Genomic DNA, 55,043 nt, shown 5'->3' with positions numbered 1-55,043 from the left:
GCCGGTCAGCCGCCGCGCCCACGCGCCGAGCCCCCCGCGCCTGCGCACGCCCTGCGGTACGTCGGTCCCCCGCAGCGGTGTCCCCTTGCGGCCGCCGCCTACCGCGCCGCTCCCGTGGCCGCCCGCGGGGTCCGTGCCCGCCGCGCCGGACATCTCCGCGTGCCCCCGGCCCGCGCGGGTCGGCCCCGCGGGGGCGCCGCCCGCCCCGGAGGCCCCGGCGTGCGTCTCGTCCGCCCCGGCCGCCCCGGTCCGCGGACCGGGCGTCGCCGGGAGCGGACGCGGTGCGGTGTCGGGCGGCGCGTCCCCCGGGAAACCGGTGCCGCGGCTCTCGCCGCGGGGCGCGGTGCCCCGGCCGGGCACCGCCGACGGGCCGGCCGGTGCCGCGACGGTGCCGTACGTCACCGTGCCGTGGGCGTGGTGCGTGCGCTCGCCGGGGACGTCCGCCCCGTCGTCCGCGCGTCCGTGGGTCACCCGGTCCCCGGCGTCGGCCGCCGCGCCGGGCACGCGCACGTGCCCCTCGCCGTCCGGCGCCGTCGCCACCCGTGTCCCGGCTCCCCGGCCGGCCGGGACCAGCCGCAGCGCCGACTCGCCGATCCGCAGCAGCGCCCCCGGCGCGAAGCGCACCGGACGCTCGCCCACACGGGTGCCGTCCAGGGTGGTGCCGTTGGTCGAGCCGAGGTCGGCGACCGAGACGCGGCCGTCGGCGGCGACGGTCACGGCGCAGTGCATCCGGGAGACGTCCGGGTCGTCGAGCGCGACGTCCGCGTCGGCGGACCGGCCGAGCCGGATCTGGCCCCCGTGCAGCAGGTGGACGCCGCCCGCGTCGGGCCCGGCGACCACGTGCAGCTGGGCCGGGACGTCGGCGGGGTCGGTGTGCGGGTCGGGCTCGCCCGGGGCGCCCAGGCAGAGCACGGCGCCGTCGATCAGCGGGGGCTCGCCCAGGGTGCTGCGCTGGGCGTCGAGCCGCTGCGCGCCGGCGTACAGGACCACCTGGCCGGAGCCCTGTCCGTCGCCGCCGGGGACCGCCGCGGCCAGCGCGGAGGCGATCGCGGCCAGAGCCGTGCCGGCCGGTGCCGTGACCAGCACGTCGCAGCTCGCGGCGGGTGCGCCGCCCCCCGCGGACAGGTGCGGGCCCAGCGGATCTATGACGGTCAGCCGGATCTGCATCGCCGTCAGCGGTCCCTTCGCGCGGGCGCCCGCGATCGCTTTGGGACGAAGACCTCTCTCCGCGGTCCCCCACCGCGGACTTCCCCCACCGCCACACGAGCACGTCGGCCAGTACTGGAGGCATCCTCGCACCTGCGGCCGACAACGTGCCCGCCCGCCGCCGCCAAATGATCTTGATTGGTCGGCTCTGCCCGCAAAAGTGCCTGACGGATGGCCCACCGATGATCGAGGGGCGATCAGTTGAGATCGGTCACGTCCGGGCTCGGCAACCAAGGGACCAGGTCGCGCGTCTTTCCTTCGCACACACGCCGGAAGCGGAACCCAGGCGGCCACGGCGGACCGGGGGGAACCGAAGGAAGACGACGGCCCGGGCCGCGCACCGCGGCACTACAGTGGGCCGGAACAGCCAGCAAGCAAACAGGGAGCGCATGACGTGCGGCCGGTAGGCAGCAAGTACCTCCTCGAGGAGCCCCTCGGTCGCGGTGCCACGGGCACCGTCTGGCGAGCCCGCCAGAGGGAGACCGCGGGCGCCGAGGCGGCCGTGGCCGGACAGCCCGGCGAGACCGTCGCGATCAAGGTCCTCAAGGAGGAGCTCGCGAGCGACGCCGACATCGTGATGCGCTTCCTGCGGGAGCGCTCCGTCCTGCTCCGGCTGACCCACCCCAACATCGTCCGGGTCCGCGACCTGGTCGTCGAGGGTGAGCTGCTCGCGCTGGTCATGGACCTCGTCGACGGTCCCGACCTGCACCGCTACCTGCGCGAGAACGGGCCGCTCACCCCGGTCGCCGCGGCTCTGCTGACCGCGCAGATCGCCGACGCCCTCGCCGCCAGCCACGCCGACGGCGTCGTCCACCGCGACCTGAAGCCGGCCAACGTCCTGCTGAAGCAGACCGGCGGCGAGATGCACCCGATGCTCACCGACTTCGGCATCGCCCGGCTCGCCGACTCGCCCGGCCTCACCCGCACCCACGAGTTCGTCGGCACGCCCGCGTACGTCGCCCCGGAGTCCGCCGAGGGCCGCCCGCAGACCTCCGCCGTCGACGTCTACGGCGCCGGCATTCTGCTGTACGAGCTGGTCACCGGTCGCCCGCCGTTCGCCGGCAACTCCGCCCTCGAGGTGCTGCACCAGCACCTGAGCGCCGAGCCGCGCCGCCCCTCCACCGTCCCCGACCCGCTGTGGACGGTCATCGAGCGCTGCCTGCGCAAGAACCCCGACGAGCGCCCCAGCGCCGAGAACCTCGCCCGCGGCCTGCGCGTCGTCGCCGAGGGCATCGGCGTGCACGCGAACAGCGCCCAGATCGGTGCCGCCGAGAACGTCGGCGCGCTCCTCGCGCCCGACCCGGCCCCCGCGCCGGTGCCCGGCACCCCCGGCGCCGCCGACCCGACGCAGGTCCTGCCGCAGAACCCGAACGGCGCCTATGACCCGAACGGCGCGACCAGCGTCCTGCCGCACACCGGCGGCCCCGCGGGCGCCGCCGACCCCACCGCCGTCCTGCCGAGCCGCGGCGCGGCCGACCCGACCGCCGTCATGCCGCCGGTGCCGCCGGGGCAGCCGGGCGCCCCGGGACAGGGCGGACCCGAGGACCCGCACCCCTGGCAGAACCAGCTGCGCGCCGCCCGCGACCGCAACGAGCAGACGCAGGTGCAGTACCTCGGCCCGAACGAGGACCCGCTGCGCCGCCGCCCCCAGCGGCAGGTCGCCCGCCCGCAGCAGCAGCCGCGGCCCCAGCAGCCGCCCCAGGGCTACGGCTACCCCCAGCAGCCCCAGCAGCCCCAGCCGCAGCGGTACGCCACCCCTCAGCCCCAGCAGCCCCCCCAGCCCCAGCCCCAGCGCTACGCCCCGCCGCCCGCGCCCGAGCCCCGGCCGCCCCGGCGCGAGCCCCGGCCGCCGCGGCAGCGCAGCGCCAACCCGATGCGCATCCCCGGGCTCGGCTGCCTCAAGGGGTGCCTGGTCACCCTCGTCGTGCTGTTCGTGGCCGGCTGGCTGATCTGGGAGCTGAGCCCGCTCCAGGAGTGGATCGGCACCGGCAAGAACTACTGGGAACAGCTCAGCGACTGGTTCGGCACCGTGACCGGCTGGATCGGGGACCTGGGCGGCTCGGACTCGGGCGGCGCCTGATCCCCGGGCGGGCCGTGCGGCCCCGACTCTGGGGATTTGTCGACAACCGGCGGGTGATTTCCGCCTCCGCTGTGAAGGCCGGCTCTCCGGACGCGTAGTTTTGTGCGCAACACGCGTCGGTAGGAGCAGTCTTGGCACGGAAGATCGGCAGCCGGTACACCGCCCACCAGATCCTCGGACGGGGCAGCGCCGGCACGGTGTGGCTGGGCGAGGGGCCCGAGGGCCCCGTCGCGATCAAGCTGCTGCGCGAGGACCTGGCCTCCGACCAGGAACTCGTCTCACGCTTCGTCCAGGAGCGCACCGCGCTGCTCGGCCTGGAGCACCCGCACGTCGTCTCCGTGCGCGACCTGGTGGTCGACGGCAACGACCTCGCGCTCGTCATGGACCTGGTCCGCGGCACGGACCTGCGCACCCGCCTCGACCGGGAGCGGCGCCTGGCACCCGAGGCCGCCGTGGCCATCGTCGCCGACGTCGCCGACGGCCTGGCCGCCGCGCACGCCGCCGGGGTCGTGCACCGCGACGTCAAGCCGGAGAACGTGCTGCTGGACATGCAGGGCCCGCTCGGCCCCGGCGGCTCGCACCCCGCGCTGCTGACCGACTTCGGTGTGGCCAAGCTCATCGACACCCCCCGGCGCACCCGCGCCACGAAGATCATCGGCACCCCCGACTACCTGGCCCCGGAGATCGTCGAGGGCCTGCCGCCGCGGGCCTCGGTGGACATCTACGCCCTGGCCACGGTCCTGTACGAGCTGCTGGCCGGCTTCACGCCCTTCGGCGGCGGCCACCCCGGTGCGGTCCTGCGCCGCCACGTCACCGAGACGGTCGTGCCCCTCCCCGGCATCCCCGACGAGCTGTGGCAGCTGCTCGTGCAGTGCCTGGCCAAGGCTCCGGCCTCCCGGCTGCGCGCCTCCGAGCTGGGTGCCCGGCTGCGCGAGCTGCTGCCGATGCTGGCCGGGATGGCGCCCCTGGAGGTGGACGAGCCCGACGCGGACGAGGAGGACGCGCCCGAGGAGGACCCTGCGTCGCCCGCGCCCGCCGGGCAGCCGGTCCGGCGCCGGGGAGCGGTGCCGCTGGTGCCGGGCGCGAAACCGGCCGACTCCAACCGCGACACGCACACCTCCATGCGCGTACCGGCCCCCGACGAGCTGGCCGGCGGCGCCCGCGGCACCGCCCGCGCCCCGCGCGCCTCCGGCGCCCCCCGCCCCGGCTCGGCCCGCAACCGCGCCGCCGCACGGCGCCGCCGGCTCGCGCTGGGCGCGGGCACGGTCGTCCTGGTCGCGGCGGTCGGTGTCGGCACCTGGCTGGCCACGGGCGGTGACGAGGGCGACGCGGGCCCCCAGGACACGCGGAACTCGGCACCGGCCTCCCCGTGAGGCCGGGCCCGCCGCCACCGCCGCCCGCCGCGGTCCGGCGTGGACCGCCGGGCGGAGCCGTTACGCTGGATGCGTGGCAGTCGTCGATGTATCCGAAGAGCTGAAGTCCCTCTCCTCGACCATGGAGTCGATCGAGGCCGTCCTGGACCTCGACAAGATGAGGGCAGACATCGCCGTGCTCGAGGAGCAGGCGGCCGCGCCCTCCCTCTGGGACGACCCGGAGGCGGCGCAGAAGATCACCAGCAAGCTCTCGCACCTCCAGGCCGAGGTGCGGAAGGCCGAGACTCTGCGCGGCCGGATCGACGATCTCGCCGTGCTCTTCGAGATGGCCGAGGAGGAGGACGACCCCGACACCCGCGCGGAGGCCGAGTCCGAGCTCACGGCCGTGAAGAAGGCGCTGGACGAGATGGAGGTCCGCACGCTGCTCTCGGGCGAGTACGACGCGCGCGAGGCGCTCGTCAACATCCGCGCCGAGGCCGGTGGCGTGGACGCCGCCGACTTCGCGGAGAAGCTCCAGCGCATGTACCTGCGCTGGGCCGAGCAGCGCGGCTACAAGACCGAGGTCTACGAGACGTCGTACGCCGAGGAGGCCGGCATCAAGTCGACCACCTTCGCCGTGCAGGTGCCGTACGCCTACGGCACCCTCTCCGTCGAGCAGGGCACGCACCGCCTGGTGCGCATCTCGCCCTTCGACAACCAGGGGCGCCGCCAGACCTCCTTCGCGGGCGTCGAGGTACTTCCCGTGGTCGAGCAGACCGACCACATCGAGATCGACGAGTCCGAGCTGCGCGTGGACGTGTACCGGTCCTCCGGGCCCGGCGGCCAGGGCGTCAACACCACCGACTCGGCGGTGCGCCTGACCCACATCCCCACCGGCATCGTCGTCTCCTGCCAGAACGAGCGCTCCCAGATCCAGAACAAGGCCACGGCGATGAACGTCCTCCAGGCCAAGCTGCTGGAGCGGCGCCGCCAGGAGGAGCAGGCCAAGATGGACGCCCTCAAGGGCGACGGCGGCAACTCCTGGGGCAACCAGATGCGTTCGTACGTGCTGCACCCGTACCAGATGGTCAAGGACCTGCGCACCGAGCACGAGGTGGGCAACCCCGAGGCCGTGTTCAACGGCGAGATCGACGGTTTCCTGGAAGCCGGAATTCGCTGGCGCAAGCAGCGGGAGAAGTAACCCGCGCCACCGGAACCGCTTTGTCGACAAGGCAACTGCCGCCTCACGGACGGCGGTTGCCTTTTCTTCGTCGGCGATGTCCGGGTTTTACCTCACACTCACATCCTTTGTGTCCGGCATACGTTCCTTACCGGGACATCGCGTACGCAATGACCTTGACGAGGCTTTGAACATTCGTAAGGGTGAGGCTCGGCATGCGTATTTCTGGGGCGCATGTGAACCGGGGGACTTCGCTTCAGCGCTACCGCCCTCCGTCGATCACGGCCCCTGGCGCCGCCTCACCGACGATTTCAGCTACTGGGGGTAGCAACCATATGACCAAGAAGACGCGGATCCGTGTCGCACGCATAGCGGCCGGTGCCGTGATCGCGGCCGGTGCCTCGCTGACCGCCGCGGGCGCGGCCTCGGCACTCGAGCTCAACATCGGGATCACCCTCGACGGCGAGCCGGGATGTGAGATCGGCACCGGCCCCGAGTGCAACACGGAGCAGCCCGGTGGCGGTAACACCGAGCAGCCCGGTGGTGGCAACACGGAGCAGCCGGGTGGCGGTAACACCGAGCAGCCCGGTGGTGGCAACACGGAGCAGCCGGGTGGCGGTAACACCGAGCAGCCCGGTGGTGGCAACACGGAGCAGCCGGGTGGCGGTAACACCGAGCAGCCTGGCGGTGGCAACACGGAGCAGCCGGGTGGCGGTAACACCGAGCAGCCTGGCGGTGGCAACACGGAGCAGCCGGGTGGCGGTAACACCGAGCAGCCCGGTGGTGGCAACACGGAGCAGCCCGGTGGCGGCAGCACCGAGCAGCCCGGTGGCGGCAACACCGGAGGCGGTAGCGACAACACCAACCCCGACGGTGGCTCCAACACCTCCACCCAGGAGCAGGGCTCCTCGGCCCTGACCGACACCGGTGAGGACGTCCCTGCCTCCGACGCCGCTGCCCAGGGCGGCGGCAAGGAGCTCGCCGAGACCGGTGCGGCGGAGACCACGTTCCTGCTGATCGGCGCCGCCACGATGATCGCCGGCGGCATCGGCTTCCGCATCCTGCCCCGCATGATGGGCAGCCGCGGCGCCGCCGCCTGACGGTAGCGCCTGCGCACAGCGCGTACACACAGGGGCCCGGAGCGCAACCGCTCCGGGCCCCTGTCGCGTCTTCGCCGGGCGCTACACCGTCTGGTGGGCCAGCAGCGCCACCGCGGCCACCAGGACCGCCAGCAGGGCGATCAACGTCATCGGATTCAGCCCCGCCAGGAAGTTCCCCTGCTGCAGCCGCTCGCGGTTCGCCCGGCACACCGGGCACCGGCCCTCGCTCACGGGCGCCGCGCAGTTCGCGCACACCAACCGGTCGTACGTCATGCGCCTCGCCCTCCTTGCCACCGGTTCACTCACACAACGCCCACGGCACCGTGAACGTTCCCCTTCCACTGTGCCAGGTTCCGGGGACCCCTGCGCGCGGTCCCCGGGGGACGGCGGCCGGGACAAAACGTGCAACTACCGCGCAACCCCGACCGGTGACTGCGGGGGGTCCCCGGTTCGCGTATGGTCACGCTCATCTACCCCCGGCGACCCGTGGTGCATCCGTGATCCGATTCGACAACGTGTCCAAGGTCTACCCCAAGCAGAACCACCCAGCCCTCAGGGACGTCTCCCTGGAGGTCGAGAAGGGCGAGTTCGTCTTCCTCGTGGGGTCCTCCGGCTCCGGAAAGTCCACCTTCCTGCGGCTGATCCTCCGCGAGGAGCGGTGCAGCCACGGACAGGTGCACGTCCTGGGCAAGGACCTCGCCCGCCTGTCCAACTGGAAGGTGCCGCAGATGCGGCGCCAGCTGGGGACGGTGTTCCAGGACTTCCGCCTGCTGCCGAACAAGACGGTCGCCGAGAACGTCGCCTTCGCGCAGGAGGTCATCGGCAAGTCCCGCGGCGAGATCCGCAAGTCCGTGCCCCAGGTGCTCGACCTCGTCGGCCTCGGCGGCAAGGAGGACCGCAGGCCGGGCGAGCTGTCCGGCGGCGAGCAGCAGCGCGTCGCCATCGCGCGCGCCTTCGTCAACCGGCCCAAGCTGCTGATCGCCGACGAGCCCACCGGCAACCTCGACCCGCAGACCTCCGTCGGCATCATGAAGCTGCTCGACCGCATCAACCGGACGGGCACCACCGTGATCATGGCCACGCACGACCAGAACATCGTGGACCAGATGCGCAAGCGCGTCATCGAGCTGGAGAAGGGACGCCTCGTCCGCGACCAGGCGCGCGGCGTCTACGGCTACCAGCACTGAGACCGCAGACCGCACCTGCTTCCACGGAAAGGCTCAACCACCCGCCATGCGCGCCCAGTTCGTGCTCTCGGAGATCGGCGTCGGTCTCCGCCGCAACCTGACCATGACCTTCGCGGTCATCGTCTCCGTCGCCCTGTCCCTGGCCCTGTTCGGCGGCTCGCTGCTGATGAGCGACCAGGTCGACACCATGAAGGGCTACTGGTACGACAAGGTCAACGTCACGGTCTACCTCTGCAACAAGAGCGACGCCAAGTCCGACCCCGCCTGCGCCAAGGGCGCGGTGACCGAGGACCAGAAGAAGCAGATCCTGGCCGACCTCGACGAGATGAACGTCGTCGAGAAGGTGACGTACGAGTCGCAGGACGAGGCGTACAAGCACTACAAGGAGCAGTTCGGCGACTCGCCGCTGGCCAGCTCGCTCACGCCGGACCAGATGCAGGAGTCGTACCGCGTCAAGCTGAAGGACGCGGAGAAGTACCAGGTCATCGCGACCGCCTTCAACGGCCGGGACGGCGTGCAGTCCGTGGCGGACCAGCGCGGCACCCTGGACAACCTCTTCCAGCTCCTGGAGGGCATGAACTGGGCCGCGCGCGCGGTGATGGCGCTGATGCTGGTCGTCGCGCTGATGCTGATCGTCAACACGGTGCGGGTCTCGGCGTTCAGCCGGCGGCGCGAGACCGGCATCATGCGGCTGGTCGGCGCCTCCGGCTTCTACATCCAGGCGCCGTTCATCATGGAGGCGGCGGTCGCCGGACTGATCGGCGGCGCGGTCGCCTGCGGATTCCTGGTGACCGCGCGGTACTTCATCATCGACCACGGGCTCGCGCTGTCCGACAAGCTGGCCCTGATCGACTTCATCGGCTGGGACGCCCTGCTGGCGAAGCTGCCGCTGATCCTGGCCACCGGCCTGCTGATGCCCGCGTTGGCCGCGTTCTTCGCGTTGCGCAAGTATCTGAAGGTGTGACACATGTCCGGAGGGCCGAACGGTCAAGCGACCGTTCGGCCCTCTCGCGTTGTCCTAGACTCACCGGCATGTCAGGTCGTGACCGTTTCCGTCAGCCCCTCCGCGTACGCCACGGGGCCGCCCTGACCTTGGTGTTCGCGAGCGTCCTCGTCACCGGGGCGGCCACCGGGGCGTTCCCGCAGGCCGACCGGAAGTCACCGGCGGACACGGCCCGTTCGGCCACGCCCGCCGGACACCACGAGGACGTGGCCCGCGCGGCGGCCGAGGCGATGGCCGACGGCAAGTCCCCGGTGGAGGCCGCCGAACGCGCCGTCAGCCGCAGCGGTGACCGCTGGGGCGCCGTCTACTCCCGGGGCGAGTACGAGGAGTTGGAGGAGGCCCTCGACGGCCAGTACACCGGCGTCGGCCTCTCCGCGCGTCGCGAACGCGACGGCCGCATCGAGGTGACCAGGGTGCACCCCGGGTCCCCCGCCGCCGACGCCGGGATCCGCGAGGGCGACCGGCTGCGCAGCGTCGACGGCGAGCGGGTCGACGGACGTCCGGTCACCGAGGTCGTCTCGACACTGCGCGGCGACGCCGAGGAGGACCCCGCGGGCACCGCCGTCCGGCTCGGCCTGGAGCGCGGTGCGCGGGCGTGGACCGAGACCGTCCGCCGGGCCAGGCTGTCCACGGACCCGGTCACCGTCCGCACGCTCGCCGACGGCGTCACCGTCGTCAAGGTCGCCTCCTTCACCAAGGGCGTCGGCCGGCAGGTGCGCGACGCCGTGGAGCGGGTGCCGGCCGGCACCGGCGTCGTCCTCGACCTGCGCGGCAACTCCGGCGGACTGGTCGCCGAGGCCGTCACCGCCGCCTCCGCCTTCCTCGACGGCGGCCTGGTCGCCACCTACGACGTCGACGGCGAGCAGCGCGCCCTGCACGCCGAACCCGGCGGCGACACCGCCGGACCCCTGGTCGTGCTCGTCGACGGCGGCACCATGAGCGCGGCCGAACTCCTCACCGGGGCCCTCCAGGACCGCGGCCGGGCGGTCGTCGTCGGCTCCCGCACCTTCGGCAAGGGCTCGGTGCAGATGCCGAGCCGGCTCCCCGGCGGCTCGGTCGCCGAACTGACCGTCGGGCACTACCGCACCCCCTCGGGGCGCGGCGTCGACGGCACGGGCATCACGCCCGACCTGGAGGTCGACCCGACGGGTCCGGCCGCCCTGGAACGGGCGCGGGCCGTGCTCGGCGGACTGGGCCGGTAGGCGCCGCCCCGGCCCGCCCGGCCCGCCCGGTCCCTGCCCCGCCCCGCGTAAATCGGCTTCCCGCGCACCCCCTCCGTAGTGCCAAAATGGGCGGCACTATGGCTAAGGAAAAAGGGCGCAAGCTGATCGCGCAGAACAAGAAGGCGCGGCACGACTACCAGATCCTCGACACCTACGAGGCCGGTCTGGTCCTCACCGGGACCGAGGTGAAGTCGCTGCGCCAGGGGCGGGCGTCGCTGGTCGACGGCTTCGTGCAGCTGGACGGGCACGAGGCGTGGCTGCACAACGTGCACGTGCCGGAGTACAGCCAGGGCACCTGGACCAACCACAGCGCCCGCCGCAAGCGGAAGCTGCTGCTGCACCGCGTGGAGATCGACAAGCTGGAGTCGAAGTCCCACGAGACCGGGCACACGATCGTGCCCCTCGCGCTGTACTTCAAGGACGGCCGCGCCAAGGTCGAGATCGCGCTGGCGCGCGGCAAGAAGGAGTACGACAAGCGCCAGACCCTGCGCGAGAAGCAGGACCGGCGCGAGGCGGAGCGGACGATCTCCGCGATCCGCCGCAAGCAGCGGGCCTGACCCGGCGGGAATAGGCTGGCACCCTCGTGCGTTGGTCACGTACGATGGCACCTGCACCGCTCGACGGTGCGCGGTTTGACAACACAACATGGGGATGATCGGTTTCGACAGCGGCTGTCGAAACAGGGGAAGCGTGTCGAGGAAGCGGCCATGATCTCGTAAACCACAGGCCGAAAAAAATAATCGCCAACTCCAAGCGCGATTCCTCCCAGCAGGCCTTCGCCCTCGCTGCCTGATCTCAGGTAGCGACAGCGAGCCTCCTACAAAGGGAGTGTCAGCCCGGGGCTGTTCCCGACCCGGATCCTGGCATCAGCTAGGGGACTAAACCTTGATCCCGGTCACGGGGTGAAAAGGGAAACCACACAGTGACTGAGCCCGTCGGAGACTTGTCCGCGTGATCTCCGGGGCCGAGAAAATCGCAGCGGACTGCACACGGAGAAGCCCTGTTTCCGCACCGTTGGACGCGGGTTCGATTCCCGCCATCTCCACCGTTCCCATGTGGGCCGAGGCCCCGTCGCTCCCGAGCGGCGGGGCCTTCGTCATGCCCGGGCACCGGCCGGGCGGGCCCGGCGGATCCGGCGGGCCCGGCGGGGCAGGGACAGCAGGGCCAGCGTCAGGGCGAGCGCGGCGGCCGTGACCGGCACGCCGTAGCCGGCCGTGGGCGACACGTGCTCCACCGTCCAGCCGCCGGCCGCGCTGCCGCAGGCGATGCCGCCGAGCAGTCCGGTCACCGCGAGGGTCATGCCCTCGTTCAGACGGCCCTCGGGGGTGCGGTGCTGGACCAGCGTCATCGTCGTGACCATCGTCGGGGCCGTCGCCATCCCGGCGGCCAGCAGCGTGAGCGCCAGCAGCGGCAGCGAGCCGGTGAGGGACGCGACGAGCAGGGGCAGCGTCATCAGGGCCGTCATCGCGGCCACGCACCACGGCAGGCGGACCTCGGCCGGGCCGCCGGGCTTCAGCGCGCCGTACAGCAGGCCCGCCGCGCAGGAACCGGCCGCCTGGAGCGCCAGCACCACACCGGCCGCCGAACGGTGCCCCTGCGCGTCGGCGAACGCGATCGTGACGACCTCCAGCGAGCCGAACACCGCGCCCGTCGCCAGGCACACCGCCAGCAGCGGGGGGATGCCGGGCGCGCGGAAGGGCGCCTTCGCCGCCGGGCGCGGCCGGGCCGGCGGTTCCGTCGCGCGCTGGGCGGCGAACAGCAGGATGCCGGTCACCAGCAGGACCACGCCGACCAGCGTGCCCGCCTCCGGGAACAGCGCCGTGCACAGGAACGCCGCGAGGACCGGTCCGAGCATGAAGCACAGCTCGTCCGTGGCCTGCTCGAAGGAGTTCGCCGTGTGCAGGGCGTCGGCGTCGCCCTTCAGCAGGTGGGACCAGCGGGCGCGGGCCATGCCGCCGGTGTTGGGCGTCGTGGCCGTGGCGGCGTACGCGGCGAACAGGGTCCAGTCGGGGGCCCCGGAGCGCACGCACAGCACCAGCGCGAGCGAGCCGAGCGCCGCGAACAGCGTCGCCGGTACCGCCACCCGGGCCTGGCCGTACCGGTCCACGAGCCGCGCGGTCCACGGCCCGACCAGCGCGGTCGCCGCCAGCCCGGTCGCGGTGACGGCGCCGGCGAGGGCGTAGGAGCCGCGCGTGCCGGCGATCATCACGACGGCGCTGACGCTGAACATGCCCATCGGCAGCCGGGCGATGAGGTTCCCGGCGGTGAACGCGCGGGCGCCGGGCGTGGACAGCAGGCGCCGGTACGGGCCGGGCGGCCTGCGCGGGGCACGCGGGGCACGCGGACGGAAGTCGACGGCGACCAGGGTGTCCGCGGTGACGGTGAGCAAGGGGGCGGACGGACGGGGGTGTTCGGGAGTCGGTTGCGGCATGCGTCCACCGTCGTCCGAGGCCGGGCACCGGGTCCAACACCTTCTCCGCACGCATTCACGCACGTCCGTTGTAGATTCGCCGGATGCCCGCACCCGCCCACCTCGACCCCCGCCTCCTGCGCGCCTTCGTCGCCGTCGCCGAGGAGCTGCACTTCACCCGCGCCGCGGCCCGCCTGTACGTCGCCCAGCAGGCGCTCAGCCGCGACGTGCGGCGCCTGGAACGCGAGCTGGGCACCGAGCTGTTCGTCCGGTCCACCCGGCAGGTGACGCCGACGGCCGACGGCGAGCGGCTGCTGCCGTACGCCCGCCGCGTGCTCCAGGCCCAGGAGGACCTCCTCGCCGCCTTCGGCCAGGCGCGCCCGCTGCTGGTGGACCTCAACTCGCCCGGACTGGTCACCGGACGCCTGGTCCTGGAGCGGGCCCGCCGGCTCGCGCCCGAGCTGGAACTCATGGCCCGCTACGAGAGCGGGCTGACCGGCGCCGCCGCCGAGCTGCTCGCGGGCCGGCTCGACGCCTCGTTCGGCCGGTTCGCGGGCCTTCCCCCGGCCCTGCGGGCGGGACTCGGCCACCAGCCGGTCCGCTACGAGCCCATGGCGGTCGTCCTGCCCGAGGACCACCCCCTGGCCGCCCGGCCCGAGGTGCCGCTCGCCGCGCTGGCGGGCGAGACCGTGTACGCCGGGGCCGGCAATCCGCGGACGCCGGAGTGGACCGACCTGGGGCACCGGCTGTTCGAGGGGCGCGGCATCGAGGTGGCGCCGCCCCTTCCGCTGGCCGTCGGGGACGAGGAGTTCCGGCGGATCATGGAAAGGACGCGTCATCCGATCCTCGCCGTGGTGAGCTTTCCGGCCATGGCCTCTACCGTGGTGCGTCCGCTCGTCGACCCCGTTCCGCTGTCGCCGGTCTCCCTGGTCTGGCGAAAGGGACTGGTGCACCCCGCTTTTGACGCACTGCGCCGCGCCGCCGCCCAGGTCGCGGCCGAAAACAGTTGGCTCCACAGGCCCGCCGAAGCATGGATTCCGGCCAGCGACGTTGCTGTGATGTCCGTCCATTAACCGACACGTGGCAACCACACACCCCCCGCGTGCGCTACATTCTTGGCCTGAGACGGTGTGGTACAGGGGGCGCTCGAACCTGGTGGGGGCCGGTTCGGCCGACGGGTGCTCGGAGTCGTATGCGCACCCAGAACTGTCCCTCGGGGGGAAGTGCGTGCGCGTGGAGAATTGGCAGAAAGACGCCCAACCGGAGTGGCCCGACGCCATGGCCGGTGGTCGTGATCTCGTGGAACCGGAACCGCAGGACGTCACCCAGGTGCTTCCTGAGACCGGTGCCCTCCCCGGCGCCGCGTCGTCGGCGGCCGGCGGGCCCGGGTGGTTCGGAGGAGCCGCGGACGCCGCCGAGACGGAGGTCCTCCGCCCCCAGGCGGGTGCCGACCTCTTCGGCGGCACGGCGCGCCGGGACCGGATGGGCCAGGGCCGAATAGGCCAGGACCGGATGGGCCAGGGCCGAATAGGCCAGGACCGGATGGGCCAGGGGCGAATAGGCCAGGACCGGATGGGCCAGGGGCGAATAGGCCAGGACCGGATGGGCCAGGGGCGAATAGGCCAGGACCGGATGGGTCAGGGGCGAATAGCCCAGGACCGGATGGGCCAGGGCCGAACGGGTCAGCACCGGGCGCCCCGGCACGGGGACGCGCCGTACGGGGAAACCGACCGGACGGAGGTCCTGCCGTCGGCGGCCCAGGCGGCCCTGACCCGCGCCTTCCCCGACCCCGCCACCACGGCACTCCGCGACCCCTGGCAGGGGACGCCGGGCGCACTGGACGCGGACGCACCCGGCACCGAGGCCCCCCGTACGGCCGACGAGACCGAGCACACCCACGACCCGCACGAGGTGACGGTCCAGCTCGACGCCGTGCAGCTCGGCGACGGCGTGATCCGCCGGGCCACGAGCGGCCCCGGGAAGCACGCCGCCTCCGAGCCCTCCGACGGACCGGTGTTCGTCGACGAGTCGGGCCGCCGCAGCCGCCGCTTCCGCCGTATCGGCATAGCCGTCGGCGGAGCCTGCGCGATCTACGCCGTCGTCATCGTCTCCACGCTCCTGTCCGGCAACTCGAACGCCCCCTGGCTGCCCGTACCGGGCCAGGAGCAGGGCAAGCCGGCCGGCCAGGTCGACACCACCCCGCTGCCCTCGCAGTCCGCGCAGCCCTCCACGAGCGGCAGCGCCGACCCGCGGACCAGCCCCTCGGCCGGCACCGGCGTGACGACGTCCCCCGGCGCCGACGCTCCCGCGCCCGGCACCTCCGCCACCGCGAGGCAGCCCGGCACCAGCGCGGACGCCGGCCGGCCCTCGTCGACCGCGACCGACCCGAAGCCGGGCGGCGGCGGTGGCGGCGCGGTCGAGCCGGACCCGACGGCGACGACCCAGCAGTCGCCCCCCGCCGCCACGGACCCGACGACTCCGGCGGACGGCGGCGACGAGACCACGGTCGATCCGACCCCGCCCACGGACGGCGGCACCGCCCCGACCGACCCCGGCGCCGGCACCACCGTGAACGGCGCGAGCGACACCTCCCCGGTGGCCGCCAGAACCGCCGCCGCGCCGGCCGGCACCTCCACGTCCCCTTCCCTGTCCCCGGAGTACACCCTCTGATGGCCTCCCGCACCCGCCGTCACGGCGCCGCCCGCGGCGCCCGTGACGGCGCCCGGCGCCGCCGCCTGCCCTTGCGCCTGCTGCTGCCGCTGCTCGTCCTCGTCGCCCTGGTGGCGATGCTCATGCTGCGCGGATACGTGCACAGCGAGATCCTCGCCGACCACCGCGTCCAGCCCCCCGCCGCGACCGACCACGTGCCCGAGGAGATCCTCGAGGGCGGTCCGGTCATCGACACCCGGGGCGGCCGGACCAGCACCCTGAGCGTGCCCGACCACCACCTCGTCCTCACCTTCGACGACGGCCCGGACCCGACGTGGACGCCGAGGGTGCTGGACGTGCTGAAGAAGCACGACGCCCACGCGGTCTTCTTCGTCACCGGCACCATGGCCTCCCGCTACCCGGACCTCATCAAGCGCATGGTCGACGAGGGGCACGAGGTCGGTCTGCACACCTTCAACCACCCGGACCTCTCCTACCAGTCCAAGAAGCGCATCGACTGGGAGCTGTCGCAGAACCAGCTGGCGATCACCGGCGCGGCCGGGGTGCGCACCTCGCTCTTCCGCCCGCCGTACTCCTCCTTCGCCGACGCCATGGACGACAAGTCCTGGCCGGTCACCCAGTACATCGGCTCCCGCGGCTACATCACCGTCGTCAACAACACCGACAGTGAGGACTGGCAGAAGCCCGGCGTCCACGAGATCATCCGCCGCGCCACCCCGCACGGCGGCAAGGGCGCCATCGTCCTGATGCACGACTCCGGCGGCGACCGCCACCAGACCGTGCAGGCCCTGGACAGGTTCCTGCCCGACCTGAAGAAGAAGGGCTACGAGTTCGACAACCTCACCGAGGCCCTGGACGCGCCCAGCGCCATGACCCCGGTGACCGGCGTCGACCTGTGGAAGGGCAAGGCGTGGGTCTGGCTGGTCCAGGCCTCGGAGAAGCTCACCGACGGCCTGGTGGCGGGCCTGGCGGTCATCGGCACCCTGGTCATCGGCCGCTTCGTGCTGATGCTGCTGCTGTCCGGCGTGCACGCCCGCCGGGTGCGCCGCAGGAACTTCCGCTGGGGTCCGCCGGTCACCGAACCGGTGACGGTGCTGGTCCCGGCGTACAACGAGGCCAAGTGCATCGAGAACACCGTCCGGTCCCTCATGGAGAGCGACCACCCGATCGAGGTCATCGTCATCGACGACGGCTCCAGTGACGGCACGGCCCGGATCGTCGAGGCGATGGGCCTGCCCAACGTCCGGGTGATCCGCCAGCTCAACGCGGGCAAGCCCGCCGCGCTCAACCGGGGCCTGGCGAACGCCCGTTACGACATCGTGGTCATGATGGACGGGGACACGGTCTTCGAACCGTCCACCGTCCGCGAACTCGTCCAGCCCTTCGGCGACCCGAAGGTCGGCGCCGTCGCGGGCAACGCGAAGGTCGGCAACAAGGACAGCCTCATCGGCGCCTGGCAGCACATCGAGTACGTGATGGGCTTCAACCTGGACCGCCGCATGTACGACGTCCTGCGCTGCATGCCGACCATCCCGGGCGCCGTGGGGGCCTTCCGGCGCTCCGCGCTCGAGCCGTTCGGCGGCATGAGCGACGACACCCTCGCCGAGGACACCGACGTCACCATGGCGCTGCACCGCGCCGGCTGGCGCGTCGTCTACGCCGAGAACGCCCGCGCCTGGACCGAGGCCCCCGAGTCCGTCCAGCAGCTGTGGTCCCAGCGCTACCGCTGGTCCTACGGCACCATGCAGGCCATCTGGAAGCACCGCCGCGCCGTGATCGAACGGGGCCCCTCGGGCCGCTTCGGCCGCGTCGGCCTGCCCTTCGTCTCCCTGTTCATGGTCGTGGCCCCGCTCCTGGCGCCGCTGATCGACATCTTCCTGCTCTACGGCATCGTGTTCGGCCCGACCCAGAAGACGATCGTGGCCTGGCTGGGCGTCCTCGCCATCCAGGCGGTCTGCGCGGCGTACGCCTTCCGCCTCGACCGCGAACGCATGACCCACCTGATCTCGCTGCCCCTGCAGCAGATCCTCTACCGCCAGCTCATGTACGTCGTGCTGCTCCAGTCCTGGATCACCGCGCTCACCGGCGGCCGCCTGCGCTGGCAGAAGCTGCGCCGCACCGGTGTCGTCGAGGCCCCGGGCGGCTCGGTCCCGAGCCAGCGGTCGCGCAGCGGCAATGATCGGAGGCCCGTGGCATGACCCACGGATACACGACCGGGACGGGCACGAACCCGGAACCGGCCGGCCCCTACGGCACCCCGTACGCGGGAGCCCAGGGCGGCACCCCCTACGCGGGGGTCCCGGGCGGTGCCCCGTACGGAGCCCCGTACGGGGAGGAGCCGGGCGGCGTCCCGGGCGCGTCCCACGCCGTCCCCCGGCAGCGCACCACGGAGCCCGCGCCCGAGGCCGCCGCGCCCGAGGCCGCCGCGCCGGCGGCCGCCCCGGCGCCCAGGAAGCCGGGCCGCGACCGGTACCTCGACCTGCTGCGGTCCGTCGCCCTGGTCCGCGTCGTGGTGTACCACCTGTTCGGCTGGGCCTGGCTGTCGGTGCTGTTCCCGTCGATGGGCGTGATGTTCGCGCTGGCCGGTTCGCTGATGGCGCGTTCGCTCAAGCGTCCGGCGCTGAGCGTGATCCGCAGCCGCGTCCGCCGTCTCCTGCCGCCCATGTGGGCGTTCGGCGCGGTCGCGCTGGCGCTGATGTTCGCCAGCGGCTGGAACCCGGCCGAGGACCCGGACCACGGTGACACCTGGGGCCTGCTCTCGCTGCTCAACTACATCGTCCCGATCGGCGCGCCGCCCTACCCCTGGCACAGCGGCTCCCCGTCGGGGCTGCTGGACGACACCTGGGCCGTGCAGGCCGCGGGACCGCTGTGGTACCTGCGCGCCTACCTGTGGTTCGTCCTCGCGTCCCCGCTGCTGCTGTGGGCGTTCCGCCGCGCTCCCTGGCCGACGCTGCTCGCTCCGCTGGGGCTGACGGCGATCGTCGGCACGGGCCTGGTGAAGATCCCCGGCGAGACGGGCAACGCGGTCACCGACTTCGCGGTCTACGGCAGCTGCTGGGTCCTCGGCTTCGCCCACAACGAGGGCCTGCTGAAGCGGATCCCGCGCTACGTCGCCGTCTCCGGGGCCTCGCTGGTGATGGCGTTCGGCCTGTGGTGGGCCTCGGGCCACCTGGGCCCCGACGGCTGGGACCTCAACGACATCCCGATGGCGCAGGCCGCCTGGTCGTTCGGCTTCGTCGTGATCCTGCTCCAGTACTCCCCGTCCTGGCAGGAACTCCCGGGGCGGCTGGCCAAGTGGGACAAGCTGGTGACCCTCTCCAACAACCGGGCCGTCACCATCTACCTGTGGCACAACCTCCTGATCATGCTGACGGTGCCGATCATCGACCTGCTGTACCGGCTCCCGTTCATGCAGAGCGCGCGGGCGGCGGACGCCCTCACGGACGCGTACTCGCTGTGGATGTTCGCGCTCGTCTGGCCCCTGATCGGCCTGATGGTCCTCGCCGTCGGCTGGATCGAGGACCTCGCGGCCAAGCGCAGCCCGAGGCTGTGGCCGAACGGCACGAAGCGCTCCGCCGGGAAGCGGACGACGGCCGGGGCGGCGCACCGGGGCTGACGCGTCCCGCTCCCCCGTGCGAGACTGCCCCGGTTGCGGACGTGAACAGGGTGGCGTGAGCCGGCCCGGGGGAGCGGTGGGATGAGCAAGCGCCAGACACAGAAGATGCTGCGCCTGATGGCGAGCGGGGAGCCGGTCGAGCTCACCAGTGCGATGGCATCTGTGAAGAAGCTGGCCCGACTCGCCTTCGTCGCCCAGCAGTTCGGGTACGAGTACGCCGACGTGCGGCAGGGCGGCGGGAACAACGGCCAGCTCAGGATGCTGATCGTGCCCGACCCCAGCCCGCAGGCACGGGCGCGGGCCGCGCAGAACCGGGCGCAGTACCCGAACGCCGGCGACGGCGTCTCCGTGCCGCCGCTGGTGCCGGACGCCTTCGAACTCCTCAAGGCCCGCATCAACTTCGACCTCACCGGCACGAGCGCCCAGAAGCGGATGGGGTACGCCGGGCTCGGCGTCACCCTCGGCTGCGCCGTCCTCGCCTTCCGCGCGGGCGGGCAGTCCGACGACTTCGTGATGGCCGCGATCGTCTGGCTGTTCGCCCTGGCGGTCCTGGGCGTCGGCCTCCTCGTCACCCGCAAGCGCAACGCCAAGTTCGCGGCCCGGCTCCAGGCCGCCGGGTTCCTGCCGGTGGCGGACGAGACCGGGCGGGTGCGGTACCTGCCGCCGGGAGCGCAACCGCCCGGGCACGGCAACCCCTTCGGCGGCGGCGCCCCCGTCGCCGGCTCGCCGTACGGCCACCCGGCGCCCGGCGGCCCCGCCGCGCCCGGTGGCTACGGTCAGCCCGCCCCGGGCGGCTACGGCCACCCCGTCCCCGGCCCGTACGCCCCGCAGCAGCCGTACCCCGCCCAGGGCGCCCACGGCCAGCCGCAGCCCCCGGCGCCGTACGCCCCGCCCCCGCAGCAGCCCTACCCCCAGCAGAACCCCCACTGGCAGCCCCGGTCCCCGCAGGGCTGACCGTCCGGACCTCTCACCCCGCCGTCGCGCCGGGTGAGAGCAACGTTCCCTGCCGGTCACCCGCAGCCCCACCGGCCCGAAACGCGCCCTTCCTACCGTCGGAGCGACCGAGCCCCGGAGCGCGTGGAGGCGTCATGACAGTCCCTGGCGGCCGCTGGATCCAGCACTGGGATCCCGAGGACGAGACCTTCTGGAAGGAGACGGGGGAGCGGGTAGCCCGGCGCAACCTGTTCTTCTCCGTCCTCTCCGAGCACATCGGGTTCTCGGTGTGGACGCTGTGGTCCGTGCTGGTGCTCTTCATGGGGCCCGAGTACGGGCTGACGCCGGCCGACAAGTTCCTGCTGACGTCCGTGGTGACCCTGGTGGGGGCCGTGGTGCGGGTGCCCTACACCTTCGCCGTCGCGGTCTTCGGCGGGCGGAACTGGACGATCGTCTCGGCCGGGCTGCTGCTCGTCCCGACCGTCGCGGCCTTCACGGTCATGGAGCCGGGGACGTCCTTCTCGACCTTCCTCCTGGTCGGCCTGCTGGCCGGCATCGGCGGCGGCAACTTCGCCTCCTCCATGACCAACATCAACGCCTTCTTCCCGCTGCGGAAGAAGGGCTGGGCGCTCGGTCTCAACGCCGGGGGCGGGAACATCGGCGTGCCGGTCATCCAGCTCGTCGCGCTGGCGATCATCGGGGCGGGCGGCGGGCCCCGGGTGCTGCTCGGCATCTACATCCCGCTGATCCTCGTGGCCGCGGTCCTCGCCGCCCGCCACATGGACAACCTCGCGTCCGTGCGGAACGACACCGGAGCCGCCAAGGACGCCGCCCGGGACGCGCACACCTGGATCATGTCCGTGCTGTACATCGGCACGTTCGGGTCGTTCATCGGCTACAGCTTCGCCTTTGGGCAGGTGCTGCAGACCCAGTTCGGCCGCACCCCGCTCCAGGCCGCGTACCTCACCTTCATCGGCCCGCTGCTCGGCTCCCTGATCCGGCCGCTCGGCGGCAGGCTCGCCGACCGGTACGGCGGCGCGCGGATCACGCTGGGGAACTTCGTCGCCATGGCCGCCGCCACCGCCGTACTCGTGGCGGCCAGCATGGCGAAGTCGCTCGCGCTGTTCGTGGCCGTGTTCGTGGTGCTGTTCGTGCTCAGCGGGCTCGGCAACGGGTCGACGTTCAAGATGATCCCCGGGATCTTCCAGAACAAGGCGCTCGCCCAGGGGCTGACGGGCGAGGAGGCCGTGGCGTACGGGCGGCGGCTCTCCGGCGCCTCCATGGGGCTGATCGGCGCCGTGGGCGCGCTCGGCGGCGTCGCCATCAACCTCGCCTTCCGGCAGTCCTTCCTCTCCGTCGGTTCCGGCACCGGCGCCTTCGTCGCGTTCCTCGCCTACTACGCCGTCTGCTTCGCCGTCACCTGGGCGGTATACCTTCGCCGCCCCGCCGTACGGGTGCCGGCCGGGCCGGCCGGCCCGGCGCGGGCGCAGGACCGGCCCGACTACCTCCACGTATGACGTAACACTGGTGTCACGCGGTGGAACCGAGCCCGTCACGCGCTGTTGACAGGCTCGGTCGCCGTGCAGACAGGTACGACGACCGGGACGAGGGCGATGGACGACGAACAGCAGCAGCCGGACCACGGCCCCCTCGCCGGATTCACCGTGGGCGTGACCGCCGCGCGCCGCGCCGACGAGCTGGGCGCGCTGCTCCAGCGGCGCGGCGCCGCGGTCCTGCACGCCCCGGCGCTCAGGATCGTGCCGCTCGCCGACGACAGCGAGCTGCTGGCCGCGACCAAGCAGCTGATCGACCAGGCGCCGGACGTCGTCGTGGCCACCACCGCCATCGGCTTCCGGGGCTGGGTCGAGGCCGCCGACGGCTGGGGGCTCGGCGAGGCCCTGCTGGAACGGCTGCGCTCGGTGGAGCTGCTCGCGCGCGGCCCCAAGGTCAAGGGCGCGGTCCGGGCCGCCGGTCTGACGGAGCGGTGGTCGCCGTCCTCCGAGTCCATGGCCGAGGTGCTGGACCGGCTCCTGACGGAGGGCGTCGACGGCCGCCGGGTCGCCGTCCAGCTGCACGGCGAGCCGCTGCCGGGGTTCGTGGAGGCACTGCGGGCGGGCGGCGCCGAGGTCGTGGGCGTGCCCGTCTACCGGTGGCTGCCGCCGGAGGACCTCGGGCCCGTCGACCGGCTGCTGGACGCCGTCGTCGCGCGGGGCGTGGACGCCGTGACGTTCACCAGCGCGCCCGCCGCCGCGTCCCTCCTGGGCCGCGCCGAGGAGCGGGGCCTGCTGCCCGGGCTGCTCGCCGCCCTCGGCCACGACGTGCTGGCCGCCTGCGTCGGCCCGGTCACCGCGGTGCCGCTCCAGGCGCACGGCGTCGACACGGTGCAGCCCGAACGCTTCCGGCTCGGCCCCCTCGTGCAGCTGCTGTGCCAGGAGCTGCCGGCCCGAGCCCGGGCGCTGCCGGTCGCCGGGCACCGGGTGGAGATCCGCGGCCACGCCGTGCTGGTCGACGGGGAGCTCAGGGCGGTGCCGCCCGCCGGGATGGCCCTGCTGCGGGCGCTGTCCCGGCGGCCGGGCTGGGTGGTGCCCCGCGCCGAACTGCTGCGGACGCTGCCGGGGGCCGGACGCGACGAGCACGCCGTGGAGACGGCGATGGCCCGGCTGCGCAGCGCCCTCGGCACGCCGAAGCTGATCCAGACGGTGGTCAAGCGCGGCTACCGCCTGGCCCTGGACCCGGCCACCGACGCGAAGTACGCCGACGACTGAGCCGACGCCGTGCCTGAGCCGGCCGGCACCCCGACCCGGGCGGGAGGCGGGCGCGCACCGACGCCTGAGCCCGCGCTGGGCCCGAGCCCGCGCCGTGTCCGAATCGGCCGGTGCCCCAGCCCGGGTGGGGCGCGGGCGCACGTCGTGCCCGAGTCGGCCGGTTCCCTGGCCCGGGCGGGACGCGGGCCCACGTCGTGCCCGAGTCCACGTCGACGCCTGAGCCCGCGCCGGGCCCGAGCCGGCTGGCGCCCTGGTCCGGCCGGAGGCCCCCGCGCCGGAGGCCTCCGGCCGTCCCGTGACGGGCGTCCGCCGCCGTGTCCCGCCCGCCCCCGCCCGTGTGACCGGCTGCCGAGCGTCCGGTCGGCAGGTCCCCGGACGCGCGGGTGCGGGCGCGTGCGTTCGGGCAGGGGCGGTGTGAGGGGTTCCGGGTGCGGAGGCGGGCGGGCACTGTAGAGGGAGCGGTCCACCTGCTCCCCTCCCGGCCCGTTCCCCGGGCAACCCTAGGCGGTGACAGGAACATGGCAATGGACACGGCGACAGACCCCTGCGAGCTGCGGTTCGACACCGGGCGGGTCTGTCTGGACCTCCTCGCCACCACTCACCCCGTCGAACGGCTCGACTCCGTCGCGGTGCTGCGCGCCTGGATCGCCGGCTCCGGACTCGTCCCCCCGGGCACGTCCCTGGCCCACGCCGACGCCTCCTGGCCGGCCGCCTTCCGCGACCTGCGCTGTCAGACCGCCCGTCTGGTGCGCGCCCGCGCCCTGCGCGGTCCCGGCCCGGCGCCCGGCGGGCCGTACGACCTCGCGCTCGCCCGCGTCAACGACCTCGCCCGCGCCGCCCCCCCGGCGCCGCGGGCGGTGCGCGGCGACGACGGGGCGCTGGTACGGGAGTTGACCGCGCCCCCGGAGTGCGCCGAGCTGCTCGGCGCGCTCGCCCGGGACGTCGTGGACCTGCTCACCGACCCCGTCGCACGGGCGAGCCTGCGGCAGTGCGCGGGCGACAGCTGCCCGATCGTGTACGTGGACACCTCCCGGGGCCGCCGCAGGCGCTGGTGCTCCAGCGAGATCTGCGGCAACCGGGAACGCGTCGCCCGGCACCGCCGCCGCGCCGCCCTCGCCCGCTGAGGCGGCGGGATGTGACCCCCTGTCCACTCCCGTCCCCTTCGCGACCCCGTCCCGGAGAAAACCGCCGCCCCGCGTTGAACACCCCGCACTCCGCGTCCGTACCGGATGGGCGAGCGATCGACTGGGGGAACCCCCGGACATCGGAGGTGGGCGTGCGCAAGGATTCCGTCGTGGCCGGTGAACGTGGTGCGAGGGCCCGACATCGCATGTCCCAGTCGTCCTCGGAGCCCGACGAGGAACTGATGCGCGCCCTGTACCGGGAGCACGCGGGTCCCTTGCTGGCGTACGTGCTGCGACTGGTCGCGGGGGACCGGCAGCGCGCCGAGGACGTCGTCCAGGAGACGCTCATCCGTGCCTGGAAGAACGCCGGTCAGCTCAACCGGGCGACCGGATCGGTACGCCCCTGGCTGGTGACGGTCGCCCGGCGCATCGTCATCGACGGCCACCGCAGCCGGCAGGCCCGGCCGCAGGAGGTCGATCCGTCGCCGCTGGAGGTCATCCCCGCGGAGGACGAGATCGACAAGGCGCTGTGGCTGATGACGCTGTCGGACGCGCTCGACGACCTGACCCCGGCACACCGGGAGGTCCTCGTCGAGACGTACTTCAAAGGGCGTACCGTCAATGAGGCGGCGCAGACACTGGGCATACCCAGCGGCACCGTTCGCTCCCGGGTGTTCTACGCGCTGCGTTCGATGAAGCTGGCACTGGAGGAGCGGGGGGTGACGGCGTGACGAGCGGGTACGGGGGTTTCCCGGGGTTCGGCGCGGGGGATGCGGGTAACTCTGCCCCCATGCAGGGATCACCGGTGCCGAACGAACACGAGACCGTCGGCGCCTACGCCCTCGGGATTCTCGACGACGCCGAAGCAACCGCTTTCGAGGAGCACCTCGCCGGGTGCCAGTGGTGCGCCCGGCAGCTCGACGAGCTGGCCGGCATGGAGCCCATGATGGCCGCCCTCGCGGACCTCCCGGGCGCGGGCACGCCCGCGATCGCCGAGTCGCTGGCGGCCAGGCCGAGCCCGCGGCTGGCGGAGAAGCTCGTCGACGAGGTCGCCGAGCGCCGCGCGCGCAAGCGCCGCCGCAACTTCTACCTCGTGGGCACCGCGGCCGCGCTGATCATCGGCGGCCCGTTCGCCGCGGTGGCGACGACCAGCGGCGGTGACGGCGGTGGTCAGCGCACCGAGGCGCGGCCGACCGGCAGCCCCGCCGCGTCCGCGTTCGCGGCCATGCCCGACCGGGTCACCGCGACCGACCCGGTCACCAAGGTCAGCGCGACCGTGGCCCTGGAGAAGAAGGCCTGGGGCACCGACGCGGTCCTGGAGCTCAAGAACGTCAAGGGCCCCGAGAAGTGCTCCCTGATCGCCGTCGGCAAGAACGGCGAGCGCGAGACGCTCAGTTCCTGGTCGGTCCCCGTCCAGGGCTACGGCATCCCGGGCGCCGCCGTCGACCGGGCCAAGGAGCCTCTGTACGTGCACGGCGGCGCCGCCCTCACGCCCAACCGGATCGACCACTTCGAGGTCGTGACCTTCGACGGCGACCGCCTGGTGGAGGTGGACGTGTAGGCCCCGCAGGACCGCCCCGTGGCCTCCCGGCCCCCCTTCGCGTACGGTTGACGGCTGCCCAGCACGTCAGAAGGGGGCCCGGTGGCCGCACAGGCACAACAGGATTCGGCGGTCGACACGGTGCACGATTCCGTACGCGACCGAGAGATCAGCGTGGAACAGGCACACCTGGACCGGGTGTACCGCCGCCTCGAGGAGAAGATCCACGAGGCCGAGTTCCTCATGCACGACGCGGCGCAGCGCGGCCACGTCGGCACCCCCGGCGCGCTCGCCGAGCGCGACGCGCAGGTCTTCCGGGCGGGCATCCACCTGAACCGCCTCAACAACGAGTTCGAGGACTTCCTCTTCGGCCGTGTCGACCTGCTCCTCGGCAAGGACGGCAAGAAGGGCCCGGACGGCGCGTACACGGCCGTGGAGCCCGCCGAGGGCGCCGTACGGCCCGACGGCACCGCCGACATCGCCGAGACGCTGCACATCGGCCGCATCGGCGTCCTGGACGAGGACTACGCGCCGCTGGTCATCGACTGGCGGGCGCCCGCCGCCGCGCCGTTCTACCGGTCCACGCCCGTCGACCCGGGCCGGGTGGTGCGCCGCCGGGTCGTCCGGTCCAAGGGGCGGCGCGTCCTCGGCGTCGAGGACGACCTGATGCGGCCCGAGATCACCGCGTACCTGGACGGCGAGGAGCTGTCCGTCGTCGGCGACGGCGCCCTGATGGCCGCCCTCGGCCAGGCCCGCACCCACAGCATGCGGGACATCGTCGCCTCCATCCAGGCCGAGCAGGACCTGGTCATCCGCGCCCCCGCCGCCTCCGTGACGTACGTCGAGGGCGGCCCCGGCACCGGCAAGACCGCCGTCGCCCTGCACCGGGCGGCGTACCTGCTCTACCAGGACCGGCGCCGCTACGCGGGCGGCATCCTGATCGTCTCGCCGACCCCGCTGCTCGTGGCGTACACCGAGGGCGTGCTGCCGTCCCTCGGCGAGGAGGGGCAGGTCGCCATCCGCGCCATCGGCTCCCTCGTCGACGGCGCCGAGGCCACGCTGTACGACTCCCCGGCCGTCGCCCGCGCCAAGGGCTCCTCGCGGATGCTCAAGGTGCTGCGCAAGGCCGCGCGCGGGGCCCTGGAGCCGGAGGGTTCGCCGACCCTGCTGCGGGTCGTCGCCTTCGGCCGGCGCCTCGAGCTGGAGGCGGAGGAGCTGGCCGCCGTCCGCCACACCGTGCTGGGCGGCACGGCGCCCGTCAACCTGCTGCGTCCCCGCGCCCGCCGGCTGCTGCTGGACGCCCTGTGGGCCAAGTCCGGCGCCGCCGGCCGCCACAGCGACCCGGAGCTGGCCGCCGAGCTGCGGTCCTCCTTCGACGAGGACGTCAGTTCCGAGGACTCCTTCATCGCCTTCCTGGACGCCTGGTGGCCGGAGCTGACGCCCGGTGCCGTGCTGGCGGCCATGGCGGACGAGAAGCGGCTGGGCCGCTGGGCGCGGCGGATCCTCAACCCCGGCGAGGTCCGCAAGGTGGCCCGGTCGCTGCGCCGCGAGGGCCACTCCGTGCACGACATCGCCCTGCTCGACGAGCTCCAGGCCCTCCTCGGCACGCCCGCCCGCCCCCGCAAGCGGCGCGAGTTCGACCCGCTGGACCAGCTCACCGGACTCGAGGAGCTGATGCCGCAGCGCGAGGAGACCCAGCGGGAGCGCGCCGAGCGCCTCGCGCAGGAGCGCACCGAGTACGCGCACGTCATCGTGGACGAGGCGCAGGACCTCACGCCCATGCAGTGGCGGATGGTCGGCCGCCGCGGCCGGCACGCCACGTGGACCGTCGTCGGTGACCCGGCCCAGTCCTCCTGGTCCGACCCCGACGAGGCGGCGGCGGCCCGGGACGAGGCCCTGGGCACCCGTCCCCGGCGGCGTTTCGAGCTCACCGTGAACTACCGCAACCCGGCGGAGATCGCCGAGCTGGCCGCCCGGGTGCTCGCCCTGGCGATGCCGGGCTCCACGGCACCGGCGGCGGTCCGCTCGACCGGGGTCGAGCCGCGCTTCGCCGTCGCCGGGGACGGCCTCGCGCCGGCCGTGCGGGCGGAGGCGGCCCGGCTGCTGGACCTCGTCGACGGCACCGTCGGCGTCGTGGTCGCCATGAACCGCCGCGAGGAGGCCCGGCGCTGGCTCGCCGGGCTCGGCGACCGGGTGGTGGCGCTGGGCAGCCTGGAGGCCAAGGGCCTGGAGTACGACGCGACCGTCGTCGTCTCGCCGGCCGAGATCGCGGACGAGTCGCCCGTCGGGCTGCGGGTGCTCTACGTCGCCCTGACCCGGGCCACCCAGCAGCTGACGATCGTCTCGGGCGACCGGGACGAGCCGGACGCGGCCGGGGTGCCGGACCTGCTGCGCGACTGAGGCCCCGGACACAGCGAGAGGCCCGCGCCGTCGTCGGACGGCGCGGGCCTCTCGCCTCGCTTGAGTGACACCGACCCGCCATGCTCGCCTCGCGGCAAGTGGTCGCTCGTAGCGACGAAGGTTGGGCCCGGGGGCTTGGATCGGGCCGGTGCCACATCCAAGGTAACAAACGATCCCCGCAAGACAATTCCCGTCCCGCGACTTCTTTCCGGGGCCGGACCGCCGCTCCGGGGAACCCCTTCCGCCGACGCCCGACTTCTCGTATGGTGGAAGTCGTTTTCCGAAAACAACGTTCCTCTGGTCGGACGGTGCGCGAACAAAACGTTCGCAATCCGGGGCGGCTACCACGTACCCGGTGGTAGGTGCGACGATCGGACGGCACAACACGCGACACGGTGAAAGCAGAGGAAGTCGGCCATGGCAACGGCGCCCAGCGTCTCCTACTCGATGACCATCAGGTTGGAGGTGCCCGCGAGCGGAACGGCCGTCTCGCAGCTCACCACCGCCGTGGAGTCCTCCGGCGGCTCGGTGACCGGCCTCGACGTCACGGCCTCCGGCCACGACAAGCTCCGCATCGACGTCACCATCGCGGCCGGCTCGACCTCCCACGCCGACGAGATCGTGGAGCAGCTGCGCGGCATCGAGGGCGTCACCCTCGGCAAGGTCTCCGACCGTACGTTCCTGATGCACCTCGGCGGCAAGATCGAGATGGCGTCGAAGCACCCCATCCGCAACCGTGACGACCTGTCCATGGTCTACACGCCCGGCGTGGCCCGCGTCTGCATGGCGATCGCCGAGAACCCCGAGGACGCCCGCCGCCTGACCATCAAGCGCAACTCCGTTGCGGTCGTGACGGACGGCTCCGCCGTGCTGGGCCTGGGCAACATCGGCCCGAAGGCCGCGCTGCCGGTCATGGAGGGCAAGGCGGCCCTGTTCAAGCGCTTCGCCGGCATCGACGCCTGGCCGATCTGCCTGGACACCCAGGACACCGACGCGATCGTCGAGATCGTCAAGGCCATCGCCCCGGGCTTCGCCGGCATCAACCTCGAGGACATCTCCGCGCCGCGCTGCTTCGAGATCGAGGCCCGGCTGCGCGAGGCCCTCGACATCCCCGTCTTCCACGACGACCAGCACGGCACCGCGATCGTCGTCCTCGCCGCCCTCACCAACGCGCTGCGCGTGGTGGACAAGCCCATCGAGAACGTGCGCGTCGTCATGTCCGGCGCCGGCGCGGCCGGTACGGCCATCCTCAAGCTGCTGCTCGCCGCGGGCGTCAAGAACGCCGTCGTCGCCGACATCCACGGCGTCGTCCACTCCGGCCGCGCCGACCTGGTCGACGCCGCGCCCGAGTCGGCGCTGCGCTGGATCGCCGACAACACCAACCCCGAGGGCCTGACCGGCACCCTGAAGGAGGCGGTGCACGGCGCCGACGTCTTCATCGGCGTCTCCGCCCCCAACGTCCTGGACGGCGACGACGTGGCCGCCATGGCCGACGGCGCGATCGTGTTCGCGCTCGCGAACCCCGACCCCGAGGTCGACCCGGCCGTCGCCCGCCAGACGGCGGCGGTCGTGGCCACGGGCCGCTCCGACTTCCCGAACCAGATCAACAACGTGCTGGTCTTCCCGGGCGTCTTCCGCGGCCTGCTGGACGCCCAGTCCCGCACGGTCAACACCGAGATGATGCTGGCCGCCGCGCAGGCCCTCGCGGACGTGGTGACCGAGGACGAGCTGAACCCGAACTACATCGTCCCCAGCGTCTTCAACGACAAGGTCGCCGGCGCCGTCGCGGGCGCCGTGCGGGAGGCGGCGAAGGCCGCCGGAGCGGCGTCGTAGGCCCTCCGGGGACCCCCGGATCCTGGGCGCGGTGGCCCGTGCGGTGGCTGTGAGGATCGCCACGGCGGGCCGCCGTACCGGCGCGTCGCGGAACGGAGCGCCTCGAGGCGCCCTCTAGGGTGGCGCCAGGCCAGGGCCCCGGCCCCCTCCGCATGACTCCCAAGGGTGTTCTCACGACTCCTGGGGGTGCCGGATTGGCATTACCGCCGCAGGTGCAGGCAGGATGCCTGTCTGGGCGCGAGGGCCCGACGACGGACCCGGGTGAGGGAACCGTCCGAGGTCCCTGGCAGCATCGGCTTTCGCTGTGCCCGCATGCGGCTCCGCCGCGTGGCACGCCTCAACGGCAAGAAGAACACGGGAGTAACAACATGAACCGCAGTGAGCTGGTGGCCGCGCTGGCCGACCGCGCCGAGGTGACCCGCAAGGACGCCGACGCCGTGCTGGCCGCGTTCGCCGACGTCGTCGGCGACATCGTCTCCAAGGGCGACGAGAAGGTCACCATCCCCGGCTTCCTGACCTTCGAGCGCACGCACCGTGCCGCTCGCACCGCCCGCAACCCGCAGACCGGCGAGCCGATCCAGATTCCGGCCGGTTACAGCGTGAAGGTCTCCGCGGGCTCCAAGCTCAAGGAAGCGGCCAAGGGCAAGTAAGCGCGCCCGAGCGCCGTCAGGGCCCGGCGCCCCTTTCCAGGGCGCCCCGCTCGACTCGAGGGCGCTCCACTCAACGCCGATGGGGCGGTCACCCGGATCCGGGTGACCGCCCCATCGGCGTCGTCGTCGCTGCTGTCTAGCCGAGCGCCTTGCCCGGGAGTTCGACCTTCGCGCCGAGCTCCACGAGCTTCTCCATGAAGTTCTCGTAGCCCCGGTTGATCAGGTCGATGCCGTGGACGCGGGACGTGCCCTGGGCCGCGAGGGCGGCGATCAGGTAGGAGAAGCCGCCGCGCAGGTCGGGGATGACCAGGTCGGCGCCCTCCAGCTTGGTCGGTCCCGAGACGACGGCCGAGTGGAGGAAGTTGCGCTGGCCGAAGCGGCAGTGGGAGCCGCCGAGGCACTCGCGGTAGAGCTGGATGTGGGCGCCCATCTGGTTGAGCGCGGAGGTGAAGCCGAGCCGGGACTCGTAGACCGTCTCGTGGACGATGGACAGGCCCGTGGCCTGCGTCAGGGCGACCACCAGGGGCTGCTGCCAGTCGGTCTGGAAGCCGGGGTGCACGTCCGTCTCCAGGGCGATGGACTTCAGCTGGCCGCCCGGGTGCCAGAAGCGGATGCCCTCGTCGTCGATCTCGAAGGCGCCGCCGACCTTCCGGAAGGTGTTCAGGAACGTCATCATCGAGCGCTGCTGGGCGCCGCGGACGTAGACGTTGCCCTCGGTGGCCAGCGCCGCCGAGGCCCAGGACGCGGCCTCCAGGCGGTCCGAGAGGGCGCGGTGGGTGTAGCCGCCCAGCTCGTCCACGCCGGTGATGCGGATCGTGCGGTCGGTGTCCATCGCGATGATCGCGCCCATTTTCTGCAGGACGCAGATCAGGTCCTCGATCTCCGGCTCCACCGCCGCGTTGGACAGCTCCGTGACGCCCTCGGCGAGCACGGCCGTCAGCAGCACCTGCTCGGTCGCGCCGACGGACGGGTACGGCAGCCGGATCTTGGTGCCGCGCAGCCGCTGCGGGGCCTCCAGGTACTGGCCGTCCGCCCGCTTCTCGATCTTCGCGCCGAACTGGCGCAGCACGTCGAAGTGGAAGTCGATGGGCCGGCCGCCGATGTCGCAGCCGCCCAGGCCCGGGATGAAGGCGTGTCCGAGGCGGTGCAGCAGCGGGCCGCAGAACAGGATCGGGATGCGCGACGAGCCCGCGTGGGCATCGATGTCAGCGACGTTCGCGCTCTCCACGTGGGTCGGGTCGAGCACCAGCTCGCCGGGCTCCTCGCCCGGGCGGACCGTGACCCCGTGCAGCTGCAGCAGTCCGCGCACGACCCGCACGTCGCGGATGTCCGGCACGTTGCGCAGCCGGCTCGGCGCGCTGCCCAGCAGGGCGGCGACCATGGCCTTCGGCACGAGGTTCTTCGCACCGCGGACCCGGATCTCGCCCTCCAGCGGGGTTCCGCCGTGGACAAGCAGTACGTCATCAGCGCCGTTGACGGTCATGAATCTCGCGTTCCGTGGGGTGGGGCAGGGGCCAGAAGGGAAAGGGTAATCGCCCCCGACCCCCCTTCCGTAAGCCCGAGGAGGGTCCGACGACGTCATGGATGTGTCACAACACGAAGGGTCCCGCGGCGGGCACGTGCGGTCACCGCGCAGGGGGGTGCGGGGGCGTCCGTTCACTCCGGTGCCCCCGATTGCCTCCCCATGGAAGGGGAACATGCGGGATCATGTCTGGCATGACCGAGGTGTCCTCGCTCACAGGGCGGCTGCTCGTGGCAACGCCCGCCCTGGCGGACCCGAACTTCGAGCGTGCGGTGGTGCTCCTCCTCGACCACGACGAGGAGGGCTCCCTCGGTGTCGTCCTCAACCGTCCCACGCCGGTCGACGTGGGCGACGTCCTGGAGGGCTGGGCGGACCTCGCCGGTGAGCCCGGGGTCGTCTTCCAGGGCGGCCCGGTGTCGCTGGACTCCGCCCTCGGCGTCGCCGTCGTCCCCGGCGGCGCGTCCGGACAGACGGCCCCGCTGGGCTGGCGCAGGGTGCACGGCGCGATCGGGCTGGTCGACCTGGAGGCGCCGCCGGAGCTGCTGGCCCCCGCCCTGGGTGCCCTGCGCATCTTCGCCGGGTACGCCGGCTGGGGCCCCGGTCAGCTGGAGGACGAGCTGACGGAGGGCGCCTGGTACGTGGTGGAGTCCGAGCCGGGCGACATCTCCTGTCCCTTCCCGGACAGACTCTGGCGCGAGGTCCTGCGCCGCCAGCGCAGCGAACTGGCGATGGTGGCGACGTACCCGGACGACCCGTCGCTCAACTGAAGCGTGTGAGCTTCAGTACCCTGGCCTTTATGAGCACTCTCGAGCCCGAGCGCGGGACTGGTACGGGGACCCTCGTAGAGCCGACGCCACAGGTGTCCCACGGTGACGGCGACCATGAGCGCTTCGCCCATTACGTCCAGAAGGACAAGATCATGGCGAGCGCCCTCGACGGCACCCCCGTCGTGGCGCTGTGCGGCAAGGTCTGGGTACCGGGCCGCGACCCGAAGAAGTACCCCGTGTGTCCCATGTGCAAGGAGATCTACGAGTCCATGAGCGCCGGCGGCGACCAGGGCAAGGGCGGCGACAAGAAGTAACGACCCCGCCCGACCGGTCTTCCCGAGGCCCCCGGAGTGCGCCCGCGCGCACCGGGGGCCTTCGTGCGCCCGGGGCGTGTGCCCGGGGCGTGCGCCTGCTCGGGGCCGGCGCGCGCCCCGTGGGTCGCGAAGTGGTCGAGACCTCTTGTGGACGGGTTCCCGTGGTCATAGCCTCCTGGGTGTTGTGCGGAGCGAAGCCGTCATTGCGCGTGAGGCGACGCGCGTCCGGAGGACCACTCCCTATGACCGGACTGATCCCGGTGCCGCGCGCCGTCGAGGGCTCCCCGGGCCGCGGTGTCCTGCTCGACCGGGACACCACCCTGTGGGCCGCCCCCGGCACGGAGACCACGGAACGCTGGCTGCGCGCCACGCTCGGCGCCGCCCTCGCGCTGCCGCTGCGGCCGGGGCCGCGGGACGCCGCCGGTGTGCGGCTGCTGCTGGACGACGCGCTGGGGCCGGAGGCGTACCGGCTGAGCGTGGTCACCGACCGGTGCGTCGAGATCCGCGGCGGCGGCCCCGCGGGCGTCTTCTGGGGCGCCCAGACCCTGCGGCAGCTGCTCGGGCCCGAGGCGTTCCGCCGGGCGCCCGTGCGGCCGGAGGCCGCTTCCGTCGTCCCGCCCCGGGTCGTCGAGGACGCGCCCCGTTTCCGCTGGCGCGGCCTGATGCTGGACGTCGCCCGGCACTTCACGCCCAAGGACGGCGTCCTGCGCTACCTGGACCTGATGGCCGCCCACAAACTCAACGTCCTGCACCTCCACCTGACGGACGATCAGGGCTGGCGCGTCGAGATCGAGCGGTACCCGGAACTCACCCGGACCGGGTCCTGGCGGGCGCGCACCAAGTACGGGCACCGCGCGTCGCCCCTGTGGGAGGACAAGCCGCACGGCGGCTTCTACACCCGGGACGACGTCCGGGAGATCGTCGCCTACGCCGCCGACCGGCACATCACCGTCGTCCCCGAGATCGACGTGCCCGGGCACTCGCAGGCCGCCATCGCCGCGTACCCGGAACTCGGCAACACCGACGTCGTCGACACCGCCTCGCTCACCGTCTGGGACACCTGGGGCGTCTGCGAGAACGTCCTCGCACCCACGGAGGGGACCCTGCGCTTCTACGAGGGCGTGTTCGAGGAACTCCTCGAGCTCTTCCCCTCGGAGTTCGTCCACGTCGGCGGTGACGAGTGCCCCAAGGAGCAGTGGCGGCGGTCGCCGGCCGCGCAGGCGCGCATCGAGGAGCTCGGGCTCGCCGACGAGGACGAGCTCCAGGCCTGGTTCGTCCGGCACTTCGACCGGTGGCTGACCGCGCGCGGGCGCAGGCTCATCGGCTGGGACGAGATCCTCGAGGGCGGACTGGCCGAGGGTGCGGCCGTGTCGTCCTGGCGCGGGTACGCCGGCGGGATCGCCGCCGCGCGCGCGGGACACGACGTGGTCATGTGCCCCGAGCAGCACGTGTACCTGGACCACCGGCAGGACGCGGGTGAGGACGAGCCCGTGCCGATCGGCTTCGTGCGCACCCTGGAGGACGTCTACCGGTTCGAGCCGGTTCCACCGGAGTTGACGCCCGAGGAGAGCGTGCACGTGCTCGGCACCCAGGCGAACGTGTGGACCGAGGTGATGGAGGACCAGGCCCGCGTGGACTACCAGGTCTTCCCCCGGCTCGCCGCCTTCGCCGAGGTCGCCTGGAGCGACCTGCCCGCCCCGGACGAACGGGACTTCGGCGACTTCGAGCGGCGGATGGCCGCCCACTACCCGCGGCTCGACGCCCTGGGCGTCGCCTACCGGCCACCGGCCGGCCCCCTGCCCTGGCAGCGGCGGCCCGGTGTGCTCGGCCGGCCGATCGACGGACCGCCGCCGCACGCGTGAGGAAGACCTCGAACCGTCACTGAAGAGTGGTAAACCTCCCGCACCGTCCACCGACGGGAATCCCGGACGAAAACGGATCATCCCACCGACGAGGTGGGCGAACGTCTCCTAGCGGACCCCCGCGTTCGGGCCCTGCGAAGATGTGCCAGAGTTGCCACGTCCGCCCTGTCAGGCCGTACCGTACGGCAACACGGGCGGGACCAGGTGGGACAGCGGGAAGGGGCAGTCGGTTTGACCACGCACGCACCGCAGGCGGCGCAGGCCGTCACGCTGCCCACGACCCTGGACGAGGCCGTGGCGGCGCTCGCGGCCATGCCCGCCGCCGTGCCGGTCGCGGGCGGCACCGACCTGATGACCGCCGTCAACTCCGGGCAGCTCAGGCCCGCCGCGCTGGTCGGCCTCGGACGCATCAGCGAGATCCGCGGCTGGCAGTACCAGGACGGCCACGCCCTGCTCGGCGCCGGACTCACGCACGCCCGCATGGGCCGCCCCGACTTCGCCGCGCTCATCCCGGCGCTGGCCGCCGCGGCGCGTGCCGCCGGCCCGCCGCAGATCCGCAACGCGGGCACCCTGGGCGGCAACATCGCCTCCGCCGCCCCCACCGGGGACGCGCTGCCCGTGCTGGCCGCGCTGGAGGCGACGCTGATCATCGCGGGCCCGGGCGGGGTCCGCCGGGAGACGCCGGTCTCGCACCTGCTGGCCGGCATGGAGATGCTCCGCGCGGGCGAGCTCATCGGTTACGTGCGCGTGCCGCTGCTGCACGCGCCGCAGGTCTTCCTCAAGGCGACCGGCCGGACCGGGCCGGGCCGGGCGACGGCGTCCGTGTCCCTGGTCCTCGACCCCGCCCGGCGCGGCGTGCGCTGCGCGGTCGGTGCCATCGCGCCGATGCCGCTGCGGCCCCTGGAGGCCGAGCAGTGGGTGGCCTCGCTCATCGACTGGGACAACGGCCGCGCGATCGTCCCGGAGGCCCTCGCCGCCTTCGGCGAGTACGTCGCCGCCGCCTGCGTCCCCGACGCGGCCCCGGCCGAGGACGGCTCCGTGCCGCAGCTCCCGCCCGCCGTACTGCACCTGCGGCGCACCGTCGCCGCGCTGGCCCGACGAGCACTGGGGAGGGCGCTGTCGTGACCGACGACCAGCACGGAGAGGGCACGCCCCAGGGCGGCGGCCGCTGGGACCCGCTGCCTCAGGGCGACTACGACGACGGCGCGACCGCCTTCGTGAAGCTCCCCGAGGGCGGCATCGACGCGCTGCTGGCCTCGTCCGACAGCCCGCTCGCCGCGCCCGGGCACGGCTACGTGCCGCCGCAGATCACGGTCGCGCCCGCCACCACCGCCGGGACCGACCCGGCGGCCACCGGCAGCTGGACGATGCCGTCCGCACCCGTCGACGGCACGCAGTGGCACGCCCCGGACGCCGGGGGGCAGCACGGCGCCCACGAGCCCGCCGGACAGCAGTACGCCGGGCACCAGGAGCACACCGGCTACGTGCAGCAGGACCCCTACGGCCAGGCCGCGGGGTACGACGTGAACGCCGGGCAGGGCGACCGGTTCGCGTACCCGGACGCCACCGGCCGGTGGGACTTCTCCGACGCCGCCGCACAGGGCGCGGCACCGGCCGTCGAGCCGGGGCGCGAGGCGCCCGGCCAGGACGTCACCGGACAGTGGTCCATCCCCGTCGCCCAGGGCGATCTCCCGGACGAGTCGGGCGAGTTCACCGCGTCGTCGCTCGCCGAGCAGTGGGGCGGCACCGCACCGGCGACCCTCCCCGGCGGCGCCCCGGCGCCCTGGGCGGCCCAGCCGTGGGCACAGGGGCCGGCCGAGCCGGACCGCTCCGGCGACGACCACGACGCCGCGCCCGCGCCTTCCCCCGACCCCGCGCCCGCGCCCGCGCCCTCTCCCGCCCAGGCGGCCGGCGCGTACCCGGAGGTGCCGTCACAGGACGGGACGGCGACCCGCGAAGCGGCGGCCGACGAAGCACCGGACGACGCGACGGCCCCCGACGCGACGGCCCCCGACGAGGAACCGGCCGACGAGGCGGCGCCCCGCGAGCCCCCGGAGGCAGCCCCGGAGGCAGCCCCGGAGGCCGAGGAGGAGGCCCCCGAAGGCCCCGCCGAGCCCTCCGCGGCACCCGCCGGGGCCACCGGGGACGAGGAGGCGGAGCCCGGACCGGAGGCTCCCGAGGAGGCTTCCGCGGACGCGGACGCGGACCCGGCGGCCGCGCACGCGGCGGAGGACGACGAGCCGCGTCCGCAGCCCCCGGCGGACCCCGCCGCCCCCGCCGAGCCGGTCCCCGCCGGTCCGCACGACGAACACCCCCTCGCCTCCTACGCGCTCCGCGTCAACGGCACCGACCGCCCCGTCACCGACGCGTGGATCGGCGAGTCCCTGCTGTACGTGCTGCGCGAACGCCTCGGCCTCGCGGGCGCCAAGGACGGCTGCTCGCAGGGCGAGTGCGGGGCCTGCAACGTCCAGGTCGACGGACGGCTGGTCGCCTCCTGCCTGGTCCCGGCCGTCACCGCCGCCGGCAGCGAGGTGCGCACCGTCGAGGGCCTGGCCGTCGACGGACGGCCGTCGGACGTGCAGCGGGCGCTCGCCCGGTGCGGCGCGGTGCAGTGCGGTTTCTGCGTGCCCGGCATGGCGATGACCGTGCACAACCTCCTGGAGGGCAACCCCGCGCCGACCGACCTGGAGGCCCGGCAGGCCCTGTGCGGCAACCTGTGCCGCTGCTCCGGCTACCGGGGCGTCCTGGAGGCGGTCAGAGAGGTCGTCGCCGAGCGCGAGGCCCACTCCGCGGCCGAGGCGGCCGAGGCGGCCGACGCGGCAGGGGCGGACGCCGACGAGCCCCGCATCCCGCACCAGGCGGGCCCGGGCGCCGGCGGCGTCAACGCGGCGGCGTTCGCGTCCCCCGGGCCGCCCGGGACCCCGGACGCACCCGCACCGCACGACCAGCCGTACGACGCGCCCCCCTACGAGGACCAGCCCTACGGCGACCAGCCGTACGGGGACCAGCCCTACGGCGACCACCCCCACGGCCAGGACGGAGGCCACGCGTGAGCAACGAAGCCGCCACCGCCGAGGCCGCGGGAACGACCGGGGCCGTCCCCGTCCCCGAGCCGGCCCCGCACGGCCTCGGCGCCTCCCTGCCGCCCGCCGACGCCCGCGCCAAGACCGAGGGCACCTTCCCGTACGCCGCCGACCTGTGGGCCGAGGGCCTGCTGTGGGCCGCCGTCCTGCGTTCGCCGCACCCGCACGCGCGCATCGTGTCCATCGACACCAGCCACGCGCGCGAGATGCCCGGCGTCCGCGCGGTCGTCACCCACGAGGACGTGCCCGGCACCCCGCTGCACGGCCGCGGCCGGGCCGACCGCCCCGTGTTCGCCTCCGACGTCGTGCGCCACCACGGCGAGCCCATCGCCGCCGTCGCCGCGGACCACCCGGACACCGCCCGGATGGCCGCCGCCGCGGTCATCGTCGAGTACGAGGTGCTCGACCCGGTCACCGACCCCGAGCAGGCCTTCGAGGCCGAGCCGCTGCACCCCGACGGCAACCTGATCCGGCACATCCCGCTGCGGCACGGCGACCCGGAGGCGGTCGGCGAGGTCGTCGTCGAGGGCCTGTACCGCATCGGCCGTCAGGACCCGGCCCCCATCGGTGCCGAGGCCGGCCTCGCGGTGCCGCGCCCCGACGGCGGCGTGGAGCTGTACCTGGCCTCCATCGACCCGCACGGCGACCGCGCCACGGCCGCCGCGTGCTTCGGCCTCGAACCCGAACGGGTGAAGATCGTGGTCACCGGTGTGCCCGGCGCCACCGCCGACCGCGAGGACCAGGGCTTCCAGCTGCCGCTCGGCCTGCTGGCGCTGCGGACCGGCTGCCCGGTGAAGCTGACCGCCACGCGCGAGGAGTCCTTCCTCGGCCACGCCCACCGCCACCCCACCCTCCTGCGCTACCGCCACCACGCGGACGCCGAGGGCCGGGTGGTCAAGGTCGAGGCGCAGATCCTGCTCGACGCGGGCGCCTACGCCGACACCTCCTCCGACGCCCTGGCCGCCGCGGTGGCGTTCGCCTGCGGCCCGTACGTCGTCCCGAACGCCTTCATCGAGGGGTGGGCGGTACGCACCAACAACCCGCCCTCCGGCCATGTGCGCGGCGAGGGGGCCATGCAGGTCTGCGCCGCGTACGAGGCGCAGATGGACAAGATCGCCAAGAAGCTGGGCCTCGACCCGGCCGAGGTGCGGCTGCGCAACGTCATGGCCACCGGCGACGTGCTGCCCACCGGCCAGACCGTCACCTGCCCCGCGCCCGTCGCCGAACTCCTCCGGGCCGTCCGGGACTTCCCCCTCCCCGCCCTGCCCAAGGACACGCCCGAGGACGAGTGGCTGCTGCCCGGCGGACCCGAGGGCGCGGGCGAACCGGGCGCGGTGCGCCGGGGCGTCGGCTACGGCATCGGCATGGTGCACATGCTGGGCGCCGAGGGCGCCGACGAGGTCTCCACGGCCACCGTGAAGGTCCAGGACGGGGTGGCGACGGTGCTGTGCGCGGCCGTCGAGACCGGCCAGGGGTTCACCACGCTGGCCCGGCAGATCGTGCAGGAGACCCTCGGCGTCGACGAGGTGCACGTGGCGCCCGTCGACACCGACCAGCCCCCGGCCGGCGCGGGCTGCCGGGGCCGCCACACCTGGGTGTCGGGCGGCGCGGTGGAACGGGCGGCCAAGATGGTCCGCACCCAGCTGCTGCAGCCCCTGGCGCACCAGTTCGGGATGTCGACCGAGCTGCTCCAGATCGCCGACGGGAAGATCACCTCGTACGACGGGGTGCTGTCGACCACCGTCGCCGAGGCGCTGGAGGGCAAGGAACTGTGGGCCACCGCCCAGTGCCGCCCGCACCCGACCGAGCCGCTGGACGAGGCGGGCCAGGGCGACGCCTTCGTCGGCATGTCCTTCTGCGCGATCCGCGCGGTGGTGGACGTCGACGTCGAGATCGGGTCGATCCGCGTCGTGGAGCTGGCCGTCGCGCAGGACGTGGGCCGGGTGCTGAACCCCGCCCAGCTCGCCGCCCGGATCGAGGCGGGCGTCACGCAGGGCGTCGGCATCGCGCTGACGGAGAACCTGCGCGCTCCGCGCGGCCTGGTCCGCCACCCCGACCTGACCGGCTACGCCCTGCCGACGGCCCTCGACGCCCCGGACATCCGCATCGTGAAGCTCGTCGAGGAACGGGACGTGGTCGCGCCCTTCGGCGCGAAGGCGGTCAGCGCGGTGCCGGTGGTGGCCTCCCCGGCGGCCGTCGCCTCCGCCGTGCGCGCGGCCACGGGCCGCCCGGTCAACCGCCTCCCGATCCGGCCGCAGGCCGCGGTGGTCACCGGCTGAGACGGACCGGTACGAACGGGAGGAGGGGCGGCACCCCGCGCGGGTGCCGCCCCTCCTCCGTGCCGGTCGAGGCCGTGGCGGGATTCGAACCCGCGTCACTCGCTTTGCAGGCGAGCCCCTGGGCCACTCGGGCACACGGCCGTGTTCCGGACTCCTCGCGGGGTCCGTGCCGAACGCGGTGACTCGACCGTACGGCTGTGCGGGAAAGGGGCTCAAGGGTTCCGGAAGGGCCGCAACGCGACTGCCACACGCCGTTCACGAACGGGCCGGACGCCGCGTGCGGTCGTACGACCAAGGTCCCGGTCCCGTACCGCCTCCCGACAGGGGTCAAGGCGGGCTGCGGACCTTACTCTGGCCACCATGACCCTCCCTGACCCGCGCGACACCGACGTCGCGGACCCCGCGGGCCCCGGCCCGGCCACCGGGTTCGCCGCCCGCCCCGACACCGTGCTGAGCCGCGCCTACCGGGCGCTGAGCATCGGCATCGTCTCCGTGGTGGTGCTGATCGCCTTCGAGGCGACGGCGGTCGGCACGGCGATGCCGGTCGCGGCACGGGAGCTGGACGGGGTGTCGTTGTACGCGTTCGCGTTCTCGGGGTACTTCACGACCAGCCTGTTCGGCATGGTGCTCTCCGGGCAGTGGTCCGACCGACGGGGTCCGCTGGGGCCGCTGACCGGTGGGATCGCCGCCTTCGCGGCCGGGTTGCTGCTGTCCGGGACGGCCGGTGCGATGTGGCTGTTCATCCTCGGGCGGGCCGTGCAGGGGCTCGGCGGCGGGCTGGTGATCGTCGCGCTGTACGTCGTCGTCGGGCGGGCCTACCCGGAGCGGTTGCGGCCCGCGATCATGGCGGCGTTCGCGGCGGGCTGGGTCGTGCCGTCGGTCGTCGGGCCGCTGGCCTCCGGCGCCGTCACCGAGCACCTCGGCTGGCGGTGGGTGTTCGTCGGCATCCCGGTGCTGGTGGTCTTCCCGCTGGCGCTCGCGCTGCCGCAGATACGCAGCCGGGCGGCGGGCCCGGTGGACGGAGCGGAGGCGCCGGCGTCCTTCGACGGCCGCCGGATCCGCCTCGCCCTCGGCATCTCCCTGGGCGCCGGACTCCTCCAGTACGCCGCCCAGGACCTGCGCTGGATCTCCCTGCTGCCCGGCGCGGCCGGCGTGGCGCTGCTCGTCCCCGCCGTCCTCGGCCTGCTCCCGCGCGGCACCTACCGGGCGGCGCGCGGCCTGCCCTCCGTCGTCCTGCTGCGCGGCGTCGCCGCGGGGTCCTTCATCGCCGCCGAGTCCTTCGTCCCGCTGATGCTGGTCACCCAGCGCGGCCTCAGCCCGACCCTCGCCGGACTCTCCCTGGCGGCGGGCGGCGCGACCTGGGCGGCCGGTTCCTGGCTCCAGTCCCGGCCGCGCATGGAGCCGTACCGGGAGCGTCTGATGGCCCTCGGCATGCTCCTGGTCGCGGCGGCCATCCTCACGGCGCCCAGCGTGCTGATCGACGCCGTGCCCGTCTGGACGGTCGCCGTCGCCTGGGGCTTCGGGTGCCTCGGCATGGGCCTGGTGATCTCCTCCACCAGCGTGCTCCTGCTCAAGCTCTCCGCCCCCGAGGAGGCGGGCGCCAACTCCGCCGCCCTCCAGATCTCCGACGGCCTGTCCAACGTGGTCCTGCTGTCCGCGGGCGGCGCCGCCTTCGCGGCCCTCGGCGGCGGCACGGTGACCCACGCGGCCACCGGGGCCACCGGCTCCCACCCGGCCGCCTTCGCGGCGGTGTTCCTGCCGATGGCGGCGGTGGCCCTGGCGGGGGTGTGGGTGACGACGCGGCTGCGGGAGCGGTGAACCGCGAACGGCCGGGGCTCGCGGGGCGGACGCGACGGCTGTGACGTCCGTCCCACCCGGGGGTGACCCGACCCGGCGGGCGCGTCGATCGCGTCGGGCCGCCGGTAGGGTGGCCCGGTTGTCATACGTGGCCGAGCCGTTCTACCCCTTTCGGAGACCGTGACTACCACCGCCAGCCCCAGCACCCCGCACCACCTCTCCCCGGCCTTCCCCGGCCGTGCCCCGTGGGGCACCGCCAGCAAGCTGCGGGCCTGGCAGCAGGGGGCGATGGAGAAGTACCTCCAGGAGCAGCCCCGGGACTTCCTGGCGGTTGCCACCCCCGGCGCCGGAAAGACGACGTTCGCGCTGACGCTGGCGTCCTGGCTGCTGCACCACCACGTCGTGCAGCAGGTGACCGTCGTCGCGCCCACCGAGCACCTGAAGAAGCAGTGGGCCGAGGCCGCGGCCCGGGTGGGGATCAAGCTGGACCCCGAGTACAGCGCGGGCCCGCTCGGCCGCGAGTACCAGGGCGTCGCCGTCACGTACGCCGGTGTCGGCGTCCGGCCCATGCTGCACCGCAACCGCGTCGAGCAGCGCAAGACCCTCGTGATCCTCGACGAGATCCACCACGCCGGTGACTCCAAGTCCTGGGGCGAGGCCTGCCTGGAGGCCTTCGAGCCGGCCACGCGGCGCCTGGCGCTGACCGGTACGCCGTTCCGGTCCGACACCAACCCGATCCCCTTCGTCACGTACGAGGAGGGCAACGACGGCATCCGCCGCTCCGCCGCCGACTACACCTACGGCTACGGTTCCGCGCTCGCCGACGGCGTCGTGCGCCCCGTCATCTTCATGAGCTACAGCGGCAACATGCGCTGGCGCACCAAGGCCGGTGACGAGATCGCCGCCCGGCTCGGCGAGCCCATGACCAAGGACGCCGTCAGCCAGGCCTGGCGCACCGCGCTGGATCCGCGCGGCGAGTGGATGCCCGCCGTGCTGCGCGCCGCCGACCAGCGGCTCACCGAGGTCCGCAAGGCCATCCCGGACGCCGGCGCCCTCGTCATCGCCGCCGACCAGGACTCCGCCCGCGCCTACGCCAAGCTGCTCCGCGAGATCACCGGTGACAAGGCCACCGTCGTGCTCTCCGACGACGCCGGCGCCTCGAAGAACATCGACACCTTCAGCCGGGGCACCGACCGGTGGATGGTCGCCGTCCGCATGGTGTCCGAGGGCGTCGACGTGCCGCGCCTCGCGGTCGGGGTGTACGCCACGACCATCTCCACGCCGCTGTTCTTCGCGCAGGCCGTCGGCCGCTTCGTGCGCTCCCGGCGGCGCGGCGAGACCGCCTCCGTCTTCCTGCCGACCGTGCCCGACCTGCTCACCTTCGCCAACGAGATGGAGCGCGAGCGCGACCACGTCCTCGACAGGCCCAAGAAGGAGGGCGAGGAGGACCCCTACGCCGAGTCCGAGAAGGAGATGGACGAGGCGAACCGGGAGCAGGACGAGGACACCGGCGAGCAGGACATGCTGCCCTTCGAGGCGCTGGAGTCCGACGCCGTCTTCGACCGGGTCATGTACAACGGCGCCGAGTTCGGCATGCAGGCCCACCCGGGGAGCGAGGAGGAGCAGGACTACCTCGGCATCCCCGGGCTGCTGGAGCCCGACCAGGTGCAGCTGCTGCTCCAGAAGCGGCAGGCCCGGCAGATCGCGCACAGCCGCAAGAAGCCCGACGACGAGGCCGACCTGCTCGAACTGCCCGCCGAACGCCGCCCGGTGGTCTCGCACAAGGAGATGATGGAGCTGCGCAAGCAGCTCAACACCATGGTCGGCGCCTACGTCCACCAGAGCGGCAAGCCGCACGGGGTGATCCACACCGAACTGCGCCGCGTGTGCGGCGGCCCGCCCAGCGCCGAGGCCACCGCCGGGCAACTGCGCCAGCGCATCGCCAAGGTGCGGGAGTGGGCGACGCGCATGAAGTGACACGGTGGGGTGGGGGAACCACGGCGCGTGGTGCACGTATGAGGACAAACACGGTCAGTTCCGACCGGTTACTGACCGGATTCTGGACGGAGCCTTCCGCTGAGCGGACCGGCTCGCTACTGTCCCGCTACGCACACGCCCCGTGGCAGCGCCGCCGCGGAGCGCAGCCGTGAAGCGACTGGGCCCGGGCACAAGGCCGGGCCGTCAGCCGACCGGCGGCCTCTGAAGCGCGTGACCGACGGGACTCGGTGACGCATCCGCCGTGAGGGGGCCGCCGACCTCACCACTAAGGAGTGGGCGTCGTGACCGCGGAGACCTCTCAGACGCTCGACAGGGGACTGCGTGTCCTCAAACTGCTGGCCGATACGGACCACGGACTGACCGTCACCGAGCTGTCCCACCGACTGGGCGTCAACCGGACCGTCGTGTACCGGTTGCTCGCCACGCTGGAGCAGCACGCGCTCGTCCGCCGCGACCTGGGCGGACGTGCCCGGGTCGGGCTGGGGGTGCTGGGACTGGGCCGCCAGGTGCACCCGCTGGTGCGCGAGGCGGCGATGCCGGCGCTGCGCTCGCTGGCCGAGGACATCGGGGCGACCGCCCACCTGACGCTGGTGGACGGCGCGGAGGCGCTCGCCGTGGCCGTCGTCGAGCCGACCTGGACGGACTACCACGTGGCCTACCGGGCCGGGTTCCGGCATCCGCTGGAGCGGGGGGCCGCGGGGAAGGCGATCCTGTCGGCCCGGCAGCAGGGCGCCGTGGCGGAGCCGGGGCCCGGGTACACGCTGACGCACGGGGAGCTGGAGGCGGGGGCGTGCGGGGCCGCGGCGCCGTTGCTCGGGGTGACGGGGGTGGAGGGCAGCGTGGGGGTCGTGATGCTGTCCGACGTGGTGCCGGAGCGGGTGGGGGCGCGGGTGATGGAGGCGGCACGGGAAGTGGCGGAAGCGCTGCGGTGAGCGCGGGCGGGCGCGGGTGGGCGCCGGGGCCCCTCCGGGGGAGGCGTCCCGGCGGCCCGCCCCGCCCCGCGCCCGTGACTGCCCGCGCCGCGCCGGTGCGGGGGCACGTTAGATTGACTCCGTGCTCTCTCGTCTCACGCGGCCCAAGGCGGTCGCCGTCTGCGCCCTGCCCGTCGTGGCGCTGTTCGCCACCGTGGTGTTCGCCCCCCTGCCGTTCGCCGTCGCGCAGCCGGGGTCGACGGCCGACGTGCTCGAGAAGTACCAGGGCAACGAGGTGATCAGGATCTCGGGCGCGCCGACCCGGGACACCGAGGGCCAGCTGCGGATGACGACGATCGTGGCGACCGGCCCCGACGCCAGGGTCTCGCTCGGTGACGTGCTGGGCAACTGGTTCGACACCGAGCGGGCGGTCATGCCCCTGGACGCCGTCTACCCCGAGGGCGACGACGTCGAGGAGATCGAGAAGTACAACCTGGACCAGATGCGCGAGTCCCAGGACACGGCGACGACGGCCGCGCTGGACTACCTGGACCTCGACCCGTCCGACGTGGACGTCCGGCTGGACCTGGGCGACGTCGGCGGCCCCAGCGCCGGCCTGATGCTCTCCCTCGGCATCGTCGACAAGCTGGCCGGCGACGGCAGCGGAGGCGACCTGACCGGCGGCCGGACCATCGCCGGCACCGGCACGATCAGCGCCGGCGGCAAGGTCGGCGCCGTCGGCGGCGTGCCGCTGAAGACGCAGGCCGCCCGGCGGGACGGGGCCACCGTCTTCCTGGTGCCGAAGGCGGAGTGCTCGGACGCGCGGGCCGAGCTGCCCGAGGGGCTGCGGCTGGTCCCGGTGACCTCCCTGAAGGGCGCGGTCGACGCGCTGCGGTCCCTGAAGTCGGGCAAGGGCCGGGTTCCCTCCTGCTGAGCAGCGCTTCCTGCCGAGCGGCGCTCAGCCCTCCTTCACGAAGCCCTTCTCCTTCATCCAGTCCAGCGCCACCTGGTGCGGGTCCTCCCCGTCGACGTCGACCTTCGCGTTCAGGGTCCGCGCGACGTCGTTGGTCAGCGCCTTGGTGACGGGGGCGAGGACGGAGGCGATCGCCGGCCACTTCTCCAGGGTGTCGGTCCTGACCATGGGCGCCGCGTTGTAGTTCGGGAAGAACTTCCTGTCGTCCGCCATCACCACCAGGTTCATCGACTTGATCCGCCCGTCGGTGGTGAAGACCTCGCCGTAGGTGCAGGCGCCCTTCGCCGTCTGGGTGTAGATGATCCCGGTGTCCATCTGGGTGATGTTCCGCTGCGGGATGCTCATCCCGTAGGTCTTCTCCAGGCCCGGCAGGCCGTCCGCGCGGTTGGCGAACTCGCCCTCCACGCACAGCGTCACGGCGGCGGGGTCCTTCTCGGACAGCGCGGCCACCTGCGACAGCGTCCTGGTGCGGTACCTGCGGTGGTTGGCCTGGTTCATCGCCAGCGCGTAGGTGTTGTTCATCGGCGCCGGCGGCAGCCACGTCAGCCCCTTCCTCGCGTCCGCGTCCCGCACCGCCTCCCACTGCCGCCGCGGGTCGGGGATCGGCCTGCTGTTGCCGAGGTAGGTGATCCAGGCGGTGCCCGTGTACTCGTACGTGGCGTCCGCGTCGCCGTTCTCCACCGCCGCGCGGGTGCCGACGGAGCCCTGGATGCCGGTGCGGTCGAGCACCTCGGCCCCGGCCGCCTCGAAGGCGATGCCCATGATCGCGCCGAGGATCAGCTGCTCGGTGAACTCCTTGGAGACGACGGTGAGGTCGGCGCCCTCCAGGGGCCGGCCGCGCCCGATCGTGCCGGGCTCCACGTCGTCCACCATGGGGGAGCCGCTGGTCAGACCGCAGCCGGAGGCCGCCACCAGGACCGCCGCGGCCAGCAGGCACGCGCGCCGCCTCATGTGCCCGCCTCCAGGCCGCGCGGCCGCAGCAGCAGTTCGGCGAGCGAGGCCAGCCAGTCCACCAGCAGCGCCAGCGCGACGGTGAGGACCGAGCCCAGCACCAGCACCGGCATGCGCTGGCTGGTGATGCCGGTGGTGATCAGGACGCCCAGACCGCCGCCGCCCCCGAACACGGCCAGCGTCGCCGTGCCGACGTTCAGCACGAGGGCGGTGCGCACCCCGGCCAGGATCAGCGGGACGGCCAGCGGCAGTTCCACCCGGGTCAGCACGTCCATCGGGGACATGCCGATCCCACGGGCCGCCTCCAGCAGCGTGGGGTCGTTGGCCCGCAGGCCCGCGATGGTGTTGGAGAGCACCGGCAGGACGGCGTAGACGATGATGCCGATCAGCGCGGAACGGCGGCCGATGCCGAGCCAGATCACCAGCAGCGCCAGCAGGCCCAGGGCCGGTGTCGCCTGACCCATGTTGGCGAACGCCATCGCCACCGGGGTGGCCTTCCGGAACGTCTTGCGGGTCAGCAGGATCCCCAGCGGAATGGCGATGATCAGCACGAAGAAGGTGGAGATCGCGGTCAGCTGGACGTGCTGCCACAGCGCCTTGGTGACCGCGCCGTTCGCCAGGGCGTTCTCGCTGAGCGCGTCCAGCTCGGCCTGCCGGAACCACAGCCAGGTCGCCAGCAGCACCGCCCCGAGCACCGCGGGCAGGACGATCAGCTTCCGCCAGGTGATCCGCCGGGCGGTCCGGGCGGGCCCTGCCGGGCGGGGCCCGCGCTCCCCGTCGTCGCCGTCCGGGGCGGTGAGCGTCCCGTCGCTCCCGCGCCCGCCCTCGTCCTGCCGGCCCGTCGGTGACCTCACGCCTTCGCCGCCCCTCCGAACCCCTCCTGCTCGGAGTGCGTCCGGTCGGCCCGGGCCTCCTCCAGGTCGTGCCGGTGCTCCAGCGCGTCCAGCCGGTCGGCCTCCAGCAGCTCCTGCACCGAGTTCATCAGCGTCTCCATGTCGACGACGCCCGTGTACTCGCCGCGCCGCCCGGTGACCGCGACCCGCCCGGTGTTGTCGGTCAGCACCGCCTCCAGGGCGTCCCGCAGCGTCGCGTCCCGGGTCACCGTGTCGGTGACCAGCGTCCCGGCCCGCGCGAGGGAGCCCTTGGCCCGCATCAGGTCGCCGCGCCGCAGCCACTTGTACGGGCGGCCGCGCCGGTCCAGCAGCAGGACCTCGTTGGTGCCGCCGTCCCGCAGCCGGTCGAAGATGTGCTGGAGCGGGTCCTCCACGGACACCGTCGGACAGTCGGTGATCCCCACGTCCCGCACCCGGGTCAGGTTCAGCCGCTTCAGCGCGGCCCCGGCGCCCACGAAACCGGAGACGAAGTCGTCGGCCGGGTTGGTGAGGATCGCCTCCGGGGTGTCGAACTGGGCGATGTGGGACTGCTCGCGCAGTACCGCGATCCGGTCGCCCAGCTTGATCGCCTCGTCGAAGTCGTGGGTGACGAAGACGATGGTCTTGTGCAGCTCGCGCTGGAGCCGGATCAGCTCGTCCTGGAGGTGGTCCCGGGTGATCGGGTCGACCGCGCCGAACGGTTCGTCCATCAGCAGCACCGGCGGATCCGCCGCCAGCGCCCGGGCCACGCCGACCCGCTGCTGCTGGCCGCCGGAGAGCTGGCGGGGGTAGCGGTCGTGGAACTCCCCGGGGTCCAGCCCGACCAGGTCGAGCATCTCCTCCACCCGGGACCGCACCCGCGCCTTCGACCAGCCGGTCATCCGGGGCACGAGCGCGATGTTCTGGGCGACGGTCATGTGCGGGAAGAGGCCGGAGGACTGGATCGCGTAACCGATCGTCCGGCGCAGCCTCACCGGGTCGATGTCGGTGACGTCCTCGCCGCCGATGCGGATGCGTCCGCCGCTCGGCTCGATCAGCCGGTTGATCATCTTCAGGGTGGTGGACTTCCCGCACCCCGAGGGGCCCACGAAGATGACCGTCTCGCCCGCCTTGATCTCCATGGAGACGTCGTCCACCGCGGGCAGCGGGCTGCCGGGATAGCGCTTGGTCAGGTTCTCCAGCTCGATGGTCGCCCCCGTGGCGCCCGTGGCTCCGACGGGGGCGGTCCCGGTCCCGGACGTCTCAGACACGGATCCCCCGGGAGATGGTCAGCCGGCCCAGCAGGACGTAGGCGGCGTCGAACAGCAGGGCCAGGACGATGATGCCGAGCGTGCCCGCGAGCACCTGGTTGAGCGCGTTCTTGCTGCCCAGCGACGCGATCCCGCGGAAGATCTCGTTGCCGAGGCCGGGGCCGGAGGCGTACGCGGCGATCGCGGCGATGCCCATCAGCATCTGCGTCGAGACCCGGATGCCGGTGAGGATCGGCGGCCAGGCCAGCGGCAGCTCCACCTTCAGCAGCCGCGCCACCCGCGACATCCCGATGCCCCGGGCCGCGTCCACCAGCGCCGGGTCCACGCCGCGCAGCCCGACGATCGCGTTGCGCACGACGGGCAGCAGCCCGTACAGGGTCAGCGCGGTCACCGTCGGCGGCACGCCCAGCCCGACGACCGGGATGAGCAGGCCGATCATGGCCAGCGACGGAATGGTCAGGATGGTGGAGGTGGTGAGCGTCGCCAGGTTGCCCGCCCAGTCGCTGCGGTAGGTGACCACGCCGATCAGCACCCCGAGGACGGTCGCGGCGACCATGCACTGGAAGACGGCGCTGGCGTGCTGGTAGGCGTCGGCGAGCAGCTGCTGGTGGCGGCTGCCGAGGAACTCCCAGAAGTTCACGTCCGCTCACCTCCGGGTTCGGGCGGTCTCACTCGCGTCGTCGGCCGTGGTCCTCGGCCGCCTGCTCCACCAGCGGGATGATCCGCAGCGGAACCGGGTTCTCCATCACGATCGCCGTGGCGGCCCGGACGATGCCATCAAAACCGACGACGCGGTCGATCACCCGCTGGAGATCGGCGTTCGAGCGGGCCACCAGCCGGCACAGCATGTCCCCGGTGCCGGTCGTGGTGTGCAGCTCCAGTACCTCCGGCACGGACGCCAAGTGCGCCCGGACGTCGGGCCCTTGACCCTGCCGGATCTCCAGCGTCGCGAACGCCGTCACCGGGTAGCCGAGCGCCGCCGGGTCCACGTCCGGACCGAATCCGCGGATGACTCCGTTCGACTGAAGCCGGTCCAGCCGCGCCTGCACCGTGCCGCGTGCCACCCCCAGGCGCCGGGACATCTCCAGCACCCCGATCCGGGGCTCCCGCGCCAGCAGTCCGATGATCCGCCCGTCGAGACGATCGATCCCCATCTCCCCGCCCTCCCGGCTGGTCATCCTGTACAGATCGCCCGCCGCACCCGGCGTTTCCCTGGGCAGACTGCCCAGTGAAAACGCAAACTATTGCGCACCTTGCGGGCGCGGGAGACCCTGCGGCCATGACGCAGACCACACACCACACTCCCGACACCGCCCGGCAGGCCGACCCCTTCCCGGTCAAGGGAATGGACGCGGTCGTCTTCGCCGTGGGCAACGCCAAGCAGGCGGCGCACTACTACTCCACCGCCTTCGGCATGCAGCTGGTCGCCTACTCCGGACCGGAGAACGGCAGCCGCGAGACCGCCTCGTACGTCCTGGAGAACGGCTCCGCCCGCTTCGTGTTCACCTCGGTGATCAAGCCGGCCACCGAGTGGGGCCGCTTCCTCGCCCAGCACGTGGCCGAGCACGGTGACGGCGTCGTCGACCTCGCCATCGAGGTCCCGGACGCGCGCGCCGCCCACGCCTACGCCGTCGAGCACGGCGCCCGCTCGGTCGCGGAGCCGTACGAGGTCAAGGACGAGCACGGCACCGTCGTCCTCGCCGCCATCGCCACCTACGGCGAGACCCGCCACACGCTGGTCGAGCGCACCGGCTACGACGGCCCCTACCTGCCCGGCTACGCCGCCGCGAGCCCGATCGTCGAGCCGCCCGCGCAGCGCACCTTCCAGGCCGTCGACCACTGCGTCGGCAACGTCGAACTCGGCCGCATGAACGAGTGGGTCGGCTTCTACAACAAGGTCATGGGCTTCACGAACATGAAGGAGTTCGTGGGCGACGACATCGCCACCGAGTACAGCGCGCTGATGTCCAAGGTCGTCGCCGACGGCACCCTCAAGGTCAAGTTCCCGATCAACGAGCCCGCCGTCGCCAAGAAGAAGTCCCAGATCGACGAGTACCTGGAGTTCTACGGCGGCGCCGGCGTCCAGCACATCGCGCTGAACACCAACGACATCGTGCAGTCCGTGCGCACGATGAAGGCGGCCGGCGTCGAGTTCCTGGACACGCCCGACTCGTACTACGACACGCTCGGCGAGTGGGCCGGCGAGACCCGCGTCCCCGTCGAGATCCTGCGCGAGCTGAAGATCCTCGTCGACCGCGACGAGGACGGCTACCTGCTGCAGATCTTCACCAAGCCGGTCCAGGACCGTCCGACCGTCTTCTTCGAGATGATCGAGCGCCACGGCTCCATGGGCTTCGGCAAGGGCAACTTCAAGGCCCTGTTCGAGGCGATCGAGCGCGAGCAGGCCAAGCGCGGCAACCTCTGACGACCGCGAGCGGCTGTCGGGGCGGGTCCTACCGGGGCGGGTCCTCCAGGGAGGGCTCGCCCAGCTCCGCCAGCGCCCGCCTCGCCTCGGGCGCCCGCAGCGGGGAGAAGTACGGGTTGATCACCAGCGCTTCCCGCAGGTGCCGTCGCGCGGGCCCGTACCGCCCCAGCGCCCGCTCGGTCATCCCCCGGTGGAACAGGTACAGGGCGTTGCGCGCCTCGCCGCCGTGCTCGCCGTCCGTCGCGATCGACGCGAACCGCAGCGCCTCCTCGTGCTCACCGGTCCGGTACAGCGCCCAGCCCAGGGCGTCGGCCACCTCGACGCCCGGCTGCCGCTGCCACTCGGCCTCCAGCGCCTCCACCGCCGCCCCCGCGTCCCCGTGGTCCGCCTCGAACCGCCCCACCACCAGCTCCTCGTCCGCCCCCGCCTCCTCGGCGTCCCGCACCTGTCTGCGCAGCAGGTCGAACTGCACGCGCGCCGCCTCCTCCAGTCCCAGCGACTGGTGGAGCTCGCCCAGCTCCAGCGCGTACTCGGGACACGGCCGCCTGGCCAGCGCCGCCTGGTAGGCGTTCATCGCCTCCGTCGTCCGCCCCAGCGCCGCCAGCGCCCTGCCCTCCCCGGCCTGCGCGGCCCGCTGGTCGGGGTCGGTGCGCAGCGCCTCCCGGAAGTACCGCAGCGCCCCCTCGCGGTCCCCGCGTTCGAACGCCAGCCGCCCGGCCTGCTCCAGGTACGCCGCCCGCTCGGCCGGCGCCGTGGCGAGGGCCACCGCGTCGGAGAGCTTCGCCTCCGCGTCGTCCTGCCAGCCCCGGTTCCGGTAGACGGCGGCGGCCCGCGCCCGTACGGCGGGCAGGCCCGGGCGCAGCTTCCTCATCCGGTCCAGGGCCCGCCCCACGGCCTCGTGGTCGCCGAGCCCGGTGTACGCGTCGATCAGCACCGCGTGCGTCGTCCACCGCTTCGGCGCCAGCTTCAGCGCGCTCTCGCCCCACTTCCGCGCCTCGGGGAAGTCCCGCCGCTCCACCGCCAGCGCCGCCAGCGACTCCAGGGTCTGCGGATCGTTCCGCGCCCCCACCTTCAGCGACGTGCGCAGCGCCTTCTCGGCCTTCGGCCAGTTCGCGGCGGTCGCGGTCCGCCGGCCCTGCTCCACGTAGGCCGCGCCCAGCACCGCCCACGCCCGCCCGTCCAGCGGATGCGCCCGCAGGTGCCGCTCCCGGTCGCCGATCAGCAGGGCCAGATCGGGCAGCGCGGCCGGCACCCCACCGGTGACCGCGCCGCGCGCCTGCGCCGCCGCTCCCGGCGCGGGCGGGGGAGCGGAGCCCCGTTCCCCCGGCAGCAGCACCAGCACCCCGCCGAGGACCACGCAGCCGGCGGCGGAGGCGATCAGCGCCCGGCGCGCCCGCCGCTTCCGCGGGCCCGGCACGACGCTCGACGTCCGGATGTCCATGCCCCTCACTGTGCGTCAATATGACAAGCGTCCCGGGCAGGCGAAGGGTGCCGTCGGTGGGGTTCACACCGATGGCCCCGGGTGCGACGCTGTGATCTTGGCTTCTTCTCCTCGTGACCGAAGGGGCCCACGGCTCGCGCCGTGGGCCGTGCCGCGGGTCGTGCCGCACGGGGAGCACCGTGTGGAGGAGGGGGAGAAGCGGTCCGCGGAAGCCGATCTCTCCCCGGCCCGGAGGCCGGGGTTTCCCGGAGGGAACCCATGAGCCGTATCGAAGCGCCCCGCGACGAGGACGACGCAGCCCCCGCGGTCACCGGCACCCTCGTCGACCGGCTGCGCGCCGCCCTGCCCGCCGAGGCCGTCCTCACCGACCCGGACGTCACGGCCTCCTACGCCAACGACATGGCGAGCTTCTGCCCGGCCGGCGCCCCCGCCGTGGTCGTCCTGCCGCGCACCGTGGAGGACGTCCAGCACGTCATGCGCACCGCCACCGAGCTGCGCGTCCCCGTCGTCCCGCAGGGCGCCCGCACCGGCCTGTCCGGCGCGGCCAACGCCACCGACGGCTGCATCGTGCTGTCCCTCACCAAGATGGACCGCATCCTGGAGATCAACCCGGTCGACCGCGTCGCCGTCGTCGAACCCGGCGTCGTCAACGCCACGCTCTCCCGCGCGGTGAACGAACACGGCCTGTACTACCCGCCGGACCCCTCCAGCTGGGAGACGTGCACCATCGGCGGCAACATCGGCACCGCCTCCGGCGGCCTGTGCTGCGTCAAGTACGGGGTGACCGCCGAGTACGTCCTCGGCCTCGACGTCGTCCTCGCCGACGGCCGCCTGATGTCGACCGGCCGCCGCACCGCCAAGGGCGTCGCCGGGTACGACCTCACCCGCCTGTTCGTCGGCTCCGAGGGCTCCCTCGGCATCGTCGTGCGGGCCGTCCTCGCGCTGCGGCCCAAGCCGCCCGAGCAACTGGTGCTGGCCGCCGAGTTCGCCTCCGCGTCCGCCGCCTGCGACGCGATCTGCCGGATCATGGAGGGCGGACACGTGCCGTCCCTCCTCGAACTGATGGACCGTACGACCGTCAAGGCGGTCAACGACCTCGCCCACATGGGCCTGCCGGAGACCACCGAGGCCCTCCTGCTCGCCGCCTTCGACACCACCGACCCGGCCGCCGACCTCGCCGCCGTCGGCGTGCTGTGCGAGGCCGCCGGCGCCACGCAGGTGGTCCCCGCCGACGACGCGGCCGAGTCCGAACTCCTCCTCCAGGCGCGGCGGCTGTCCCTCACCGCCCTGGAGGCGGTCAAGGGCACGACGATGATCGACGACGTGTGCGTGCCGCGTTCCCGGCTCGGCGACATGCTGGAGGGCGTCGAGCGCATCGCCGCGAAGTACGGCCTGACCATCGGGGTCTGCGCCCACGCGGGCGACGGCAACACCCACCCCACCGTGTGCTTCGACGCGCAGGACCCCGACGAGTCGCGGCGCGCCCGCGAGTCCTTCGACGAGATCATGGCCCTCGGCCTGGAACTGGACGGCACCATCACCGGCGAGCACGGCGTGGGCGTCCTGAAGAAGGAGTGGCTGGCGCGCGAGATCGGCCCGGTGGGACTGGAGATGCAGCGGGCCGTCAAACAGGTCTTCGACCCGCTCGGCATCCTCAACCCGGGCAAGCTGTTCTGACCGTTCCCGCCCGGTGCGCGGGAGCGGGCCCGCGGAACGTCTCCCCGGCGGCCTCCCCGGGCCCGCCGGGCTCCTCCTTCGTGTGAAGGTCCGTGCACGAGGTTGCCCGGAAAGGGGTGCGTACGGCGGGACCGGCCGTACGGGTTGCGCCCGTCTGATAGATGTGGAGGCCCCCAAACCAACCCCGAGCAGATACGGGACGACGGACATGAGCGCCCCAACCCCGGCCCCCGGCGACGACAGACCCCGCGAAGGGTATTACCCGGACCCGTCCATTCCTGGATACGTCCGGTACTGGAACGGTGCCTCCTGGGTGGCCGGCACCAGCCGGCCGGCGCCCAAGGACGGCGAGCCGCTCGCCCCGCCGCCCGGCGTGCGGCCCGCGGCGCCCTCCGTGGAGGAGACCGGACCGCACTTCTTCGACGAGGATCCGGTGGAGGAGCCGCCCGCCGCCGCGTCCCGGCACGGCAGCCGTCCGGAGCCCGCCTCCGCCTGGGGCGCCGACCGGACGGGGCGGCCCGGGAGCGGCCGGGTCGCGTGGCCCGGCGCCCAGGGAGCCGACCCGAGGGTGCCGCACGCGCGGACCGGGCCCGGCGACGGGACGGGCGACGGGGCGGGCCGGGCGCCGTCCGGTCCCGCGGCCGCGCCG

44 protein-coding genes, 1 tRNA gene and 1 other RNA gene are annotated in these 55,043 nt (G+C 73.5%); 35 read left to right on the top strand and 11 right to left on the bottom strand.

Annotated elements, in window-relative coordinates:
- Positions 1-1,167, bottom strand: a 1,167-nt coding sequence (locus JHAT_RS25390; protein ID WP_143660504.1) for an FHA domain-containing protein, incomplete at its 3' end; no start/stop codon positions are given.
- 433 nt (positions 1,168-1,600) lie between these two features.
- Between JHAT_RS25390 and JHAT_RS25385 the strand changes: the two genes are divergently transcribed.
- The 4 genes from JHAT_RS25385 to JHAT_RS25370 all read left to right on the top strand — a co-directional run bounded on the left by JHAT_RS25385 (position 1,601) and on the right by JHAT_RS25370 (position 6,918).
- Entirely contained in the window at positions 1,601-3,286 is a 1,686-nt protein-coding gene (locus JHAT_RS25385) for a serine/threonine-protein kinase (RefSeq protein ID WP_077800578.1), read from the top strand.
- A gap of 131 nt (positions 3,287-3,417) precedes the next feature.
- Entirely contained in the window at positions 3,418-4,659 is a 1,242-nt protein-coding gene (locus JHAT_RS25380) for a serine/threonine-protein kinase (protein ID WP_077800577.1), read from the top strand.
- Positions 4,660-4,732: 73 nt separating this feature from the next.
- Entirely contained in the window at positions 4,733-5,839 is a 1,107-nt protein-coding gene (gene prfB / locus JHAT_RS25375) for a peptide chain release factor 2 (RefSeq protein WP_077800576.1), read from the top strand.
- Positions 5,840-6,153: 314 nt separating this feature from the next.
- Positions 6,154-6,918: an LPXTG cell wall anchor domain-containing protein gene (locus JHAT_RS25370; RefSeq protein ID WP_077800575.1), complete on the top strand. Its 765-nt coding sequence runs from the start codon at positions 6,154-6,156 to the stop codon at positions 6,916-6,918.
- A gap of 81 nt (positions 6,919-6,999) precedes the next feature.
- On the opposite strand, the gene JHAT_RS25365 is transcribed toward JHAT_RS25370, so the two are convergent.
- On the bottom strand, positions 7,000-7,191 hold the full coding sequence (locus tag JHAT_RS25365; RefSeq protein WP_077800574.1) for a hypothetical protein: 192 nt from the start codon (positions 7,189-7,191) through the stop codon (positions 7,000-7,002).
- Between the two features lie 224 nt (positions 7,192-7,415).
- On the opposite strand from JHAT_RS25365, the gene ftsE reads away from it, so the two are divergent.
- The 5 genes from ftsE (at position 7,416) to ssrA (ending at position 11,379) form a co-directional block, all read left to right on the top strand.
- Entirely contained in the window at positions 7,416-8,105 is a 690-nt protein-coding gene (ftsE, locus tag JHAT_RS25360) for a cell division ATP-binding protein FtsE (RefSeq protein WP_071377746.1), read from the top strand.
- Between the two features lie 46 nt (positions 8,106-8,151).
- Positions 8,152-9,069: a permease-like cell division protein FtsX gene (gene ftsX / locus JHAT_RS25355; RefSeq protein ID WP_077800573.1), complete on the top strand. Its 918-nt coding sequence runs from the start codon at positions 8,152-8,154 to the stop codon at positions 9,067-9,069.
- Between the two features lie 68 nt (positions 9,070-9,137).
- A complete protein-coding gene (locus JHAT_RS25350; protein WP_171991044.1) occupies positions 9,138-10,310 on the top strand; it encodes a S41 family peptidase in 1,173 nt (390 codons plus the stop codon).
- A 98-nt stretch (positions 10,311-10,408) separates the two neighbouring features.
- Positions 10,409-10,888: an SsrA-binding protein SmpB gene (smpB, locus tag JHAT_RS25345; RefSeq protein ID WP_077800571.1), complete on the top strand. Its 480-nt coding sequence runs from the start codon at positions 10,409-10,411 to the stop codon at positions 10,886-10,888.
- A 90-nt stretch (positions 10,889-10,978) separates the two neighbouring features.
- Positions 10,979-11,379: a transfer-messenger RNA gene (gene ssrA / locus JHAT_RS25340) on the top strand.
- Between the two features lie 48 nt (positions 11,380-11,427).
- Here the strand turns inward: ssrA and JHAT_RS25335 are convergent.
- The gene (locus tag JHAT_RS25335) at positions 11,428-12,762 is read right to left on the bottom strand and encodes an MFS transporter (protein WP_107482018.1); all 1,335 of its coding nucleotides are present in this window, start codon (positions 12,760-12,762) and stop codon (positions 11,428-11,430) included.
- Positions 12,763-12,845: 83 nt separating this feature from the next.
- Here JHAT_RS25335 and JHAT_RS25330 point away from each other — a divergent pair, with 83 nt between their 5' ends.
- From JHAT_RS25330 to JHAT_RS25270, 13 genes are all read left to right on the top strand, one after another.
- Entirely contained in the window at positions 12,846-13,814 is a 969-nt protein-coding gene (locus JHAT_RS25330) for a LysR family transcriptional regulator (protein WP_077800570.1), read from the top strand.
- A gap of 160 nt (positions 13,815-13,974) precedes the next feature.
- The gene (locus JHAT_RS25325) at positions 13,975-15,411 is read left to right on the top strand and encodes a hypothetical protein (RefSeq protein WP_171991043.1); all 1,437 of its coding nucleotides are present in this window, start codon (positions 13,975-13,977) and stop codon (positions 15,409-15,411) included.
- Positions 15,411-17,609 (top strand): polysaccharide deacetylase family protein, encoded by a 2,199-nt coding sequence (locus JHAT_RS25320; protein WP_077800568.1) that lies wholly within the window; start codon positions 15,411-15,413, stop codon positions 17,607-17,609. The genes JHAT_RS25325 and JHAT_RS25320 overlap by 1 nt, the downstream gene beginning before the upstream one ends.
- On the top strand, positions 17,606-19,027 hold the full coding sequence (locus tag JHAT_RS25315) for an acyltransferase (RefSeq protein WP_077800567.1): 1,422 nt from the start codon (positions 17,606-17,608) through the stop codon (positions 19,025-19,027). Before JHAT_RS25320 ends, JHAT_RS25315 begins: the two co-directional genes overlap by 4 nt.
- 81 nt (positions 19,028-19,108) lie before the next feature.
- Positions 19,109-19,981, top strand: coding sequence for a hypothetical protein (locus tag JHAT_RS25310; protein WP_077800566.1), 873 nt, complete (start codon positions 19,109-19,111; stop codon positions 19,979-19,981).
- Between the two features lie 134 nt (positions 19,982-20,115).
- A complete protein-coding gene (locus tag JHAT_RS25305) occupies positions 20,116-21,477 on the top strand; it encodes a NarK/NasA family nitrate transporter (protein WP_077800565.1) in 1,362 nt (453 codons plus the stop codon).
- Positions 21,478-21,573: 96 nt separating this feature from the next.
- Positions 21,574-22,725: a uroporphyrinogen-III synthase gene (locus JHAT_RS25300; RefSeq protein ID WP_077800564.1), complete on the top strand. Its 1,152-nt coding sequence runs from the start codon at positions 21,574-21,576 to the stop codon at positions 22,723-22,725.
- A gap of 518 nt (positions 22,726-23,243) precedes the next feature.
- The gene (locus tag JHAT_RS25295; RefSeq protein WP_077800563.1) at positions 23,244-23,849 is read left to right on the top strand and encodes an ABATE domain-containing protein; all 606 of its coding nucleotides are present in this window, start codon (positions 23,244-23,246) and stop codon (positions 23,847-23,849) included.
- Between the two features lie 206 nt (positions 23,850-24,055).
- Entirely contained in the window at positions 24,056-24,580 is a 525-nt protein-coding gene (locus JHAT_RS25290; RefSeq protein WP_007450155.1) for a sigma-70 family RNA polymerase sigma factor, read from the top strand.
- Between the two features lie 59 nt (positions 24,581-24,639).
- On the top strand, positions 24,640-25,410 hold the full coding sequence (locus JHAT_RS25285) for an anti-sigma factor (protein WP_077800562.1): 771 nt from the start codon (positions 24,640-24,642) through the stop codon (positions 25,408-25,410).
- Between the two features lie 81 nt (positions 25,411-25,491).
- On the top strand, positions 25,492-27,789 hold the full coding sequence (locus JHAT_RS25280) for a UvrD-helicase domain-containing protein (RefSeq protein ID WP_171991042.1): 2,298 nt from the start codon (positions 25,492-25,494) through the stop codon (positions 27,787-27,789).
- A 417-nt stretch (positions 27,790-28,206) separates the two neighbouring features.
- Positions 28,207-29,622, top strand: coding sequence for an NAD-dependent malic enzyme (locus JHAT_RS25275; RefSeq protein ID WP_077800560.1), 1,416 nt, complete (start codon positions 28,207-28,209; stop codon positions 29,620-29,622).
- Between the two features lie 368 nt (positions 29,623-29,990).
- Entirely contained in the window at positions 29,991-30,272 is a 282-nt protein-coding gene (locus JHAT_RS25270; protein ID WP_003990598.1) for an HU family DNA-binding protein, read from the top strand.
- A 136-nt stretch (positions 30,273-30,408) separates the two neighbouring features.
- Here JHAT_RS25270 and murA read toward each other — a convergent pair whose 3' ends face one another.
- Positions 30,409-31,755: a UDP-N-acetylglucosamine 1-carboxyvinyltransferase gene (gene murA / locus JHAT_RS25265; RefSeq protein ID WP_077800559.1), complete on the bottom strand. Its 1,347-nt coding sequence runs from the start codon at positions 31,753-31,755 to the stop codon at positions 30,409-30,411.
- Between the two features lie 233 nt (positions 31,756-31,988).
- Here murA and JHAT_RS25260 point away from each other — a divergent pair, with 233 nt between their 5' ends.
- The 6 genes from JHAT_RS25260 to JHAT_RS25235 all read left to right on the top strand — a co-directional run bounded on the left by JHAT_RS25260 (position 31,989) and on the right by JHAT_RS25235 (position 40,099).
- Entirely contained in the window at positions 31,989-32,561 is a 573-nt protein-coding gene (locus JHAT_RS25260) for a YqgE/AlgH family protein (protein WP_171991041.1), read from the top strand.
- 29 nt (positions 32,562-32,590) lie between these two features.
- Positions 32,591-32,875 (top strand): DUF3039 domain-containing protein, encoded by a 285-nt coding sequence (locus tag JHAT_RS25255; RefSeq protein ID WP_171991040.1) that lies wholly within the window; start codon positions 32,591-32,593, stop codon positions 32,873-32,875.
- 242 nt (positions 32,876-33,117) lie between these two features.
- Complete coding sequence (locus JHAT_RS25250; RefSeq protein WP_077800557.1) at positions 33,118-34,737, top strand: beta-N-acetylhexosaminidase; 1,620 nt, start codon at positions 33,118-33,120, stop codon at positions 34,735-34,737.
- Between the two features lie 231 nt (positions 34,738-34,968).
- Positions 34,969-35,862: a xanthine dehydrogenase family protein subunit M gene (locus JHAT_RS25245; protein ID WP_077800556.1), complete on the top strand. Its 894-nt coding sequence runs from the start codon at positions 34,969-34,971 to the stop codon at positions 35,860-35,862.
- Entirely contained in the window at positions 35,859-37,790 is a 1,932-nt protein-coding gene (locus JHAT_RS25240) for a (2Fe-2S)-binding protein (protein ID WP_077800555.1), read from the top strand. Before JHAT_RS25245 ends, JHAT_RS25240 begins: the two co-directional genes overlap by 4 nt.
- Positions 37,787-40,099, top strand: coding sequence for a xanthine dehydrogenase family protein molybdopterin-binding subunit (locus JHAT_RS25235; RefSeq protein ID WP_077800554.1), 2,313 nt, complete (start codon positions 37,787-37,789; stop codon positions 40,097-40,099). Before JHAT_RS25240 ends, JHAT_RS25235 begins: the two co-directional genes overlap by 4 nt.
- 69 nt (positions 40,100-40,168) lie before the next feature.
- Here JHAT_RS25235 and JHAT_RS25230 read toward each other — a convergent pair.
- A tRNA-Cys gene (locus JHAT_RS25230) sits at positions 40,169-40,240 on the bottom strand.
- A gap of 219 nt (positions 40,241-40,459) precedes the next feature.
- Between JHAT_RS25230 and JHAT_RS25225 the strand changes: the two genes are divergently transcribed.
- The 4 genes from JHAT_RS25225 to JHAT_RS25210 all read left to right on the top strand — a co-directional run bounded on the left by JHAT_RS25225 (position 40,460) and on the right by JHAT_RS25210 (position 45,739).
- Positions 40,460-41,917: an MFS transporter gene (locus JHAT_RS25225; protein WP_077800553.1), complete on the top strand. Its 1,458-nt coding sequence runs from the start codon at positions 40,460-40,462 to the stop codon at positions 41,915-41,917.
- Positions 41,918-42,076: 159 nt separating this feature from the next.
- Positions 42,077-43,873, top strand: a complete 1,797-nt coding sequence (locus JHAT_RS25220; RefSeq protein WP_077800552.1) for a DEAD/DEAH box helicase — start codon at positions 42,077-42,079, stop codon at positions 43,871-43,873.
- Positions 43,874-44,175: 302 nt separating this feature from the next.
- A complete protein-coding gene (locus JHAT_RS25215; RefSeq protein WP_077800551.1) occupies positions 44,176-44,826 on the top strand; it encodes an IclR family transcriptional regulator in 651 nt (216 codons plus the stop codon).
- 121 nt (positions 44,827-44,947) lie between these two features.
- The gene (locus JHAT_RS25210; RefSeq protein ID WP_077800550.1) at positions 44,948-45,739 is read left to right on the top strand and encodes a S16 family serine protease; all 792 of its coding nucleotides are present in this window, start codon (positions 44,948-44,950) and stop codon (positions 45,737-45,739) included.
- 24 nt (positions 45,740-45,763) lie between these two features.
- Here JHAT_RS25210 and JHAT_RS25205 read toward each other — a convergent pair whose 3' ends face one another.
- From JHAT_RS25205 to JHAT_RS25185, 5 genes are read right to left on the bottom strand one after another with little or no spacing between them, the layout of a single operon-like run.
- Positions 45,764-46,729, bottom strand: coding sequence for a glycine betaine ABC transporter substrate-binding protein (locus JHAT_RS25205; RefSeq protein ID WP_077800549.1), 966 nt, complete (start codon positions 46,727-46,729; stop codon positions 45,764-45,766).
- On the bottom strand, positions 46,726-47,583 hold the full coding sequence (locus tag JHAT_RS25200; protein ID WP_077800548.1) for an ABC transporter permease: 858 nt from the start codon (positions 47,581-47,583) through the stop codon (positions 46,726-46,728). Before JHAT_RS25200 ends, JHAT_RS25205 begins: the two co-directional genes overlap by 4 nt.
- The gene (locus tag JHAT_RS25195) at positions 47,580-48,851 is read right to left on the bottom strand and encodes a betaine/proline/choline family ABC transporter ATP-binding protein (protein WP_077800547.1); all 1,272 of its coding nucleotides are present in this window, start codon (positions 48,849-48,851) and stop codon (positions 47,580-47,582) included. The genes JHAT_RS25200 and JHAT_RS25195 overlap by 4 nt, the downstream gene beginning before the upstream one ends.
- Positions 48,844-49,491, bottom strand: coding sequence for an ABC transporter permease (locus JHAT_RS25190; protein ID WP_077800546.1), 648 nt, complete (start codon positions 49,489-49,491; stop codon positions 48,844-48,846). Before JHAT_RS25190 ends, JHAT_RS25195 begins: the two co-directional genes overlap by 8 nt.
- 28 nt (positions 49,492-49,519) lie before the next feature.
- A complete protein-coding gene (locus tag JHAT_RS25185) occupies positions 49,520-50,005 on the bottom strand; it encodes an Lrp/AsnC family transcriptional regulator (protein WP_077800579.1) in 486 nt (161 codons plus the stop codon).
- Between the two features lie 125 nt (positions 50,006-50,130).
- On the opposite strand from JHAT_RS25185, the gene hppD reads away from it, so the two are divergent.
- Entirely contained in the window at positions 50,131-51,276 is a 1,146-nt protein-coding gene (gene hppD, locus JHAT_RS25180) for a 4-hydroxyphenylpyruvate dioxygenase (protein ID WP_077800545.1), read from the top strand.
- Positions 51,277-51,304: 28 nt separating this feature from the next.
- Here the strand turns inward: hppD and JHAT_RS25175 are convergent, their stop codons facing one another.
- Positions 51,305-52,717: a lipopolysaccharide assembly protein LapB gene (locus JHAT_RS25175; protein ID WP_077800544.1), complete on the bottom strand. Its 1,413-nt coding sequence runs from the start codon at positions 52,715-52,717 to the stop codon at positions 51,305-51,307.
- A 258-nt stretch (positions 52,718-52,975) separates the two neighbouring features.
- Between JHAT_RS25175 and JHAT_RS25170 the strand changes: the two genes are divergently transcribed.
- The gene (locus JHAT_RS25170) at positions 52,976-54,394 is read left to right on the top strand and encodes an FAD-binding oxidoreductase (protein ID WP_077800543.1); all 1,419 of its coding nucleotides are present in this window, start codon (positions 52,976-52,978) and stop codon (positions 54,392-54,394) included.
- 208 nt (positions 54,395-54,602) lie between these two features.
- Positions 54,603-55,043, top strand: a 441-nt coding sequence (locus JHAT_RS25165; RefSeq protein WP_143660500.1) for a DUF2510 domain-containing protein, incomplete at its 3' end; no start/stop codon positions are given.

This window comes from Streptomyces sp. JHA26 (genome assembly GCF_002005565.1).
GTDB lineage: Bacteria > Actinomycetota > Actinomycetes > Streptomycetales > Streptomycetaceae > Streptomyces.
The sequence above is the reverse complement of the archived record's forward strand: the minus strand, read 5'-3'. Positions and strand labels throughout refer to the sequence as shown.

Excerpts from the sequence above, each read along its gene's own strand:
- JHAT_RS25370 (WP_077800575.1), top strand. The coding sequence starts at position 6,154 with ATGACCAAGAAGACGCGGATCCGTGTCGCACGCATAGCGGCCGGTGCC.
- JHAT_RS25365 (WP_077800574.1), bottom strand. The coding sequence starts at position 7,191 with ATGACGTACGACCGGTTGGTGTGCGCGAACTGCGCGGCGCCCGTGAGC.
- ftsX (WP_077800573.1), top strand. The coding sequence starts at position 8,152 with ATGCGCGCCCAGTTCGTGCTCTCGGAGATCGGCGTCGGTCTCCGCCGC.
- JHAT_RS25350 (WP_171991044.1), top strand. The coding sequence starts at position 9,138 with ATGTCAGGTCGTGACCGTTTCCGTCAGCCCCTCCGCGTACGCCACGGG.
- smpB (WP_077800571.1), top strand. The coding sequence starts at position 10,409 with ATGGCTAAGGAAAAAGGGCGCAAGCTGATCGCGCAGAACAAGAAGGCG.
- JHAT_RS25335 (WP_107482018.1), bottom strand. The coding sequence starts at position 12,762 with ATGCCGCAACCGACTCCCGAACACCCCCGTCCGTCCGCCCCCTTGCTC.
- JHAT_RS25330 (WP_077800570.1), top strand. The coding sequence starts at position 12,846 with ATGCCCGCACCCGCCCACCTCGACCCCCGCCTCCTGCGCGCCTTCGTC.
- JHAT_RS25320 (WP_077800568.1), top strand. The coding sequence starts at position 15,411 with ATGGCCTCCCGCACCCGCCGTCACGGCGCCGCCCGCGGCGCCCGTGAC.
- JHAT_RS25315 (WP_077800567.1), top strand. The coding sequence starts at position 17,606 with ATGACCCACGGATACACGACCGGGACGGGCACGAACCCGGAACCGGCC.
- JHAT_RS25310 (WP_077800566.1), top strand. The coding sequence starts at position 19,109 with ATGAGCAAGCGCCAGACACAGAAGATGCTGCGCCTGATGGCGAGCGGG.
- JHAT_RS25305 (WP_077800565.1), top strand. The coding sequence starts at position 20,116 with ATGACAGTCCCTGGCGGCCGCTGGATCCAGCACTGGGATCCCGAGGAC.
- JHAT_RS25300 (WP_077800564.1), top strand. The coding sequence starts at position 21,574 with ATGGACGACGAACAGCAGCAGCCGGACCACGGCCCCCTCGCCGGATTC.
- JHAT_RS25295 (WP_077800563.1), top strand. The coding sequence starts at position 23,244 with ATGGCAATGGACACGGCGACAGACCCCTGCGAGCTGCGGTTCGACACC.
- JHAT_RS25290 (WP_007450155.1), top strand. The coding sequence starts at position 24,056 with ATGTCCCAGTCGTCCTCGGAGCCCGACGAGGAACTGATGCGCGCCCTG.
- JHAT_RS25285 (WP_077800562.1), top strand. The coding sequence starts at position 24,640 with ATGCAGGGATCACCGGTGCCGAACGAACACGAGACCGTCGGCGCCTAC.
- JHAT_RS25275 (WP_077800560.1), top strand. The coding sequence starts at position 28,207 with ATGGCAACGGCGCCCAGCGTCTCCTACTCGATGACCATCAGGTTGGAG.
- JHAT_RS25270 (WP_003990598.1), top strand. The coding sequence starts at position 29,991 with ATGAACCGCAGTGAGCTGGTGGCCGCGCTGGCCGACCGCGCCGAGGTG.
- murA (WP_077800559.1), bottom strand. The coding sequence starts at position 31,755 with ATGACCGTCAACGGCGCTGATGACGTACTGCTTGTCCACGGCGGAACC.
- JHAT_RS25260 (WP_171991041.1), top strand. The coding sequence starts at position 31,989 with ATGACCGAGGTGTCCTCGCTCACAGGGCGGCTGCTCGTGGCAACGCCC.
- JHAT_RS25255 (WP_171991040.1), top strand. The coding sequence starts at position 32,591 with ATGAGCACTCTCGAGCCCGAGCGCGGGACTGGTACGGGGACCCTCGTA.
- JHAT_RS25250 (WP_077800557.1), top strand. The coding sequence starts at position 33,118 with ATGACCGGACTGATCCCGGTGCCGCGCGCCGTCGAGGGCTCCCCGGGC.
- JHAT_RS25225 (WP_077800553.1), top strand. The coding sequence starts at position 40,460 with ATGACCCTCCCTGACCCGCGCGACACCGACGTCGCGGACCCCGCGGGC.
- JHAT_RS25205 (WP_077800549.1), bottom strand. The coding sequence starts at position 46,729 with ATGAGGCGGCGCGCGTGCCTGCTGGCCGCGGCGGTCCTGGTGGCGGCC.
- JHAT_RS25185 (WP_077800579.1), bottom strand. The coding sequence starts at position 50,005 with ATGGGGATCGATCGTCTCGACGGGCGGATCATCGGACTGCTGGCGCGG.
- hppD (WP_077800545.1), top strand. The coding sequence starts at position 50,131 with ATGACGCAGACCACACACCACACTCCCGACACCGCCCGGCAGGCCGAC.
- JHAT_RS25175 (WP_077800544.1), bottom strand. The coding sequence starts at position 52,717 with ATGGACATCCGGACGTCGAGCGTCGTGCCGGGCCCGCGGAAGCGGCGG.
- JHAT_RS25170 (WP_077800543.1), top strand. The coding sequence starts at position 52,976 with ATGAGCCGTATCGAAGCGCCCCGCGACGAGGACGACGCAGCCCCCGCG.